Genomic DNA, 57,671 nt, shown 5'->3' with positions numbered 1-57,671 from the left:
TTGGTGGACTGAGCCACTATGTGAAAGTACGTTAACGGCACTGATGACAAGCAAGATCACAATGATGCCGATAAAGAAAGAAATTGTTTTATAGGAAATGACAAAATTCAAAGATTTTCGATCAGTATGGGGAATGACCATGATGGTCAGACGCTCGCGACCTTTTTTGTCCAAATCTTCATACCTTCTAGAAAGACGTAGCTTCCACTCTTGGAGCTTGTATCTAAGGCGGTAGAATATTAGGTTGAATCGCTGTTTAAAGTTCACTTTGATAACAAAATTTGGTCGGATAATGCAAAAGTTCTGCCTTACCCTTTATCTTTCGATTGAATTTTCATTTTCAATGAATGTTATTTGCAAATCCTGATCCATATGGCCTATTCTCTCATTGACACACACTGCCATCTAGACATAATCCAGGAACAAGGCCAAGAGATACGTGAATCTTTGGAGAAGTCGAAAGTTTCCGGTGTTCAGAAAATTGTTCAGATCGGGATTGATCTACCTAGTTCGGAAAAGGCAAAAAGTATTTCTAGGGATTTCACCGACAACGAATTGCAAATCCATTACACCCTGGGTTGTCATCCAACAGAAACGCATGAATTTCCAAATGCAGATGAAATACTAACTCTCGCAAATGACAGTCTGCTTGATCCTCTTTTTACAGGGATTGGTGAAATCGGGATGGATCTCTACCATAATGCAGAAAAAAGAAATGAGCAGAGAGAGGTTCTCGCAAAATTCTTGAACTACTCGAGCGAAAATCAGCTACCGGTCGTGATCCATTCTCGTGATGCCTTTCAAGATACGCTGGAGGGATTAGCGGAATATAAAGGAAAAGCTTTTGGAGTCATACATTGTTTTACCTATGACTATGAGAAGGGTAAAAAATTTGTAGATTTAGGTTACTACGTTTCATTTTCGGGAATCCTTGCATTTAAAAATGCAATCGAAATTCATGATGCCGCGAAACGATTACCTTTGGGAGCATTGCTAATTGAAACAGACGCTCCTTTCTTAGCCCCACCACCTTATAGAGGTAAACGAAACGATTCATCGAACATGCCGTTTATCCTAGAGCGAATGTTTTCATTGCGTGAAGAATCTAACGCAAAAGTTGAAGAGTCATTATTTAAGAATTCAGAAAAATTTATAAACAGAAAGGCATACTATGCTTGATATCAATCGTATCTTACAAAACCCTGAAGAACTTCTTTCTTCCTTAAAAAAACGTGGAGTGAATGCCTCTGACATTGAGGTGAAATTAAAAGAAGCATCAACGAAACAAAAACAACTCAAGCATGAAGCAGAAGAACTTCGTGCAGAAAGAAATCGTATCTCTAAAGAAATTGGCATCTTAAAATCCCAAGGAAAAGATATCGCAGAAATTTCCGCCTCCACCAAAGGTATGGGTGATCGTATCAAGGCAATCGAAGACGAGTTAGCTGCACAGGAAGAGTCTCTATTAGATTTAAACATAGGACTACCAAATATTTTAGACCCCTCCGTTCCAGAAGGTAAAAGTGAAGAAGATAATGTAGAAGTGAAACGGTGGGGAAAGATTCAGGAATATCCGTTTGGAGCAAAAACGCATTTTGATATCGGCGAGAAGATGGGCATTTTTGATTTCGAAAGGGGTGTTAAGCTAGCGGGAGCACGATTCTATACCTATCTGGGACTCGGGGCAAAACTAGAAAGAGCCTTGATGAATCTGATGCTCGATACGCATACATCTGAAAATGGTTATAAAGAAATGTGGGTACCTGTTCTTGTAAATGATGAGTCCATGACAGCCACGGGACAGTTGCCAAAATTTGCAGATGATTTTTATCGTTTAGAGAAGGACGGACTCAATTTGATTCCGACAGCAGAAGTGCCTCTGACAAATTATTATCGAGACGAAATCATAGGAGAAAAGGATCTTCCTATTTCCGTTTGTGCGCATACATCTTGTTTTCGAAGGGAAGCAGGTTCATACGGAAGAGACACGAGAGGTTTGGTTCGCGTGCATCAATTTCAGAAAGTGGAGATGGTGAAATTTACGACACCTGAAACTTCTGAAATCGAACATGAGAAAATGTTGGCGAGTGCAGAATCCATACTACAAAAACTTAATTTGCCTTACCGTGTGATGTTACTTTGCAGCCGCGATATATCCAGTGCCTCCTCAAAAACTTATGATCTTGAAGTTTGGATGCCTGGCTTGAATCGATTTATGGAAATTTCCTCCGTTTCTAATTTCAAAGACTATCAAGCAAGACGCGGAAAAATTCGATACAAAACGAAGGAAGGTAAAAACCTGCTCGTTCATACTCTAAATGGTTCAGGATTGGCACTCGGTCGGACACTGGCCGCTGTCATTGAAAACTACCAAATAGAGGATGGAACCTTCCTGATTCCAGATGCGCTCAAAACGTATTTGAGATAAACCAAAGAGCAGAAGGCCAAAGGTTCCGAATGCTCAAATATGTACTCATTCTCATCTCAATTCCAACCTGGCTTCTGGGTCAGGAAGCAGCTACGATTCTTGTGGAACCCATAAGAGGAAAAGTAAATACCTCCTTTCAGGAATTTGGACCTTCTCTTTCTCCCGATGCAAAAACTTTATATTTCTATTCCAAGCGGACAGCAAAAGGTTATACCGAAATATTTAAAAGCAAGTTGGAAGCCGATGGAGAATGGTCCTTTCCGGAAGAAGTAACAGAAGTTAACTCAGATTTTGATGACCAAAGTCCGTTTCTCACTCGTGACGGAAAAACCATGTATCTATCTTCAAATCGAGATGGCTCCGTTGAAGTAGAATTGGAAAACGGTAAGATAGGAATCTCGAGAGATCTTTTTGTTTCAAATTTACAAGCAGGGAAATGGTCTGCTCCAGTCCCGCTTTCGCGAAATATCAATACCGAAGAAATTGAAGAAAATCCGCATTCGTTAGGCGATATATTACTCTTTACGAGATATCCATTCGGAAAACCAGAGTTAGCTAAAATTTTTATTACGAAAAAATCAGGCGACGTTTGGTCGGATCCGAAGCCATTACCAGCCCCCATCAATGATGAACATGCGACAATTGCTGCTGCATTCAACGACGAAGGAACGATATTATTCTTTTCCTCGAATCGTCCTGGAGGATACGGCGGCTTTGATCTATATATGATGAAAATCGAGAACGGAAAATATAACAATTTAGAAAACTTAGGTAATGATATCAATTCCGACTCAGACGAAGGCTACATCATTTACCAGCAGGTTAAAAAAACTTTTTTGTTTTGCCGAAGAGTGGCAAATCGATCCTTTGATATATTTTCCGCCTCCATTCCGAAGAAACCAAATCTTATTGAAGAAGCACTGAAGGAAAATCAAAAGGTTTCAATTGATACCATTTATTTTGAACGAGCTTCCTCGAAATTAAAAAATGAATCTACCGCTTCGCTCGATAACATTGTAGATTACTTGCACGAGAACCCGAAAACCAAAATGAGAATCATCGGACATACAGATTTGATTGGTAATTTTGAAGACAACATGTCGCTATCAAAAGAGCGTGCAACGTCAGTTAAAGAGTATCTTATAAGGAAAGGAGTAGATGAGAGGCGTCTTGAAACGACGGGAAAAGGACCTTCTGAACCACTCATTGCCAAAACAGATGAAGAATCGTCGAAAAAAAATCGAAGAACAGAATTTGTCTTATTAGAAAAGTAATTTTCACTTGATTCCAGTCTTTAAATCATAAGAAATCTAAAAATCCTATGAAATTACTGGCTGGGTTTTTCTTTTACGTATTTTTGATTATCCCTTCGGTTCATGCACAATCAAGTCCGACCATTGACAAAATCAAAAAAACGAAAGTTCTTACTGTATCAGTGAATGAGTTCTATGATCCGTTTTATATTGAAAATGCCAAAGAAAATTATCCAGGATTGGATGTTGATATAGCTCAAGCTTATGCAAGCTTTTGGGATGTAGAGTTGAAGGTCATTCCTCTTCGAACTTTTGATCAGCATGCCAGGATGCTGGAAAAAGGAGAGACGCAAATCGCGTTAGCTGGATTATCGAGCTCCATTTTACGTTTCAAAGATGTATACTTTACCGATCCTTATTTAATCTCAACGCCATCCGCATTAGTTAGCCGAAGCATTCTTCCTCCAGAACCTGAGGGGCAAATCGTGACTGTCCAGTTATTTAGAACCATTATGGATTTACAAAGTGTTTCGGGGATTTCTTATTCCGTATTATCCAATAGTTCCAATCACCAATTTTTGAAAGAAACATTTCCAAAAGCTCAGGTCTTCTCTTATTTTACAAGTGAAGCTGCCTTTAATGAATTAAAGAAAAACAACGTGAATTGTTTTGTGGCAGACTCATTTTATATTATGGCTCTCTTACAAAAAAATCCTTCTTTGCGTGCCTCCTATTTACCAATCACAGGACTCGTGCAAGAAGAACATATCAGTATGGCTGTGGCCAAACGAGATGTTGAATTCCTTTATCATTTGAATTTTTTCATAAAAGAATTTAAAAGATCCGGAAAGATGCAAGTTCTTGTGAATAAGTATTTTAAATCGGATAAATGGGTTCAAAAAGAAGTTGAAAAATGAAAGGCTTACTTTTGTTCCTACTACTTCTTTATCCATTTTTAATTCACGCTGATGATGAGGAATCTCAACGTACGAACATCAATTTCAGTGGTTCCTTTAGGGTAAGAGGGACGAATGTAGGAAGAGATGTTCTCCTCACTAGACAAACTCCGGTTACTCCCGTTGTAGATCCATTAGGTGAGTATAATTCGAATTTACTGAGACAAGGAGAATTGATCAGTAATGATTTGGAGAGAAGAAGAGTAGGTCTTCCTTCGCAATTGACTCCTCGCAAAGAAGATATAAATTATTATGATACGCGATTCCTTTATAATATGAGCTTTTCTGCAGGTAAGTATGTGGAAGGTGTGTGGGGAATGCAAGTCGGTGACATTCCATTTGGCGGGAAGGGTTTAAGAGCAACAGGGCCAGATGGATTTGATCCCGGTATCGTCGGTCCTGGTGCTGGTGGAGAGAGAGGTAGAACTTCGGCTGTAAATGTACAGACAAACTTTCTTTATATCAATTTTAGAATTCCAGAATCAGCTCTTTTCATCAAGGTTGGGCAACAATTATTTTCATCACCTCAAGGAAGAGTTCTCTTTTCTACAGGAACAGGCGTTAGCATTCTTAAAAGTTTTCAGTTTTTGCGGCTCTCTTGGGAAGGCGGAATCTTACGAGCTAGAGATCAAAGTTTTCTAGATGTAGACAAGAATGGATTTGCAGATAAGAATTACCAGAACTCTAATATATTTTACAATCGCATGAAGATAGAATATTTTAGGAATATAAGAAATGAAGTTTATGCCTACTGGTTAGATGATAATGATAAAACCGATAATGAAACTTCACGTTTAGGTTGGTATGGACTCTTTAATGAATTTAATTTTCAAACTTTTTCCTTTTCTGTGCATGGCATTCTAAACACGGGAACTGTAAAAAAATTTAAAGAATTAAAAGATGCAAGTGATGTTACTATCTATAACACTACTAACCGGCACTTTATCAAAGGTGGACTTTATGATTTTCAATTCACTTATCGCTGGAGTGATTCATTAAATTTGAATTTAATTGCATTGGGTACAACAGGAAGACCTGGTTATAATGGGAATGGTGAGGAAGCAAATTTAAAAGGGAATGGGTATCGGACGTTAGCACCTGGATTTTCAATTTCAAATATTGCCACAGACTTTACGGGCGGTTATGCGTTATTCAATGGTTCGAGTTTTTCGGGTATAAACGAATACGGAACATTTGCAAACATTATAGCTTTTGGACCGTATCAATTTACGTTTGGTTACTATCAGCTTTGGGCTACAAAATCACCAGAAATTAAAATTAACAGAGAATTCTCAGAGTGGGCAGGATATAAAACTTCTACTTACCTCGGAATGGAATATAACTTTAATATACGCTACAACGTAACTTCCGACTTTCAAATTGTTTTTAGATCAGGCTACTTTGTGGCTGGTGATGCGCTATTTGTGTTACTAGATTCAAAGTATGGAAAGGTTCTTCGTGAGGCTTTTGTGACTTTTGAACATAGATTTTAGAGAGTAAGCCTGGATTTAATCGCCTTACCTAGAGTATATTGGTCTGAATATTCAATCGTTCCTCCGATTGTGATTCCATGCGCAATTCTAGAAATTCTAATGTCACGGTTCTTGAGTAGATTTGATAGATAAGAGGCAGTGGCATCTCCTTCTAATGTAGGATTTGTAGCAACGAGAACTTCTAAAATTTCTCCTTCATCTACTCTATGTATCAGCTCGTTAATTCTAAGTTGGTCAGGTCCGATCCCATCAAGAGGTGAGATGGATCCGTTCAATACATGATACTTTCCAAAATATTCTTTTGTATTTTCGATAAAAAAAATATCTTCAGGTTGCTCTACAACGCATACTATCGAAGCATCTCGCTTCGAAGATTCGCAGATATTGCAAATGGTTTCCTCTGTTAAACCACCGCAAATTTGACAAAAATGAAGCCTTTCCCTTGCCTCTTTAATTCCATTGATCCAAGATTGAAAGCTCGCGGGATCCATTCGTAAGACATGGAATCCAATTCTCGTCGCACTTTTTTTACCGATGCCAGGCAATAGGGAAAAAGAGGAAACTAGTTTCTGGAATTGATTTTCAGACAGACGGATTTCCACCTTGGTTCATTTGGTTCAGCATACTTTCCATATCTTTAGGATTAAATCCGAGAATATTTTTGACTTCATGGGCCATTGTTTCTTTCGATTTTCGTAATGCTTCATTGGTAGCTGAAAGTATTAGATCTTCTAACATTTTTGAATCATCAGCTTTAAACATAATGGGATTTATTTTGATATCTGTTATGTTTCCTTCACCTGAGGCCGTGACTTCAACCATTCCCGCTCCGGCAGATCCGATCACATGCAACTGCGCCAATCGCTTTTGCAATTCAGCTTGCTTTTCTTGCATGTTTCCTAATTGAGAAAATGCATCTTTCATTTGACGAACTTGATCAAATATTCCCATAATAAAAACCCTTATAAATTCTTAAACTGACCAGGATCGACTTCAATTCCAGAAAACTTTTCTTTTAAAAATTTCTCATTTTCTAAAGGTACATTTAAGACATTAGACTTTAATTCTGGACTGATTTTCTTTTCAGTAACAGTTTCTGATTTTTGTTTTTCGTTCGGAAGTTGGACGGATTGGTCTTGTATATTATTAATATCTGATTGGATGAGTTTGGTAAGCTCGGAAATTTTCGATAAAAGGCCTGAGACCGAAGGTTTTTCCCTTTCTAATATCACTTTACGAAATTGAATTTCTAAATAGACTTTCACTTCATACGAGCTACGCAATTTCATTTGATTTAATTTTTCATGAATTAAAAAAATATTTTCTGAAAGTAAAATTAAAAGCTCCTTATCTAGCGATCTGTATTCTGTTTTTAATTTTTGTATGTCTTCTTGAGGAATATTAATGGATTCGCGTTCAGATAGATTATCTTGAATCAATAGCAAGGAGTTAAGAAATTCTACAAAATCCCAAATAAACTTTATGAGATCAACACCCTCTTGAAAATAATGTTCTAATGATTCAAATAATTTAGCAGACTTCGTTGTGTCGATGATCGTATTTAAAAATTCGATAAAAGTATCAATGCCGTGATAACCAATCATCTTACGGAGCTTAGCGCCCGTTAAATTTCCATCAGTAAAAACAACTGCCTGCTCCATGAAAGAAAGCGTATCCCTTACAGAACCATCTCCTTTTTTGGCGATCCAAAATAGACCTTCTGAATCAAATTTTAATTCTTCTTTTTTTGCGATTGTTTCAATATATTGTTGGAGTACTGAAGCTGGGACTTTACGGAATGTAAAATCTTGGCAGCGTGAGAGTATGGTCTCGGGTATCTTGTGATATTCTGTCGTCGCTAAAATGAAAACTACGTGTTGAGGTGGTTCCTCAAGAGTTTTCAAGAGAGCGTTAAACGCAGCGCCGCTAAGCATATGTACTTCATCAAGTATATAAACTCGATACTTACCACCCATTGCATTGAATTTCACATTCTCGCGTAACTCTCGGACATTGTCGACGCCACTGTTGGAAGCAGCGTCAATTTCCATGACGTCATTGGAATTACCTTTGGTAATTTCAACGCAGGAGTTACATTCGTTACATGGCTCTACGCCGTCTGGTCTCTCGCAGTTGAGTCTCTTTGCTAGAATACGCGCAATGGTTGTTTTTCCGACCCCGCGTGGACCGATGAATATGTAAGCATGACCTATTTTTTTGGATTTGAAAGCATTCTGTAACGATCCTACCGCGAGATCTTGGTATATGACGTCACGAAAGAATTGAGGACGGTATTTTCGGAATAAAACTTGGTGACTTTCGTTCATTTAGAAACCTTCGGAGAAGCCGGGATTCGAACCCGGGGTGCTTTTGGCACACATGCTTTCCAAGCATGCACAATAGACCACTCTGACACTTCTCCAATGGGTTCTACGAACATCCATAAAAAGAAATGGTCAATAGAATTCTACCTTTTCTCTTTGAAAAACTCTTTAAAATCATTCATAATTTCAGAATTTTCTATATATTCCAACTTCGGAAAATGATTTAAGAGGTAAATGGACTCTGTAGAGTAGGAAGTGATGCCTTCTCCTTTTTTTGCTGGTAGAAAATAGAGCACACGAGGAATTTTCACGCGAAGGATGGAACCCGCACATTGCAAGCACGGTTCTAAAGCAGTTAAAAGAGTAACATCAATGAGATACTTTTCCCGAAGAGTTTTTAATGCTTTATTGATGGCATTGATCTCGCTATGCTCTGTGGCATTTAACGTTGATTCTACGAGATTATTACTTTCAGCGAGTAGATTTCCAGATGGATCATAAATCTGTGTAAAGGAAGGGATTTCGTTTGGATATTGTTGCTTAGCGCTTTTGTATGCGTTTAAGAATCTGCCAACTAAGTCCAAGCGCGCCCAAGAGGATTTGAACCTCTAACCTTCTGATCCGTAGTCAGATACTCTATCCAGTTGAGCTATGGGCGCAAAATTGCTTTCTAATTTGGTTTCCCAATTCGAGAGAATTGGTATTTCAATGGTTTTTTTGAATCGATCAGAGTAAATCAAAAATCCCGCAAGCCCAAGATAAATTACAATGGCAATGAAATGTACCAAGTTAGCTAAAAAATCGCCCAGGAAAGGTAAAATAGAGAGCACTTGCGCCATAAGGATCAGGGCAAAGAATAAACCAGTGTTAATTGCTGAATAGAGACAAATTCTGCGTATTCTAGTTGTTTTAGAAAACCAAGTGAGAATCGGAACCCAAGCAAAGTAAATAGGCAAAGCTGCCAAAACACTATATGTCTCTTCACCTGAAAATCTTTGAAGTTTGTTCTTAAATTTCTCTATTTGGGAGGTGAATTTTGACATACAATTTCGGAGACGCAGGGATTCGAACCCTGGGTACACTTTAACATGTACGACGGTTTAGCAAACCGCTCCTTTCGGCCACTCAGGCACGTCTCCATTAATACTTCGGAGGAGGTAGGATTCGAACCCACGGTGGGATTACCACGACGGTTTTCAAGACCGCTGCTTTAGACCACTCAGCCACTCCTCCAAGAGTACCTATCCGTTATCGGAAATTCAAGTGCAGTGTCAAATGAATATTCAATGAATGGCTCTAGAGAATGGAAAAGCTTAAGATAAAACTGGAAAAATGGGTCAATGGTGGCTATGCGATTGGCCATCATGATGGACATGCTGTGTTTGTAACTGGAGGAATTCCAGGCGAATCCGTAAATATTACTCTCGAAAAACAGGGAAAAAAAGAGTGGTTCGGAACGGTTATAGAAGTATTAGAACCGTCCTCGGAAAGAATCGCTCCTGACTGTGAAGTATACCAAAGCTGTGGCGGTTGTAGCTTTCGACATATAACCTATGCTAAAGAGATAGAAATTAAAAAATCGTTGTTATCGGATATGTTTCCAAATGAGTCAAAGTGGCTAGAGGTGATTTCTGGAGCAGAAAACTTTTATAGAAATAATGTGCAGTGGCAGAATGTAAATAAATCCATAGGCTTCTTCTCTAAACAGACCCATCAGGTTGTAGAAAAGTCCCAGTCTGTTTGTATGAATCTTGATGAGAGGCTTTTGTGGAAAAATCTTGATTCAAAATTGAAAGATAAATGGATCAAACAGAAAACAATTCACCTAAGACTTTCGGAACAAGGCATTGTGAATTATGAAAAGGATGTTTCAAAATTTAATTTAAATGGAACATCATTGCAAATTCCCGAGAAAGGTTTTTTTCAGATCAACCGTTTTTTAATTTCGCCCTGGATTGAAAAAATATCATCTTGGCTAGGCGACCAAGAGAAAGTTTTGGAATTGTTTTGCGGTAGTGGAACGATAGGCATATCCTTAAAACAGAATATATCTTCGCTTTACGGAATCGAGATGCATCAAAAAAGTATCGATTTTGCAAAAGCCAATGCAAAGGCAAACGGAGTAGGTCATTTTACCTATGAAGCTATTGATTTATACCAACGACCAATTCCAAAGTCTGTTGATAAATATCCAACTTGGATCGTAAACCCGCCAAGGGCAGGACTAACACCTGAAATCATCAAGACAATGGTGAAATTCAGACCTAGTAAAATCATCTATTCAAGCTGCAATCCGAGCACTTTAAAAAGAGATATCGTAGAATTGAAAAAGAATAATTACAAAATAACGAAGTTGGTATTATTAGATTTTTTTCCTAGAACACCTCATTATGAGGTGCTCACCTGTTTGGAAAGAACTTAGTTATTGTTTAGGTTTTGTAGAGAACTTGAAAGGAAGATAAGCGGGACAAAAACCAACCGCTGAGGTTCCAATTAGGACGAGTGCTACAACGGCAAGCACGATCGCAACCGTTCCTTGTACAACCCCACCTAGATAAAGACCTCCAACGATAAGCCCTGCGGCCACCCGTGCTATACGATCATATAAACCCATATTTTGAAACATTGAACTTAACCCTCTTTAAACAATTTGACGTTTAGAATTGTGGAGATCCAACCAAAATAAAATATTATGTATCACTTCGTTCGCTCTTTCCCAATGAAGAAAATGTCCTGCATGGTCAAAACCTATTTTTCGTAGCCCACGGGGAAAATCAGATTCCTTCATAATCTGTTCGAACATGTTTCTATGAAAGCAGCCATCATTCAAACCATAAAGAACTTGAGTAGGCGCACCAACCACTGCGTCGATGATGCCTAACAAGCTTTCCCGCCCCGAGTCCGTTAGCAGGTCATTCAAATTTCTATAATAAGCCAATGCGGACGTAAGAACGCCTGGATTTTGAAAAGAGGATTTAATATCTAATAGATGCTCCTTATCGATGCGGAGATCAGGAGACCAGTCTTTCCACAAGTAATCTATCAAGGCAAAGTCATTGGACCGAAGTGTCAACTCCGCCAAGTAAGGAATTTGAAACAAAAGCAGATACCAGGTATTGAGTGATTGTTGAGGCGCCCAAAGTAGTGTTTCCTGATAGTTTTTAAGTAGTGGGACCCCTATGGAAGTAATCGAGGAAATGCGCATGGGATAGTAAATTCCGCAGGCATACGCGATTACAGACCCCCAGTTATGACCTACGAGGTGAACATGGTCCCAGCCTCTATCATCCATCCATCCTAAAATATCTAGAACGAGGTCATTTATATGGAGTTTCGACCAATGCGAGATTGAGCTAGGCTCATAACCACGCATTACGGGTGCTACACAATGGTAACCAGCTCGACTTACAGGTTCCATTATATTAATAAATGTCTTATGATTGTCGGGAAAGCCGTGCAAAAATAAAACTGGCTCGCCGGCACCAACCTCTACGGTCGAGAATACTGTCTGTTTGTTTCGAATTTCTGAATAAAACATTAGTTTACTCCCGTTGCCAGTTTAGGCGTGCGTTTAAAAAAATCGAGAATCACGCTAGAAGCATCCAGATCATTTGTTAGATACCCATATTTTTTCTCATGTTCATAAAAGAATCCGTGCGGCCAAAAGTGACCGCCAGATTCGATTAAATATGCATCTAACATAGAACTGTGATTACAATTACGATATGTATACTTTATAATCTCTTTCGGATACTTCTTTTTAAGGCTTTCAATGTATTGGGTTTCTTCAGATTCACATTTCAATCTATTTTTCCAAACTTCTAGAGTAGAAGTGAAGGATAGACTTTCTCCAGCACTTATTTTTGATGAATTTGCTTGGGGAGAAGACGGAATTAGAATGGTTCCACCTGAGTACGGTATGACATCATCCCTTTTACCAAAGATAAAACCGAAAGAAATTGGTTCTTTCAAATCACAGTTCGTTTCAATAAATTTCGAAGTGGTTGCTGCAACGGAAAATCCAGATGCGAATAAATCTGAGGCTTCGCAAACGGCTCTCTGGGCCATAAAGCCACCGTTCGATAATCCAACAATATGAATTCTCTGTGTATCAATGCGATGGTTTGACTTTAAGTAAGCGACAATATCTCTAAAAAACCTAACATCATTTATATTTAATCGATCTGTTGCGAATCGTAAAATTCCTCTTCCATCATTCCATCTGTTTTCAAATCCGTTTGGAAATACAGCGATGAAACCATCTCTTTCTGCGATTTCCGAAATGCGAGTGAGATAAATCATACCTTCACTGGTTCCACCTCCTCCATGTAATACGAAGACTAATGGTTTTGGAGATTCGTTTTTTGATTTTGGAATATAAACATGAAAAGTCCGCTCATAAGTATCTGTTATGATTTTTTCAAACTTATGTTCGGAGACTGGTACAAATTTTGGTAAGGATTTACAGAAAGAGAGGAGGCTCAAAAGCATAATGATTTTGAGGCTTCTCACAAAAAAAGAGCTTTCCATTCTTTTAATTTTGTTTCTGACTCTGATTCGCCTTCTGCGGGATAAAGACTGTGAAATTCTTTATCTGAAGTTTCGATGTAGGGACCGGACTTCCCTTCAAAGCAGACAGCTACGTCACTTAAGCAGACTAAGTTATGCCAGACTCCTGGCTGAATATCGATACCTACTACAGGACCTTTTGAGGAAAGCAGGTGTTTCTCTCGAACAGATCCATCATCATTAAAAATTAAAAATCCTACTTCGCCTTGTAGAATGACAAAGGTTTCGGGTTTTGGATCGGATTTATGACGGTGAACGGAAACATAAGTAGAAGTTGTTAAGACGTTTAGAAAACGCTGGTAGACTTCCGTTAGCTGGTGGAAATTAAAATTTTTACGTTTGCGTGGAGAGGATTTAGCTTCCGAGATGACTTTCTCAAATAGCTTATGATCGATAAGTTGAATTTCCTGCAAGTGTTAGTCCCTCAAGTTCATTTTGAACGAAGTGGAACATATCCGTAACACATGCGGTGCATGTATCAGCAGCCCCCAAATCCTTCGCAACTTCTAGTAAAGGGCGATTCGTTTCTTTGACAATCTTTAAGATGTCTTCAAAGTAAACTTCGGCACAATGACATTTGTTCATACTGGTTCTGAGAATCAGTCTCTGCCAAAGTTCTAAATCATGCAAGTTATTTTTGAGATAAAATTTTAAGATAAAAGATTCGAAGGTCGCGAATCTGTTCCTTCCAATGAAAGGATTTTGCATTAGATAGGCCTGCCGATTTGAGACGAGCCATTTCTTTCTGGTCAGAAAGCAATCCGATCATTTTTTTTTGGAAATCAGCGTCATTTTTGGCATCGAAGAGCAAAGCTGATTCCTTCAGTATTTCCGGGAGGACCGTGGCATCGGAGGATAGAACAGGTGTTCCCGAGGCCTGGGCTTCGAGCACGGGAAAACCAAAGCCTTCAAACAAGGAAGGAAAGAGGAATAACTTTGCAGACTGGTAGACATATGGGAGTGCCTCGTAAGGTAGATGCTGCAAAAGCACAATCAGTTCAGGGAATTGATCCTTAAAATTTTGAATTTCTCTAGGGATTTCCTTCCCAAGACCACCAATCACGAGAGGAAGTTTTAGAGAATTTTCCTTCCATAAAAAGGTGAGGTTTTTGATTAAAAATTCGAAGTTCTTATGCTTCTTTCCGATTCCAATTGTGAGTAAAAATTCCTTCGGTAATAAATGTTTAGATCGAAAATCATCTAAGTTTTCATTTCCATTGGCTGAAAAAACGTTGGGATCAATTCCATTGTAAATAACAGAAATCTCTTCTGATCCATGATAAAAAAATTTCGTGAAATCATTTTTTGTAAAATTTGAAACACAAATTACTCTGTAAGCAAACCTTGCTATCATTCTTAAGATGAGATTCAGATAAACTCTTTTAACAAATGAACGATGCGCTTGTTTGAAATGATAAGGTATGAGGTCGTGAATGGTGACGATGCACTTAGAAAGGTTTAAGATAGGTATATTGAAATGAGGAATATCAAGAAAATCCATTTCTCTCATTTTTGGATGGCCCATCAGTTCTTTAAGGGAATAGATACCTGCTCGGTATTCTATAATTTGTGCATGAGAAGGTAGGTGATGTTTCCTGAGTAAGGCAGGGTCGCCAAACACAAAAAGCTCGGCTTCCGTTTCCGAAAGCGGCCAAAATTTTAAAATATGTTGGATGCGAACGCCAATGCCAGAATGTTCAATCATCCGTGCATCGTAGCCGATTTTTCTTCTCATTGTATTTTCCATGGTTGATAATAATCTCGATAAAAACGAGAACTATCTAACTCTTTATTCTGGGGAATGAGTCAAATTAACTATGGAAGATCTAGTAGAAGAAATACTAAGACAAGTTGGCGAGGATCCTTCTAGGGAAGGACTTGTTAAGACGCCTAATCGCGTTAAGAAGGCGTATGAATTCTTAACCAGTGGTTATATAGCCGATATCGGCCAAATCGTAAACGGTGCCATTTTCGAAGAAAAGACAACAGGAATGGTTTTGGTACGCGACATTGAGCTCTATTCCCTCTGCGAACACCATTTGCTCCCATTTTTTGGTCGTGCCCATGTAGCCTATATCCCCAATAAGAAGATCATCGGTATTAGTAAAATTCCACGGATCGTAGATGTCTTTGCCAGGAGGTTGCAAGTCCAAGAAAGACTAACGGATCAGATTGCTCAGGCGATCCAGGAAACCTTAGATCCTCTCGGAGTTGGCGTCGTCATCAAAGCAAAACATTTGTGCATGATGATGCGTGGAGTCGAAAAACAGAATTCGGAATTGTTCACTTCTAGTTTGATCGGTTTGTTTAAATCCGATGCCACCACCAGAAGCGAGTTCTTAGATTTAATCCGAACAGGATCACATTAAAACAACAGAGACTAAAAAATCTTTTGGAATCAGGCTAGACAATCTTTTCGCATTTTGCCAAAATTTTCCCATAGAGGAATGAGATGGCAAAAGAGAGAATCGTCCCACCAAGCAAAGAGTTCGCAAAATTAGCGAATATTGATTTTAAAACATATAAGGCTCGTTATAAACTTTCGATTGAAAAACCTGAAAAATTTTGGGCTGAAGAAGCCAATCGATTAACTTGGATCAAGAAGTGGAAAAAAGTATTATCGCATGACTTTGCTAAGGCTAAAGTAAAATGGTTTGAAGGTGGGAAAATCAATGTTTCTCAAAACTGCCTAGACAGACATTTAGATTCTCCGCATAAAAACAAAGCTGCCATCATTTGGGAAGGAGATAACCCAGAAGAAAGTAGAGTTCTCACATATCATGATTTATACCGAGAGGTGAATAAATTTGCCAATGTATTAAAAAATTTGCAAGTTAAGAAAGGAGATCGGGTATTGATTTATTTGCCGATGATTCCAGAGCTTGCTATCGCCTCTCTCGCATGTACGCGGATTGGCGCTGTGCACTCAGTAGTGTTTGGTGGGTTTTCTCCAGAAGCGCTCCATGGAAGAATAGAAGATTGTAAACCAACGCTTGTAATTACTGCCGATGGCGGATATCGTGGAGGGAAACAAATTCAGCTCAAAAGCAATGTCGATAAAGCCTTAGAAGTTTCGAAAGTGAAAATAGAGAATGTCATCGTCGTCAAAAGAACTGGAGATGAAGGTACTCTCTTGTGGAAAGAGGGACGAGATCACTGGTATCATTTCCTGATGAAAGATCCATCCTTAAAGCCAGTGTGTCCTCCTACGCCGATGGATGCAGAAGACCCACTCTTTATTTTATATACCTCTGGTTCTACTGGAAAACCGAAGGGTGTCCTTCATACAACGGCTGGCTATTTGTTAGGTGCCAATCTTACGTTTCAGTCCATTTTTGATTATAAAGAGACGGATACATTTTGGTGTACAGCCGACATTGGATGGATCACTGGTCACAGTTACATTTTGTATGGCCCTCTGTCAAATGGAGCCACTTCACTTATGTTTGAGGGAGTTCCAAGCTATCCAGACCATGGTAGGTTTTGGGATGTCATTGATAAATACGGAGTTACAGTATTCTATACAGCTCCCACCGCCATTCGTGCACTGATGCGAGAAAGTTTAGATCATATCGATAAACGTTCTTTGAAAACATTGCGCTTACTCGGATCCGTTGGTGAACCTATCAATCCAGAGGCATGGGAATGGTATTATAAATACATCGGTAAATCGAATTGCCCGATCGTAGATACGTGGTGGCAAACGGAAACAGGCTCGATTATGATTTCGGGCGTTCCAGGTGCTTTCCCACAAAAACCTGGCTCCGCTAGTTTTCCTTTTTACGGCGTAAAACCAGTGCTTGTGGACAATGAAGGCATTGAAATTAAAGAGAAAGGTGAAATATCAGGTAACCTTTGCATAGCTTCACCTTGGCCTTCCATGATGCGTGGAGTTTACGGAGACCCAAAAAGATTTTTCGATACATACTTTTCACAATTTAAAGGTTATTATTTTACCGGTGACGGCGCGACTCGTGACAAGGATGGATATTTTAAAATAACGGGACGAGTGGATGATGTTTTAAATGTTTCTGGTCATAGAATAGGTTCTGCGGAAGTAGAGAGTGCTCTCGTTGAACATAAATCAATTGCAGAGGCTGCCGTTGTAGGTTTTCCCCATGACATTAAAGGCCAGGGCATTTATGCATACGTAACTGTAAAGCAAGGTGTTTCTACCAATGACTCCTTGAAAAAAGAGCTTATTGCGAGTGTTGAAAAAATGATAGGTAAGATTGCTAGACCCGATGTCATCCATTGGGCTCCAGGATTGCCAAAAACGAGATCGGGAAAAATCATGCGAAGGATTCTAAGAAAAATAGCATGCAATGAATTTGATACTTTAGGAGATATTTCTACGTTAGCTGATCCAGGTGTCGTGCAAACATTGATAGACGATAAGAAAAAGTATCATAGCAATTAGAATTCCAGCTTCTCTCTCGCGAAAGGTCCAATGACAAATAAGAATTCTGTTTCGGAATTTTCTTGGTCCCTTTCGTCGAGCAGCTTTCTGTAAATGTTTGCTTGGTTTGCATTCTTATTTTTGAACCAAAAGATTCCAAACATCAGATATTCACGATTCTTTCTAAATGTTTGTAAATGGTTGATTACCTGAACATCCGTTAATTGGTTCCTGTTCTGTATATCTAAAACTAGGGAGTCAATGGCAAGGGTATCAACTTCCCTGTCAAGATTGGCATAACTTTGACGTAACAAAAATAGGAATTCGCCCCAATCACTTTTTGAATTAAATTTTAAGGCATTATAAAAGGCTCGCCTAAACATGGATAAGGATTCTAAGTACCTGCCATTTTCTTGCAGGTATACTCCAAATCTCACATAATAGCGTGTCTCATCTTTGAAAGTAACGCAGGCCATTATATAAGCATCCTCGATTAGGCTAGAATTTTTCCCTCTTCTTGCCAAGATGAGTGTCTCATACAATCCTTCCACTCTCGGAAAATAGGGAAGATAACGTAAGGTGAGTTCCTCCGCTTCTTTCCACTTTCGTAGGCGGATATTTCTACCGAGAGATGTTTGTAAGGATTCTTCTTCTGAAGAAAAAGATTTATCAGATTCTAATATTTGTATGTATTTTTGGTAATTGTTTTCATTTCCGATGCGACGTGAAAGGATCGCCGATTTTAGAATTCGATTCTTGTCTGTTGGAATAATCTTTAAGTATCGTTCATTAAATTCGAGAGCAATATCTGGTTTTCGTTCCGATTCGTAAAAATCAGCGATCCTAAGAACTAAGGAAAATTGGCCTGGATTGAGCTCGACGGACTTTTCGAAGGCCGACATGGCCTCAAAATGATTTCCAAGTTTCCAAAAAGCTTCGCCAGTGAGGTTATAAAAGCGGTAATCTGGCTCGGGTTGAATTTCACGAGCCTTAGCCAGAAAGGAAAACGCTTGGTTTGGTGTTTCAGTGATGATCTTCTCTTCCGCTATTTTGAGAAGGTGGTCATAAGTAAACATTACCTTTACTGGATTTGTAGATTCTGCATAAATTCCCATGTAAAAGAGAAATAGACTTGTTAAGAGAAGGCCTGAGTGCCATTTTCTCCTTGACCGTGATACCATATATGGTTTCTCATCGGTCATCTTCTAAAATTTCTTAGAAAATCAAAAATTTACATTCTAAAAGAGGATCTTCATGAATGCAGAGCTGATCATAATCGTCATGGCGTTACTATCAATTGTCACGGCGATATTCTACGCTAGCCGAGTCGTTCGAATCAAAGTTGGTGCAGAAGGCGGCAACGTTGAGCAAAACAAACGCCTCATTGAGATCGCGGCTGCGATTTCTGAAGGCGCGATGGCGTTTTTATTACGCGAATACAGAGTCATTTTACTTTTTATCAGTTTTATGACCGTACTGATCTTTCTTCTCTTAGATAACCCGAAAACAGTGTTCAATGAGGGAGCTTATACAGCGATAGCTTTCGTCAGTGGAGCATTAATTTCCTGCCTTTCCGGATTCGTGGGAATGAAGATAGCGACGGCAGGGAATGTGAGAACCGCCCAGGCTGCAAAAACGTCCCTCTCCGCTGCTTTCCGAGTGGCTTACGATTCTGGGGCGGTCATGGGTTTTGGTCTCATTGGACTGGCTGTATTAGGTCTCATTGGGCTTTTTATGGCATTTACTGGTCTTAATAAAGATATACCGGTTCATATCCTTATGGAATCCCTTGCTGGTTTTGGTCTTGGTGGCTCATCCGTTGCTCTTTTCGGAAGAGTGGGTGGCGGGATCTATACAAAGGCGGCCGATGTGGGTGCCGATCTTGTCGGTAAAGTAGAGAAAGGTATACCGGAGGATGATCCTCGTAACCCAGCGACGATTGCTGATAATGTTGGTGATAACGTTGGTGACATTGCAGGTATGGGAGCCGATCTATTTGGCTCGGCTGCAGAAGCCACATGTGCTGCACTTGTGATTGGAGCGACTGCATCTGCGTTAGCTGAGGGAGATAATTATGCCGCACTACTTTATCCTCTGCTCATTTCTGCCATAGGCATTCCCGCTTCTCTCATAACTTCCTTTTTTGCGCGTGTCAAAGAGAACGGAAACGTGGAAAGAGCGCTCAAATTTCAACTTTGGATCTCCACATTTTTGGTCGCGATAGGATTGTATTTTGTAACAGATATCTTCATGATCGACTCTTTTCAGATTGGAGAACAAACCATTACGAAATGGAACGTTTTTACTTCCGTGTTACTCGGATTATTCGCAGGTATGTTTATCGGTTGGATCACAGAGATTTTCACTTCTCATTCCTATAAGCCAGTCAGAGAAGTAGCAGACGCATGTGAAACAGGTGCCGCAACAAACATCATTTACGGATTGGCACTCGGATACAAATCATCGGTAGTTCCCGTTGTCCTTCTTGTGATCGTCATTGTCGTTTCAAATTTGATCGCCGGAATGTATGGTATCGCTGTTGCAGCGATTGGTATGATCTCGACCATCGCCATTGGTCTCACGATTGATGCCTACGGTCCAGTATCAGATAACGCTGGTGGAATCGCGGAAATGGCTGAGTTAGGTAAAGAAGTTCGCGATAGGACTGATAACCTAGATGCAGCGGGCAATACGACTGCAGCTGTTGGAAAAGGATTTGCTATCGGATCTGCAGCTCTTACTTCCCTTGCACTATTTGCTGCATTTATTACGCGTGCACAAGCAACATCGAAGGCGATGGGAGAGGGAGCAATTGATTTAACATCCATTGAACTGCTAGATCCTTGGGTATTTGGTGGTCTCCTCTTTGGAGCAATGCTTCCTTTTATATTTTCTGCGATGACCATGAAATCCGTAGGGAAAGCTGCGCTTGATATGGTGAAGGAAGTTAGGCGTCAATTCAAAGAGATTCCTGGACTTATGGAAGGCACCGCCAAACCCGAATATGCAAAATGTGTAGATATTTCTACATCAGCTGCACTTCGTGAAATGATTCCTCCAGGTTTGTTAGTCCTACTTAGTCCGATCGTTGTAGGTTATTTTTTCGGAGTTAAGTCACTTGCAGGTATGTTAGCTGGTGCCCTTGTTTCAGGTGTAGTTATGGCGATTTCTATGGCCAATTCAGGTGGTGCATGGGATAATGCTAAAAAATATATCGAGAAAACGGCTGGTGGAAAAGGCTCAGACAAGCATAAGGCAGCGGTTGTCGGAGATACTGTAGGTGATCCATTTAAAGATACATCAGGACCATCGATCAATATCCTTATCAAATTGATGGCGATTACATCGCTTGTATTTGCAGAGTTTTTCGTATTGAAAGGTGGTATCTTGTTACCGTTTTTTAAATAAGATCTCTCCTTTTTGATCTAGAGAAAGCCGGGCTTCTTTGCTCGGCTTTTTTTTGTTCATTGGGTTGTAAATGTTAAAGGAAAATCTGTACCGAGTGTCTCAGCGCTAGTAGACTTGATTGCGGCTTTGATAGTGATTGTATAGGAACTTGAAGCATTGAATGCGGAACTAGGGCGGATCGTTAAAATTTTAGCTGAAGTGGAAGCAGTTAGGCTCGAGATGCTATTTGTTGCAGGCTGTGTTAGAGAAATATTCCCGCTAATAGACGTTGAATCAATATCTTTATTAAAGGTAATAATCACTGAAGATGAAGTGCTAACATCCGTTTGATTAGCGGTAGGTACAGTCGAAGAAACTTGAAATGCAGCAGTCTCAATGAGAACAGGAAGGGCGAGAATTCCCAAAATAAAAGGCTCAGGTTTGGGAGTACAATTTGCTAGGTATAGACAATTGGCAAAAAACAACAGAGACTGGATTGGCCTGGTCAGTTTGAAAATCATATATGTTTCTATTAGTATTTACGACTAGTTTCCTTTTACAACCGTGCAAAGTTTTGCATAGATGCCCAAAATACTCAATGATCTTTGGTCTATGGATTTGATTTTATTGACATACGCGCTTTTTTGACTTTTTTGTGTGCTTGCATCGCCCCAAGCGATTAGACCCAATACGGAATGAGAACATGACTCTCCCTGTTTCCGTCCTTGTTCTCCGTCGGAGTAAATCGATATCGTATGATCTGCATATAGAAGCGACTGCGGACCAACTCCCGTTGAGGCACACGCGAATGCATTCCAGAGGCAGAATACGATCAGATACGCTAATGCAGGCTTCATTTTCCGTACACTGTAGTGCAATATTCTTGAAAGAAAAAATATTGGGTTTTGATAGAATGATCAATGGAATAGATTTCTTTGAGATGGAATTTACTTTGAATCATTTCTGTTGAAGCATCTCCAAAAGAGAATAAACCGAAATAACTTTCAATGCAACTTTCGCCTTGTCTAAATTGTTCCTTTGCCGAAACCAATTTTCCATAAATACCGACATTGCCTTGATTTTTAAAAATGGTTAAACTTGGATTTCCATGTTGAATCGAAATACAACCTGGATAAAAAATTAAAAGTAGCAAAAGGCAAAAAATGGAAGAGGGTTTCTTTAGCATTTAAAACTTGCTCGCAGAAGATTCAATTCTTTTGGAGTTCGAATGATCCAGATCAAAAAGATAAAAATACGAGAATCTGATCCCTCTATCGATGGCATTCTCTTCGCGTTTTAATAAACCGATTTGAAGTGAAAGAGAAAAAGTACCAAAATTTTCAGTAGCAAAGGATACGCCTGGATAGAAATTGAAAAATCTAGTTTTTGTATCCACATAACGATCGTATGGCTCTCTGTATTCGAACTCCATGAAAGTGCGAAGAGATTGATTAACGGCAAAAGATGGAGCCATACCAAATTGATAGTAGCGTCGGAACTCTTCTAGACTCCCCTCTTTAAAAGATTTATTTGTTTCTGTTTGGAATCGAAACTCGGAAAGTATTTCAAATCGGCCATACCGAAATCCAATTCCAAAATTTGGCCTGACTAAATAGAAATCTGGATTCTCACGCTCTGTCGGTGTTGCCCCTTTCTTCTTATCATATAACCGAATTCCTGCTCCGAGTAACAAACTAGAGGTGCCAAAATCTATAATCCTTCCGTACTTTACTCCTAGATTGAATCGATCATAGGTGTTCGAAGTCTCGGTATCTGTGAGGATATAATTATTTCTACCTAAGGAGCTCGAAATAGAGAAATGATTCCAAAAGTTGTATTCGCCTTCGATGCTAATATTTCGATTTTGTTCATAAATAACGTTTGTTCGTTTATCGAAGTAGGACCCGTCGACCCTTATTTTATTATAGATTGAAACAGGTTCAATTTGCAAAGGATGTGAAAAATTTGGACTTTTTTGTGCGTACAAGAAATGGGGAAAAATGAAAAGAAAAGAGATTCGTAAAACAAATTTCATGGTTTCATTCCCGTAATCGGAGCAATTGAAGTACTCAAACGATTTCCTAACAATTGGAAACCTAGATTATTCGGATGGATACAATCCAGCATCAAATCAGATCTTGAAACGGAAGGACCTCCAAGTGTACTACGAAGATCAACATAATACAATGATGGTTCCTCATAAGTTATATTTCTAAGTAATTCGTTGAAGGAGTTCAAAAGGGAAGATGAAAAATCAATGATGGATGATCTCGTAAAACCTGCTGCCAAAAAACGTGCGTTACAACCTTCCTCTGAGATATCTGCAATTGGAGGCATATCTGGATTTGAGTAATCGTAACCATGAATGATCCATTTGATTGGCTCACCACCAAATTTATTAGTCTTATATAAATTGCCTGTTTGGATCATCCTTTTTAAATCTGACTTTATAAGTTGCAAACGAGCTGCACGAGCAGACTCAGGATTGAGAATATAATCTCGGAGGTTCGCCTGTAAATCATTTCCGCCAAGGGAGAGTAAGATCACGCGTACATTTGCTCCTGCCTCATCAATCACCTGGTAATGTAAACCTAAGGATAAAGCAGAAGAGAGAGTTTGGCCTCCAAGGGTTGCTCCCGTAATTTGATAGCCATGATTTTTCTCTAATTGGATTCGCAATGTTTCAATGAGTGGATACCCAACCAAAATATCGGTCCAACTATCACCAATCATTCCTATTTGTGTTGGTGATGTTTGATTGCAAAGTGCTAACGTATAACAGGTTAAATTAAATAAGATATCATCCGTATATTGTTTTTTTGTATCACAATTATAGGTAAAACCAGCTACAGATAAGCATAATATGCTGATCATTTTTTTAATCATGAGGATCTTATTCCGTCCACTTATCCATAACAGCAGCCGTTACTAAGTCTCCACTTAAGTTTACGGAGGTACGACACATATCAAGAAATCGATCTACGCCAAAGATGATTGCGATTCCCTCCACTGGAATGTTAAAGCTATGTAAAATAGATCCTAAGATCACTATCCCGACTCCAGGTGTGGCGGCAGTTCCAATGGAAGCCCCAGTAACTGTAATGACGAGTAAAATTAGTTGAAAGAAAGTAAATTCGATCTGGTAGACTTGACTTAGAAAAATTGTAGCAACTGCCTGATATAAAGCGGTTCCATCCATATTGATAGTAGCACCTAATGGTAGAACAAAGTCTGCCACCTTTTCGCGAATCTTAAGTTTGTCTTTTGCTAGTTTTAAACTTATGGGTAAAACGGAACTGGAACTTGAAGTTGAGAATCCAAGTATCTGTACTTCCCGAATGTTTTTAAGAAAGTTAATTGGATTTCTTTTTGCGATTAGTAAGACAATGATGAGATAGAATAGAAGTAAAATGAACAAACCCAGTAACACAGATAAAACATAATAGAATAATCCCGAGATCAAACTAATACCTATTTGTGTAATTGCAAAGGCCATCAAACCAAAAACGGCAACGGGCGCGAGTTTCATGGCAATCGTTACGATCCATATAGAAAAGGCTTCAATCGATTTCAGAAATAGTTTTAATGGATCGCTTGTGACGTTCGCAGAGGACAGGAAAAAGATCCCGAGAAGAACCCCAAGCAAAACGAGAGATAACATTCTTTGCTCGGCAATATAACGAAAGATATTTTTTGGGACGAGATTGGCAATGGTTTGAGGGATACTTTCTTCCGTAGTGTTTTGCAATTGAGGAGTTGTTGACACAATCTTACTTCGATTTAAGTCAATTTTTTTACCTGGTTCAAGGAGAGTAGCAATTGATATGCCGATTATAATCGCGATCATGGTCGTGAATAGAAAATAGAACATAGTTTTTGACCCTAAATTAACCAATTCAGAGAGACTAGAAAGGCTAGAAACACCTAAGGCCACTGAGGCGATTACTAAAGGTATCATAATCATCTGCAATAGATTTAAAAATAGATCTCCTGGTAACTTTAGCCAAGGGATAATCTCTAAAGAAACATGCGAGGGGATGAGATTCGTTTCGGGATGCAGACATACCCCTATAACAGTCCCCGCGATGAAGGCGGTTACAATCATTAGCCAAAATGGGATAGATTTTAATGTCATGACCGAAGTTTTAAATTCTTGATTTAGATTGCAATATAGAGTTGAAATAGCTCAATTTTTTGTAAAATTTTGGCTCCATTTTTAATTTTTCTAACTTCAATTTCATAAACCTCTCGGGCTTTTTGGATTTCCTTCATGGTTCGGTGCAGGGCTGCTTTTTTTTCTGGACGATTATCCCATTTGAACGCTGCTTCCTGACGCATTAACTTTTCTTCGAGTTGCCGTATCATTTTCTGATGCGATAATTCGAGTTTGTATTCTTCTTTTTGAAAAATTGATAGTGTTTCTTTTCGCAAAGTATTGGTTTTTTCCTGCACCTCGTTTAAAAGGATCGGATAACTTTCAATAAATGCTGTTTCAATCTTTGAAAGCGACAATTCGGTTTCGGGAACATAAGTTTTGGCGGTTTCCCAAGCTTTACCGATTTCGTTAACTACAATCATAGAATTGGTCTTCAAGTCATATTCTAAAAAAAATAATTCACGACGTTTGAGTGAAAATTGAAATTCAACTAGGTAAACAAATAAAATTCGATGTTTTAATTCGGAAGAAGTCACATATTTCTTTTTGTTTCCGATATTGGAAACTGTTAGAAGTTCTGTTACTTTTTCTACAAACGGATGTCCAAACGCCAAGAACTCTAGAGAATCATTTGTAAGTGCTAAATCAGAATCAAAAGTGGCGGGTTTCGTTTTTCCTTCTGCATTTGTATATTGGTATAAACCATTTGTTTTTGAACTTAGTTTCCCTGGCAGTTGGTCTAGGAAGTATTTTGAACCAGCTGTTACGATTTCTTCTAAGTGTTGGTTATTCCATTCTCGATCATCAAAGGTATGATCGTAATAATCTTTTAAATTGAAATCCAATAGTTTAGGTGTTACTAGAGAATTTAATTTTTCGAATCCCTTCTGGGCAACTTGAATTCGCAGATCAAGTTCCGTATCTATTTCTTCCTTAGTTTTTGTACCTGTGATAAAGTGCATGAAGCTTGAATTGAAATCTAATTCTTCTTCGATCGTACCTAAAAGTTCGTCCGAGGCTCCAATTGATTCTTCAAATAATTTAATTTTATTTGTTAATACTTCTAATATTCGTTCTGCGACAGTATCCTTCGAAGCAAAATTAAATATATATACATTATCTTTTTGTCCAAATCTATGAATCCTTCCGATGCGTTGCTCAATTTTTAGCGGACTCCATGGAAGATCATAATTGAACAATATATTAGCAAACTGTAAATTACGTCCCTCGCCACCGGCTTCGGTGCAGATTAATATTTCGCAGTCTTCTTTAAATCTTTGAATGGCTTTCTCTTTGTCGTCCATGCTAAGCGAACCATGGAATGATGAAATTTTGAATTCTGATTCTAATAGTGATTGGATGTGATCTTGTGTGGTTCTGAATTGAGTGAAGATGATAAATTTCTTATGACCTTCTTTTTTTAGCTTAGCTAAAGTTTCTTTGAGCTTTTGTGATTTGCGATCTTCTTTGATTTGTCTTCCAATGTGGATGAGTCGATTCAGGGTGAACAATTCGCGTTTGATTCGTTGGAAGTTTGACATTTCTGCTTCATCAAGTTCAGTTAGAAAGTCTTCTACACCTTCCGTTTCGTCCATATCCCAATCATCAACTGAAACCTCATTTTCCTTCATGTAATGAAATTTTGTTTCAAGCATGAACTTTCTTTTCTGGAGAGCGGAGAGAAGAGCAACGACAGAAGAATCTAATAATTTTTGGAATACAATCATCACAAAGCCGACAGCTCGGTTTTTAGTACCCATGGCAAGGTTATATTCTCTACGCACATATTCGGTAGTCTCATCATAAAACTGCCGTTCTATGGGAGATAAATCGATTCTTACTGTTTTTGCGAATCGTTTTGTAAATCCACCGACTTCTACCTTTCGCCTACGTAATAAGACCTTGGATATTTTTTCTTTTAAATCTGTTTTTCCACCTAAGATGTAGTCATTAACAAATGTGTGATATGGACCAAGGATGTTCGGATCGACTAAATGAAGTAAATAAAAAAGCTCCTCTAATTTTCCTCGAAAAGGTGTGGCGGTTAAAAGAAGCAAACACTCGGTTTTCCTTGCTATTTTCTCTGCAAATAGATAGCTTCTTGTAATTTTTGAATAATCTCTTCGTAATCTATGCGCTTCATCAAATACGACGATATCCCATTTGACTTTTAAAATTTCTTCAGCATATTTTGGATTTTTGATAAAATCAATGGATGTGATGACTTTATTAAAATTTTTCCAATGGTCAGGTCCATTGGTTAGGAAATTTCTTCGGCGAATGATCTCAAAATCTTCGTTAAATTTATTTTTCATTTCCTGCTGCCATTGCACAAGGAGAGGAGATGGAGTGACAACAAGAACCTTTTTAAGTCCACGTCGAAAGATTAACTCTTTGACAGCGAGACCGGCCTCTATGGTTTTTCCTAATCCAACCTCGTCGGCAAGAATGAATCTAGGCTTTAAACTATTAGCAACAATGAAGGTAGATTCAATTTGGTGTGGTAGTAAACGAGTCCTAGAATTTGAAAGAGAAGAAAGTTTATTAAAATTGTGAGTACGTTTAAGTTGGTGGGCAATTAAGGAAATTTCCATGGCCCTGTGGTATTCCTCCCAGTCTTTTAATGCGGAAGGATACTTAGGAAGTAAATGTAGATTGGCATTTGTTTTATTTACTGATTTAAATAATTCTCTTGAGGGAAAGTAGAGTTCATATCCAGTGATAGATTCATTTGTGATTTTTGCAAAACCAAGTTCTGGATTATCCGTTAGGAATGCGTACTCATAATTAAGTGTAGATATTTGTGTAGTTTCAAAATCTAAACTTAGCTGTGTTGGGATCTCCATCAAACTCCTTTTTTATTACCCCAGAGAAACTTATGTATTTGTAATGACAAACGAGACTTAGGTGGGTTTGCCACTTTAAGCCATTCCACTAGTTCTTTTGCATCCAGATCTTCATGAACAGGCGAAAATAGAATGTTTGTATCGGGTTTTTTCTCGTGAAGAATTTCCAAACTTCTTTGAAAATCGATTCTATCTCGAATCACGAACTTGATTTCGTCAAGAGAATTATGTCTCTTTTTTAGAATCTCGAAATTTTCTATATGCATCTCGCTTTCCATGCCCGATCCGGGCAATTTGTAATCCATTGTAAAAACTCGACTTGGTTTTTCGTCGATTTCCTCTTTTCCGTTCGTCTCTATGCGGGATGCGGGATAGGGGAATTGTTCCTGAATGCGAAACCTATAAATATGATCAGAAAGGGATCGCGTCAGAAGTCCGTTCTTACCCTCGAGAGGTTCGCCTCCCGTAATGATGATCTGTTTTTGATGGTGAGGATCGTTTTGTAATAATTGTGCGAGAATCTCTTCTAAAGATTTATGCTCACCCTGTTCTGGTCCTAACGCATAAGGAGTATCACACCAAAGTTTTTTATCTCCTACTTTCCCACATCTTAGGGAACAACCAGCGAAGCGTATAAATTGTGTCGGAATGCCTTGTGAGATACCCTCTCCTGAGATAGAGTCGTAAATTTCGTGAATTTTACCAAACATGGATTGTTCCTTTCTATGACAGGAAATCATAAATTGTTCTTGCGAAAAGTTAAAATATAACTAATTTCTAAAAGTCATGCAAGTTGAAGGCAAACTTGAATATCCAAACATAGTTACCGGTGAAAAGCAGGAAAATCATTTACTCTTAAGGCTCAGGACTCCACCTAATCCAGCTTTAACGGAAAGACAACCGATTGTAATTGGTTTAGCGATCGACAAGAGTTGGTCGATGAAAGGTGAAAAAATCGAGTCCGTCATTGAGGCTTCTTGTGCTTTAGTCAATTGGCTCACGAGACATGACTCATTATCTATCATCGCTTATTCTGCCGATGTACAAATCATCCAACCATTGACCAATCTTACCGAAAAGATATCCGTAACAGATAGAATCAAAAACATTCAGGTGGCTACATCCACAAATCTAAGTGGTGGCTGGCTTTCTGCACTTCGGTCTATAGAATCCGCAAACATCCCAAACGCATACAAACGAGTCATCTTACTTACAGACGGCAATCCAACATCGGGTATCAAAGAACCAGCCGATCTTATACAAATTGCGAAAGACCATTTTTCGAGAGGAATCTCGACAACGACAATTGGTGTGGGTGATGACTTTAATGAAGCGATTCTTATGGAAATCGCGAAAGTGGGCGGAGGAAATTTCTATTTTGTAGACAATCCAGAAATGGCATCGGATATCTTTTTTCGTGAATTCGGAGATATAGGCGCATTATATGCCCAGGCGATTGACGTAAATTTAGAGTTTGCTCCTGGTGTGCAATTTATAGAATTAATGAATGATTTTTCTTATCAAATTTTTGAAGAAATTGATGAATTTCATGGAAACGCGAAAAGCCTTTCTAGGCAGAAAGTAAATATTCAGTTAGGTGATCTTCGATCGGATGATTTAAAAAGTCTAGTAATCAAATTAGAAATTGATGAGACCTTACAGAAAATAGATGGCCCATTGTATAAGGCCAAAGTTACTTATTATAATTTATTGAATAAAATGAAATTGGAGAGTATTGAATCCGAAATTTCGATATCGTATTCAACTACCAAAGGCAAACAAGATCCAGATGTTTTAGTCGAGATCGTGATTTTGAATGCAGCACGAGGCATCAAACAGATTACGGAAGAAGTTAGATTAGGTAATATTGACCAAGCCCGAAGTATCTTAGCCGGCCTCATACAGGATGTGGAAACAAATAAACAATATTCACCTAACGCACTTGGATCTGTTTTAACGCGACTTCTTGCAATGGACACAAAAATTCAAGAGAAGGTTAATAATCTGACTAAACATATTTTTGCAGGTTCTTCTTTTATCGCGAGAGGTCCTGAGAAGATAGATCTTAAGGGTGTCAAACTCCATGATGAAATTTTTGAATATAAGACAATCGGCGATATCGATCTTTATAAATGTCCAGAAATAAAGTCTATGGTTGAGAAAAAATTAGAGGAAGGATTTAGGTATATGATCTTTGATATGGTGGAGACCGCTCATATCGATTCTTCGGCCATTGGGACTTTGATTCAGATTGTTGGTTGGTTGCGAAGAAGAGGCGGGGAGTTCATCACGTGCAACCTTCGGGATTCCGTGCGGAAAGTTTTCGAAATCACCCGATTGTACAACCATATCAGAGTCGCTGAATCTATGGTGGAAGCTCGAGAGTCTTTACAAAGAATCATCTTTGCAAAAGAAGGCGAAGAAAATAACTAGACTGTTAGGCTAACCAGCGTTCAGCTTCTTCAATCGCTTCCTTCAGTTCTGCGATGATAGTCGGAGATAGAGCGATCCCCTTCTGGGTCGGTTTGTATTCTCCATTAGCGTCTGTATACCAAACTCGGATGTTAAAGAGAGTTTGTCCTTTAAATTCAGAAATTTCAACCCGAACAATTTCTCCACGTCCTTTATCAATATCTTTGATGATTCCTGTTTTTGGCATCTTAGTAAGTCTCCACAAATAGTTGTTCTTTTACTTCTAATTCTTTCTTAAACTCTTCATAAGGCAACGAGGTTTTAACGGCTGCCATCACTTCATCAATCACACCTTTTTCCATCCCCTTCGGGCCACCACAAATATAGATCTTTGCGTTCTTTGCAAGAGAGGTCTCGATCGTATCGCTAAGTTCTCGCAATCGGTGTGAGATGTACATTTTGCCTCCATCAAAAGAATTTTTTTCTTCGCGGCTAATGGCTGTAATGAATTTAAAATTCGAGTGTTTTGCCTGCATTTTCTCAAAATAGTCACGAAGGACAATTTCATCCGAATACGGAGCGCCGTAGATTAGATAGATATTGCCCTGGAAACGAAATAGCTTGTGTTCAAGTAGTTCCTCCACCATGCCAAAAAATGGAGCAACTCCCGTGCCCGTAGCACAAAAGAAAAAATCACCATCAAAATCCGACTGAGGCAGAATGAATTTTTTACCGGCTGGACCTGTTAATATGACTTCTTCTCCAGGTTTGAGATCACACATGTAATTCGAGCACACACCTCTATGAACAATGTTTCCCTCACCATCATATACATTGTCTCTCTTAATCACAAATTCGATCTTGTCCTTTGTTTGCCCAAAGCTATGAGAAGGGGAAGCTATCGAGTAAAGTCGGATGGTATAGCTGGTATCAGGTGAGCCTTTTTCCACTTTGGCTGGGTCGTTTCCTGGTGGAATGACGCCAGCACTCTGCCCGATCAGGTACGGATAGGTATCATGGTTGAGAGAAATGGTAATTCTGTGGACAGCCGATTCACCTTCTGAACGGGGACGTTTCGCTTTTTCCGGGGCAGGAGTTAGACAAACGTTAGAAATCACCTTTCCCAGGAGCGGATTGGACTTTTTGAATAGGTTGATCTGTGGTGTAGGCAATGGTCTTCCTCTGTTGCTAGGGTTTTTAGTCAAGCTTGCCGAGTCAATGAAAGCAAAAATTGGCACCGTCGCAGGTCGCAAAATCTAATAAAAAATTATGTCTCTTGATTGACTGAAAATTGCAGGTTTTTACGCTTTAGTCAATGCTGTAGGTCAGCCGATTCCTATAACATCATCTACTCGGGAAAAATGCATGCTTTCAATTGAAAAGAAAAACCAAACTACAGAATCGTCGATTGCTCCCTTCCCATTCCTTCATAAAAAAATAGAACAGCATGCCAGTAAGTTGATAGAAAGTATGAGTCTTTTAGAACAACCGGATCCAACAAGTTGGGCGGTTGTAGACTTCAAAGGAAAGATTCTATTTTCTGGCGCTTCCCGAGACGTGTCAGAAAAGTCGGAATTTTTATTCTGAGATCCGCATGAATTCTCAACTAAAAACGATCTTAGTCATCATATCTCTTTTGCTTCTTTCTACACAAGGACAGGCAAAGGGCTATGGGATGGCAGGGTGCGGATTTGGATCTCTCATTCCGGCATGGAAAAATGACATCTCTCAGGTCCTGGCTGCAACAACCAATGCTTCTACTTCCAGTCAAACTTTTGGGATCACTTCAGGAACACTCAATTGCACAGATGATGGTATCGTTCGATTAGAAAAAGCCCAAGAGGTTTTCGTACATTTCAACCAAGTAGGACTAGAATCAGAATTCGCGAAGGGTACGGGAGAACGTATCGAAGCCATTGCTTCGCTACTCGGCTGTCCTACACATGGAAAACAGATAGGAATGTTATCAAAAAGAAAATTTGAAACGATTGTTACCAAAGAAACCAGAAGAGATTCTAATTTATTATTAGGGGCGTTAAAAAAAGAAATTGGAAATGATCCCGAGTTAAGTCTCGCTTGTAATTATTGATTTTTAAACTTAGTTTTCGTTTTTGCTTAACGATTATATTGTTTCATGCGGATTTCATTTTAGCACAATCAAGTGCAAATTTAGAACCTCACCCACCTAGCAGAATTAATGCTGGCATCGGATACTCTAGCTATGGAAATTTTTTAGAATTTCAATTCAGGCCTTATTCTCATGACCTACTCAATGTAGCTACAGGCTATGTCCCCCATTCCGAATCAGGTAAAGGGAATGCGACCTTGCGGTATTATGAAGGAAAAAATCGACTGGAGATTACTAAATTCAGTATCATCCGAATGATGTCTTTGACTCCTTACTCAAGCTTTAGTGAATCGAAAAGTTACGGATTGGATGTTGGGCTAGAAAGTGTAACGACAATTAAAAAAACGAATGCATTTGATCTAGAAGGTGATGAAAAAAAAAGAATCACTCCGTTAAACGGAGATTTTTTGATTGGTTACACTTTTGAAAACGAAATGGCAGATTCTAAACGAACTTTGATTTTTTCTGTGATGGCAGGCGTAAAATCTCAGTTTCATCCATATTTTAATGATTTTATGAGGATCGGTCCACAGGCTGTTTTAAATGTTTTGTATGAATTGAGAAATTTAAAATTTCAATATTTATCCGGATTTCAATATTATGCGGTGCAAGGGAATCAAAATGATTTTGTGAATTCTCTTAAAATGAGATATACTCTTCAGCGAAATCAAGAAATTAGAATTGAGATATCGAAAATGAAATTCGACCAAGAGATTTTATGTAGTTATGTCTTTATGTTCTGAGATTTATTCTTCGGGAAGGATTCTCGAAATTTCGGAATTATAGCGATATGCTGTTTCTTGTGAAGATAAATAGCCATAAGCTCCCATTTCAAATAAAACAGAGGCAGTGATTCCATAACTCCCATCCGTTCTGAAGTCGCAGGCTTTTTTGTTAGCTGGTGATATCCTTATATCTCTTGGGTTTAGAAATAGAAAATCATCTGGGCAGTTCACATGCGTAAATTCTTTACCGTCAGCGTGTCTTGCTTCATGTAAAATTGTGAGAAAGCGATCGAGTTTATTGAGTGAAAAAAATTGTTTTCCTAAAATGACTTCACCATTTTGAAAGTAAGCGATAAAATCGCCTGTCGCACCACTTGAATAGCTTTTAATCCGTGTTTGTATCCAGTTAACTAACTTTCTACCTGAAAAACCAAATTTAAATATGGATTCAAAGTTAGAATGACGTAAATATGCTTTCTTATCGATTCTGAGTTTCCTAGCTTCAAAATCTTCAGCATACTTAAAAGTTTCCTTCAGAATTTTTGATTCTTTTGGAGAAAGGCGATTGTCTTCCGCTAGCAAGGAATTGGCGGAAAGTGTAGAGATTAGTTGAAGTACTAATATACTAATTGTTATCTTAAAATTGCGCTTGAACTCCTCCATAATAAAATCTTGGTCGTATCGGATTGTAAGTAAGCTCATACTTATCGAGTAGGTTGTCCACTCCGAAAAACAAAGACATACGACCTTCGAAGAATTTTTTTTCTAATCTGAGGTTAATTAGAGCAAATTCTTTTCCGTAAGTCACATTGCTATTCTGACCTTCAATCAAAGTCGTACTCGAACCAGCAAAATCACTCGTACTTGAATAAAAAGGTCTTTTACCGATCCACTTTGTTCTAATAGCAAGCTCCCAGCCCATTGGTGCATTGATAAAAACATTGGTTGTAACTTGGTGTCGTGCTCTTCCTTCGAGCGGACGATCAGAAGTGAGATCTCGTGTGTCGGTATAATTCAAACCCAATTCATAAGCAACATATTTGAATGCGCGAGTTCGCATGCCCAATTCCGCACCACGCGTATAGGCTTCCTTAATATTTGTTAATTGGAACGATGCAAATTCTGAGGAGGTGGTTCCATAATTGTACTGAATGAGATCGGTAATGACATTCCTGAAAATACTAAACGAAAAACTTAGATTTTTTAGAGGACTATATTCGACATCCGCATTGACCGTTCTGGATTTCTCAGGTCTTAACTTAGAATTGCCATCGACAACGTAACCTACACCAGGATTTTCAAATCTTAGGTAGAGTTCTTGAAAGGTTGGAGGTCTAAAACCAAATCCGTAGCTCGCACGTATAACAAGCTGGGAGGTTAGATCAACGCGCGTTGCGATTTTGGGTGTTGTTTGGCCACCAAACTGTGAATCAACGTCATGACGAATTCCAGGTATGATTCTCCATATGATTCCGTTTTTCCAAGCAGTCCATTCGTCTTGAAGAAATACGGCCCTTCTAGTTCTATAAGCGAATCTTTGTGTTAAGCGGTCTGATTCAAGTTCATTTGCATAAGATTCAATTCCCATTGTAAGCATATGCCTTTCGTTTAATTCATGATCCAATTGGATCGTTCCTTGGGATGTTTTATCGTTTGTAAGTTCTTTGGTATCTAGCTCGTCTGACGCACGCTGGTCTAATTTATACTTATTTTCCCATCGAGCATAATTTCCTCTAAAGGAAATCATATTACGTTTTCCGTACGAATATTCTATTGCGCCCAGACCTAAAAAATCGTTGGTTGCATTGGACCTATCAAAAAGACCTCCAGATTTTTGAGAGATGATTCCTTGTTGGAATCTACTGAGATAAAAAAGCCCTGTTTTTACTTTCAATTGGCCATCGGGATTGAAAGTCATATTACCACCGAGATTTGAGTCTTGAAAGGCGTTGCCAGTCGTTGATTTCGTTGTAGGATCTAGATCATAGCCAGCGGATTGGTTATAACCACCATTAAAGCTGGCTGCAACGAATTCGTTTCGGAAACCCACATCGGCAATCATGTTCTTTTCACCTTGGGTTCCATAATTCAGCTCTCGTCCATTTCCGTAAGTTGCTCGAAACTGGTAGTGCTCTGGTTTTTCGGATTGTCTTGTGATGATATTGATTACACCACCTATGGCATCAGCACCGTAAAGAGCAGATGAAGATCCTTTTACAATTTCAATCCGTTCGATATTCTGTACTTTAAAGCGTGTTAAATCAACTGTATTGTTTAATCTACCCGCGATCCTTTGTCCATCGACTAAAAAAAGAACATACTTCGAATCAAGGCCGAGCATTTGAACTTGAGAGCCACCTAGCGCGTTAGGTGTGACATTCAATCCAAGTTGTGTCTCTAAAACCTCACCGAGATTTCTAGCACCCGTTTGTTCGATTCGTTTTCGAGATATGACTTCTGTTGCGACAGTTGAATCTTTCAAACGGCGCTCTCCGCGTGATCCTGTAACGACGATTCCGTTTTGATTGTCTAGATCTTTAAACCTATCTTCTTCTGGTAATTTTTCAGGAGTTTTGTTTTCGTCGGGCGTTTCTACTTTTATTGGCTCTTCTTTATTGTTAGTTTCTGTCGAGACAGGAGATTTTGGATTCGGTTTTGTTTTTCCCTGAGAATATATTTCAATAAAAGGAATCAAATTGAAAAGAATAGATAATACGAGAACACGTTTCATATTCTAAAGATTAGGGAAGTTTTTTCCATCTGATTGTTGGATAGCCAGATGTACCTGCTTCACTATAATAACTTTCCATTTTCACAGCATAATAACTATTTCCAGTTCCGCTTCGAACTATATAGACATTGCCTTTCGTGGTTAAATTTCCTATTTCATAATTAAACCAATCTGTAAGAAGCGAGTTACCTATAAAATCTCCTACTGCTCCGCCTACACCTTGTGTAGTAGACCGACCATCAATCGTAAATTTATCTGCCATACAATTCTGATTGTTTTGAGAATTTGATGCTGCGATAGAAACTGTATTGGAGTTAGATAAGCAGGCCCCTCCGAATCCCGAGGCGTTTGTACTGCCGCTGTTTGTGGATATTTTATAGCGATTGAACGCTATATCCCAAGATGTGCTTGATGCCAAGGATTGTGGCACTTGAGAATTTGTTTGAAAGTTGAAGTAGATATAAAAATCTAAATTTGTAGCATTGATTCGAGTAAGCGTTGTTCCTTCCGTATCTGCACGCGAATACACGATTTTATCCAACGTATTCGGATCAGCGGCTCTTAAAATCTGCAACGCATATTGATTGGCTAGTTGTGTTTGCTCGGAAACACTTCCGCGTTCACGAGCACACCCAACGAATGAGAAGAATAAGATAAGTAAAAGATACTTACAAATTCGAATCATCTTTTTAAGGAGAGATTGTGTATCCAATCGTAGCAGCCTGGCTTCGAGATGGAATCGCATAAAAGAAATAGTAATAGGTTCCAGGAACCGTAATCACTGTTCTTGCAGAAGTAACGATTTTATGAGAAGTAGGAAACTCTGAGGTTGAATCTGCCGCATCTGTGGTGAAACCAGAATTATAACTCAATGCCGCCGCGGCTGCGAGTGGGCAAGAATCTGATTTGTATAAGATTCCAAACGCATTGCCCGTCATCGTTACGATGGTAGAAGCCGTAATCGTAAATTTTAGAGCAGAGGTCTGGTGAGCGACTACTGGGACCGTACCAACCTTTGAAATCGTTCCAGATTTCGAAGCTCCAGAAGCCGTTAGATCTGTTACATATGTATTGATCGCGCCTTTGCTCGACGTATTAACAACACAATCTCCGCCAGAGGAGGATAGGGCGAGTAGTAAGGCAGTATTTGTCGTGCTGTCGTCTTTTTCCTCTTTTTGGCATCCAGAGAATGCGAAGAGAGCGATCAGAAGGCATAGTGTCTTTCTTTTGGTGTTCATAAGTAATCCTTTTTTGTAACCATACTTTTTTATTGAGAGTGAGAATCAAATTCGTTTTTATTTCTGCCCACATTTTTTTTGTTTCCCGAGACATTTCCATGACACAGAAGAAAAGGCTCTTTTCTTAAGGTCATTTAACGAGAAGAAGACTATGAGAAACACAAAATCTGTTACCAACACGGACAATAAAAAAAATCAATTGTAATGAAAAGAAATATTCGTCAAAGATTCAAATTACATGTCTTTTCTTGAACTTACAGTGTATTTAGAACGAAACCAGAGTGAGTTATATACTAGGATTCAAGGAGACATAAAAGATTTAACAAAAACAAAACTTGTGTCTTTAACACATCTCGATTCCTCCTTCATCATCGATAACAAAACCTCTTCGATTGTCCTTCTGTGGTTCGATGAAGCAATCAGAGACAAACAAAAGTTTTTACTCGAAAATTACCCAGAAATTCCTTATATCTTGCTTTCTAGCAATGATCTAACCGAACAAGAGTTATTGGATTTTGCACATCCTACAAGAATGTTCCTGAGCGCCAAACTGTACTCGATTACGATGTTGCAGATGATGCTCGATTTTTCGGAGAGATTCATATCCGATATGAATCGTTCTTTCGAATTTGATAGGATGAAAGAAAGAATCGCAGTTTTGGAAAATGTTTTCGAGGAATCTTTAGATATACTCGTTCAGGTTGATCCTTCTTCAAAGGAAATCATCGGAATCAATAAGCAGGCATTAAGTGCCCTTGGGTATGATAGAGAAGAATTATTGGGCAAAGATTTTTCCATTTTACTCCCCATTGTTTCCTCTGATGTAGATGCAGAATTTGAAGGGAGTTTGATCGCAGGGAGTGCGCTTCAAACAAAGATGGGCCCGATCATACCTACGGAATCCTCTTTTCGTTTATTTCCAGCAAATGGAAAAATGGCGATCTGGGCTACATTTAGAGATATTACGGAAAGAAAAATTGCTCAGGAAGCGGTTAAATCTCAAAAAGCATTTTATGAATTTATTTTGGACAATATCGATTCGGATATCTCGGTTTTAGACAATAAATTTAGATATGAGTATTCAAATCCAAAGTTAGTGACGAGCCAAGAAATTAGAAAATGGCTAAACAAGAAGACCGACTACGAATTTGCAATGAAGATGAATTTTCCTCCCGACTTTGCGGAGGTACGTCGAACGCATCTAGAACGAGCCAGTAAAGAAAATGATATTGTAGAATTCGAAGAGATGATCAGCGATGAACATGATGTAAAAAAATACATTCTGAGAAAATACATTCCGATATCGGAAGCGGGAACTAGACGTTTCATCAGCTATGGAATCGACATCACCGACAGAAAGTTAGCGGAAGAGAGGATTTCCTATTTAGCTTATTACGACGCATTGACAGGACTTTCAAATCGTACTTTATTTATTGATCATGCGAATCAAGCTTTAAAAAACCCTAATAAGCAAAATGATATTTTCGCCTTCTATTTTTTTGATATAGATAATTTTAAATTTATCAACGATAGTCTCGGGCATGCGAAAGGTGATATGCTCTTACAAATGGTCGGAGCACGTTTAAAACGGATTATGCCAGAAGTTGACACGGTAGCGCGGTTTGGTGGTGATGAATTTGCGATTTTAAAACTTGATGTTGAAAACAAAGGAAAGGCAGCCGAATTTGCTCAAAAGATATTAGATATTTTAAGTCAACCATTCCATATAACTGGAAGGGATTTATATACAACGATTAGTATGGGAATTGCCATGTCACCTGGAGACGGTTTGGCGACGCAAGAATTATTGAAAAATGCAGACATGGCGATGTATAAAGCAAAAGATCTCGGAAGAAATAATTATAGATTTTATAGTCCCGAGCTGATTGAACGATCCGAAAAACGTTTATACATAGAAAATTCACTCAGAAAGGCCATTCAAAACAATGAACTTTCGTTATTTTTCCAACCTCAGATATCGATGAAAACTGGTAGAGTATGCGGCGCTGAGGCACTCATTCGTTGGAAACATCCGGAAAGAGGTTGGGTTCCGCCTTCGGAATTTATCCCTGTAGCAGAAGATTCGGGCATGATCGAACGCATTGGTGATTGGGTCTTGGAAGAGGCATGCAAAAATAAGCAAAGGTGGAATCAACAAAACTTAAACGGATTTAACGTTAGTATCAACGTTAGTGGCAAACAATTGAAACGAAACAATTGGGCACAAAAGGTACAAGCTACATTGGAACAGTTTCAAATCAAAGATGAGGAGATTGAGCTAGAATTGACGGAAAGTTCCATCATGGAAAATCCGGAAAAGAGTATCGAAGCATTCCGGTATCTCTCTGATCTTGGAATCAAAGTTTCGATTGATGATTTCGGAACTGGTTATTCCTCCCTTTCCTATTTGAAAAAAATAGATGCAGATAATCTTAAGATCGATCGTTCTTTTGTTATCGATCTTGAAACGAATGAAGACGACCAAGCTATCTGTAGAGCAATCATAAATATGGCAGTTTCTCTTGGAATGGAAGTTATCGCCGAAGGAGTTGAGACAGAAATCCAACGAGACCTTCTAAAAAGCTTTGGCTGTCATATCATACAAGGTTACTTCTATAGCAAACCTCTTCCGATTTCCGAATTTGAGGTATTTGTCAGAAAAATTAACACGTAAATTTTTATCTCCTAGCCGATTTATTAATTAATGAAATCTGTTTTACTAGGCGTACTTATACTTTTTACTTCTCATCTTCTTAGTGCCGATGCCAAAAAGGCAAAAGCGAAAAATGTCTCTGTAAAAGTTTCGAATTATTATGTTAAAAAAGAGGAGAAAAATTTCACCCTTCTTTTGGAAGCACGCCGTTTTGGACGCGGAGAAGCAATATTTTTTCGATTAACGCCTAAGGATCGTAAGTGGATTAATGAATCCTTCAAAGTAGTTTGGATGGGAAAAGACGTAACGCTTACTAAACAAGCTAATAGCTTTATAGCTTTCTTTGCGATCTCTCCAGATTTTTCTGGTGGACCCATGACCCTAGACATACATTCCAAAATATTTTTCGTAAAACGAGGGACAAAAACCTATCAGATAGATCTGGAGCCAACAAAATTCCAAGTGATCAAGAAACATACAATTACGGTAGATCATAAGTATGTAACGGAAGAGTTATCTCCTGAAACCCTGGAATTTATAAAGGAATGTAAAAAAGCAAAAGAAGCCGCATTCGCTTCTGAATCCAAACTTCAATTTAACGATAGGTTCAGAAATCCTTTGGACAATATCCACATTACAAGCCGATTCTATGTTAGACGTGATTACAATAATAAGAAAGGTCGTCCCCATGGAGGAGTGGATTTTCGAGGAAAAATAGGCACTCCAATTTATGCCGTTCAAGATGGTACTGTAGTTTTAGCTCAGAAAATGTATTATGAAGGTAATTTTACGATTATTGATCATGGGAATAAAATCTTTTCTTTTTATATGCATCAGGATGAAATCAAAGTAAAGGTCGGAGATAAAATTAGAAAAGGACAAATGGTGGGCACTGTTGGTTCAACGGGAATGTCTACGGGACCACATTTACATCTGGGAGCAAAAATTTCAGATACGCTTGTAGATCCTCTTTCAATTATCGCTCTTCACAGTATCACTGAAGATAAATGATTTTAAGATGCTTTCGATGCCGGGTTCGTGATCTTGGCCTTTTTCTAGATTTTCTGTGATGTGCATTAAAATTTTATCGTGTGATAGATTTTCAATCAAAATGAAGCCAGTTTTCGCATAACGCGGCCGCAGTGAATCATAAAACGTCCAGAATTTACTACCCAAATTTGGTATAGCTTTTTCTTCGGTTGCTATTTCTTGTAGGTCCTCTATTTCTTCTTTACTCACTTGCATCTTCAACAAAAGAGAAATTTCTTGAGTCGCTTGATTCAATTCAAAGGGTACGTATGATGGAAAATAGAAAAAACGAATGAAGGGATAACGATTCGGATCATTATCACTTGACCCGATGATGCCTGCTATTTGGCCTGCACCTGTTTTGTTCTCTAGTTCCAGATCTTTCGGAAGGTAAAATATGAACTCCTCTGCAAGACTAAAGCCGATTTTGATTTCATCATTCCAATAGTTATTTTCTGTTTTTTTCCAATTGTTTAGATCAACTTCCTCAAAATTGTACTTATTTTTAAAAAGCAAATATGAAGATGCGATTTCTACACCTTGCAATCCTCGAAAAGAAAGCAAACCGTTTCCCACTAGCAGAACCGTTGCAAATAATATTTTAAGAAAAAAGTCTATTTTCAATAAGCGAACGAGTATTAAAAGAAACATGAACATAAAGAAAAATACTCGGCCTGCTCGAAAAATAAAAACATCGGAGCTCCATAAGGCAAAAACGAAAATGGCAAGCGCGCCAATTTCCATTAAGGGATGGTAGGGTTCTTTCCAATATCTCTGAATCAAAAATAGGGTTCCGTAAATAAGGATGCCACCGAGCAAAACAGCAAAAAGGCTAAGAAAGGTAATATAATGCCAAGGTAGGTGCCATTCGTGGTAAATGAAAAACGGCAGACTGATGAGAATATAAGCAAAAATAACTATCAAAGTAGTTGAATGATTTGTTATTTTAAATAAGAAATATCTTGCCCGATTCAATAAATCATCTATTAGTTGGATCATGTCAGGTGTCTTCGAATTCTTTGAAAAAATCCAAAAGCAAATTTTAGATTTGCAAAATTCCATTCATCAATTCCAGCAGAGCTGGGAAAACTTTCAGAAATTCTGGGATCTTTTTTTTACAATTGTACCTTGGGAAGTTCTCCTGTTACTACTCTTTTCTGTCATCTTCCTTTCACTATTCAATTCTGTTTCTCCCACCACCCCAAAAACCAATTTAAGTATTGTTGTCATTTTACTCATGGCACTCTGGGCCTATTTTTGGGGCCTTTTTTCCGAAAACGTCAATTATGTGAAGATTTTACTCTCCGGTTTATACATTTTGTTGCCTTTGCATGCCTTCGGAATCGGAAGTTACGCTCTCAGTTATTACCAAAAATGGCGCCTTGCCAAAAGGCGCATTGAACCTAGAAATTGGGAGGTAGCACTCGGACAGCTATCTTCGGATTATCATCAAATGATGGCCATCTGCCATGCAAAAAATGATGTCATACTCCAAAACCAAAACCAAATCACAGAAAAGATAGAAGCGCTCGAGAAATCTCTCCAAGGTCTGAAATCGTTTTTTATCCAGAAATTAGAATGAAGAATTTAATTTGTACATATCAATCACTACTTTTCCTAATGCTAGTTATGTGTAAGCCTCCGGGTTTAAATAATTCCTCTGATGGTGGAGCTTTTTCCTTTCTTCCAACAGTATTTTTGAGATGCTATAATGCGGGCTGTTATCTGCCGCCAGATGTCGGATCTAGAAATTCAATTTGGAAAGAAGTCTTTGCCAGACCGACTGTATCGGATTTACGAGCGATTGCACAAAGTAGCTCGGGTGCATTCGTAACCGTTGGAAGTTTTGGCGTCATCCTACGTAAGGATAAAATAGATGATGAATGGGTAACCGTAGACGCAGGCTTTTCAAATTTGTGGAGATCCGTTTCTTTTCGGACAGCCAATGAAGTTTGGATCGTGGGGGAGGCTCAAAATATTGCAGTCAGTATTGATGGCGGAAGGAAATGGCGCCGTTATATTAATACCAATTTGATTGGAAATTTCTCTGGTATCTATTTCATTGATGCAAATAACGGAATCCTATTGACGGAAGCCGTAAGTGGAGTTACGAACAGCAAAACGCGGATTATGCGGACGCAAGACGGAGGGGCGAGTTGGACGAGTCTCCTCGAACTTGACTCTGGAACTTGGAATCAACTGGGTAGCAATTACGACCAAACTTTGGTTGCATATGGACTAATTGACGGCACGACTCCATTTCTTTATCGGTCTTTCGATAATGGTGTGAGCTGGAATAAAATTGCAATTTCGGAACCTAGCTTTCTGTTGTCGCTGGATTTTAGAAATACGACTGAGGGAATCGCGGTTTTCCCTTTTCCAACATTAGCTACAAAGACGACGACGGATGGCGGAATCACCTGGACTGCCCTCGCATCCGCTCCGACAGGTACTCGCGTGATTAAATATCTAACTGACCAAAAAATTCTCGCCGCTGCCTTTACCTCCACGGCACCAAATATTCCGATCTTATATCGATCTGATGATAATGCGGCAAGTTTTACTTCTTTTCTTCAGCTATCCGCTTTTATTGGGGGAGCTCCAACTTTCATTCATAAAGCAAACGAGAGCGTGGCAGTTATTGGATTGCGTGGTTTACTTATCAAATCGAATGACAATGGCGGATCACTTACTTTGGAATCTACAAATCATAGACAGCAGACGGGAGAAGGCATTAAGGCTCTCTCGAATGGAGAAATATTTTTTCATACGAATCAGAGTTCACCAAACAAACCTGGTTTTAAATCGACTTCCGATTTTAATACCTATGCTCCATTAAATTATTCGACGGCAATAAGCAGCCGAACGGTTATGTGTCCTTCAAGCAATGGCACAAAAGTATTCCTTGGTGGAGTCTCTGCCTCCTCCGCCATTTCTCTGGATGGGGGAAATACCTTCACAGAAATTACTCCTGCGAATCTTACGGCTGGCGTTGTTCCAAGTTCAAATGCCGTTACAAGCTGTCTATGGTTGGATGCAAGTACGATTGTCGTAGGTTTTGCTGGTGGATATAGCGTGCGATCGACCGATTCCGGTACGACTTGGGCGTCACCCTCCACACCAAACTCAACATATCCTGGAGTCCGTCGCTTGGTTTCGCTTCCCGGAAATTCAAATATAGTGATTGGAGTTCTCGGTACAGCAACTAGCAATCATTCGGTAACAGCCATTAAACGTTCTACGAATGGTGGTGTGACATGGACGTCCACAGATTTCAATAACCTAAATTTTGCTGATGTAGTATGTCCGACTGACAATTTGTGTTATGCTATGGGATTCAACATCGTCACAAATTTTCCAGACAACTATCTTTTCAAGAGCATAGATGCAGGCATAAGTTGGACAAAACAAACTCCGATAGGTCTGGAAGATCCCATAATTCGGTCCATTTATTTTTTTGATGCCAACGATGGGTGGGCGGCTACCGACCAAGGGATGTACTTTACCCGTAATGGTGGTTTATCTTGGTCTCAATCTAATTCACCTATATTTGGTCTGGGTTATACTTCTGTAACGGCAAATCCAGATGGAACAGTCTACGCAATCGGAGATCGAATGAGTATCATTTCGACTCCGAATAAGGGATTTCAATGATGAGAATCTATTTTTTATTCTTACTCATCTGCCTTCAGTGTTCCTTTACAAAAGGATCTAAAGATGACCCACGTAACCAGCTACTATTTCTACTGGCATTCCTAAATTTAGGTGCCACCACGGAGCAACCGCAAACAGATATTGACCCGAGTACGGTTGCATTTCCACAAACCAATGGTGTCGTCGCCTCTCAAGTGAGAATTGGCGATAGTCTCTACGTTATCGGAGAGTTTGGTTCGATTGGATTCCCTACAGATAAATATGCGGAATTAAAATTCTCAGATGGATCTTTGGTAAAGAATAAACAAATCCTAGTTACGGGCACACAAGTGAATAAGATCCTCGTGGACGGATCAGGAAGGACTTACCTCCTTGGATTATTTACTGCAGTCGATGACCAGACCCGGACGAACATTGCAAGAATCAATGCAGATGGAACAATCTCTTCATTTGCTCCGTCAGTAAATGGTCAAATTCGAACCGGATACATACTTTCCAATAATAAGATGATCTTGGTCGGATCATTCAATGCGATTGACGGAAATGCCACCACGAGTGGGATTGCGGCGATTGATCTAAATACGGACGCAGTTGATACTGCTTGGTCGAGGGCCACAACTCCCACCAATTCAGTATTTTCCGTTACACAGGTTGGATCTGCAGTTTATCTTGGCGGTTTTTTTACGACAATTGACGGGCAAACAAGGACTGGACTCGCAAAATATAGTTTAACAGGCGTAATCGACAGTACTTGGAGCATTTCCATCACAGGAACTTCATTTTCAATCAATGCGTTAGCTGGTTCAAGCGATGGAACTCGCTTGTTTTTAGGTGGGAGATTTGATACCGTCGCTGCTACTGTTCGACCACACTTGGCATCCGTTGATATCTCTGGAGTGCCAACTTTGGATGCAGGCTTTGGTACGAATTTTACTTTTTCTGCTACAAATAATAACGTTGTAAAATTGATCGCGAGTGGAAATCTTTCGGATGGATCTTTATATGCATGCGGAAGATTTTCGAGCAATGGGGGGTTGAATGGTTTATTAAAAGTTAGCCAAGCTTCAGCAACCGTTGATACGAATTATAAAATTCCGTCCCTTGTTAGCGCCAACAATATCGTAGATTGTGAACTCAATGATGGATTTGTTTATCTGGCAGGACAATTTTCAGTATCTTTTTCGCAAGGTATTCGTTCCAACTTGATAAAATTTGATCCTAGCAAAAAAGATTTAGATTTTACTTTCAATCCGTTTCCGTCATCAACCGTGAGTTCACTTCTCGTCAAAGATGGTAATTTGTTAGCCGGTGGTAGCTTTCAATCGATCGGCGGTGCCAGCCGTAAAGACTTTGCGGGGATTAATTTAACAGAAATCAAAATAACCGACGTCGATCTTCAATTTCCGACGGGAGGGTTTATGAAATCAGGTGAGCGTTTTGGCTCATCTATCATTTTGGGAGGAAGTTTCTTTCGCATTGGTTCCTCGAGTCAACGTTACTTAGCAAAAATCAATCCTGTATCAGGTGAAGTAGACCAAAACTTTTTTCCGAGTATTGATGGTACCGTGAACAAAGTATTCAATATGGATGGTGACTTACTGATAGCGGGTAATTTTCAATTGATAAGTAATAATGCTAGACCGAGATTTGCGAAATTAAATCCGACATCAGGTGCTTTAGTTAGAGAGTTTCAGGCTTTGCCAGATGGAGATGTCAAGTCTTGCATTGTATACCGAGGTGACTACTTGTGCGCAGGTTCCTTCACAAAGATTTCGAACGTGAGCTGTAACCAACTATGCCTTATTGATCGTTTAACAGGACAAGTCAAAGATACGAATTTTAAATTTGTTGGTAGCATTGAAAAAATAACTAAGATTGCAGATCGTATCTATATCATGGGAAATTTGACAAGCTGGGAAGATACACCCATCAATGGTTTGGTTTCAGTCTCGGGCGAAAATGTGAAACAAATTGTATCAACGGAAATTTCTGTAAATGGTCTCGTTCGTGATATCCTCAAAAAAGAAAATCGAATGGTTGTCGGTGGAAGTATGGTATCGTCGGGAGAGACATCCCTTGGGGGTCTTGCCCAATATAGCTTTGGAGCGACAACTGTTAGTGCGAGCAACCCTAGCTGTAACAGGGAAATCAATACTTTGCAAACAATCGGAAAAAAAACCTTTAGCGTGGGTGGCACGTTTTCGACTTTGAATTCTAAAACTCAGATGGGGTTAGGATTGATACAATTCTCAGAATAGTGGAAAAAACTTAGAATTTTAATCTTGTTGTTTTTTAGAATTCTCGCCGATACAATTAGTAATCAGGATTTCAGACAGAACTCATGCTCAATAAGAAACCTTCACTGACTGGTAGACAGAAAGCGGCCATTTTTCTCGTGGCCGTAGGCAATGAAGTAGCCGCCGAGATATTCAAACATTTACGTGAAGATGAGATTGAGCAAATCACATTCGAAATTGCGCGTTTAGATAAGATCACTCCTGAAGATAAAGAAAAGGTGCTCGTCGAGTTCAATGAACTCATGATGGCACAGGAATTCATCACTAACGGTGGTATCGACTTTGCTAGAGGCTTGTTAGAGAAAGCCCTCGGGAATCAAAAAGCGATCGATATCATCAATCGATTAACATCCTCGCTACAAGTTCGTCCGTTTGACTTTATCCGAAGGACAGACCCAGCTCACCTACTCAACTTTATCCAGGGTGAGCACCCGCAAACCATTGCCTTAATTTTATCGTATCTTGATCCTCAAAAGGCTTCGAATATCCTTTCGAACTTACCACATCAGATCCAAGCAGAAGTTGCAAAACGTATTGCGACCATGGACCGAGTATCACCAGATGTTTTGCGCGAAGTGGAACGCGTGCTAGAGAGAAAATTATCAACTCTTGCTTCTGAAGACTATACGTCTGCTGGAGGTATAGATTCAGTCGTCGAAATCCTAAACCTTGTGGATAGGGGTACAGAAAAAACAATCATTGAAGCCCTGGAAGAAGAAGACCCAGAACTAGCAGAAGAGATTAAAAAACGGATGTTTGTCTTCGAAGATATCGTATTGCTCGATGACCGTGCCATCCAAAAGGTTATGCGAGAAGTGGATAACACAGACTTAGCGAAAGCGTTAAAGTCTGTGGATTCGGAAGTGCAAGATAAGATTTTCAAGAACATGTCGAAGCGTGCCGCCAATCTACTCCGAGAAGATATGGATTTTATGGGACCTGTGCGATTGAAAGACGTCGAAGATGCACAACAAAAAATTGTAAATATCATACGTAAACTCGAGGAAGCGGGAGAGATTGTGGTTGCCCGTGCGGGCGAAGACGAACTCGTCGTATAATAGAATACGCATACACTTTGATCGACCTCTGATGACCATTTTTAAGAATGGTCATCATGTTTGGTGCCCGTAGAACATTAGTATTCCTGAACATTTGCATGTTTCTGTTCAGTGGCAATTGTAAACCGCCTGATTTGAACCATCCCTGCGATCCCAAAACCTTGGGGCTAACTTTATCCTTGATTGTAAAAGCAGTGACGAACGACCCCACCACATTTTGTGGAATTCCAGGTTTTGGCTCAGGACAAGCAGGGAACCAAGGGTTAGGTTTGACAAAGCTAGCAGGAAAGGTGCAAGGTCTTGGATACTCAAGCATTCTCAAAATCAAAAATAATCGAGAGGAAGAGAAAACCATTCTTACGAATGGTGAATTTGAATATGATGAAAGCTTACGTCTGGGAGAGACTTATACATTAACAGTGTCGGGTCAACCAGACACACAATCTTGTTCCGTAAACAAACCTGAGGGAACGCTCACGGATTCTTTAAAAAATGAACTGATCATCAATTGTGAACTCTTGCCATTTTCCCTGTGGAAGCCTAATCCTGGGAATGACTATCGCATTTCCCTAGATGGAAGCAAATTGTACATGGGAGGATCTTTTGTCTTTGTTACACCACCAACAGGTGCTATAGGAGCTATATCGAAGGCTACAGAAACATTAACTCCACCTTCTAAATGTAATTATTTTAGAGCTTATCCTGTATCAGGAGGTTTAGACATAACATCCATTATATCCGATGGCGAAGGTGGAGTATTTGTAGCAGGTGAATTCGCAACTATACTTGGACAAACACGTAATAACATTGCGAGGATAAAATCTGATTGTACACTCCATAGTTGGAATGCATCCACAAATGCAAAGATCGAATCCATGGTGTTAAGTGATGGAAAATTGTTCATAGGTGGAAATTTTACCACAGTGAATGGAATTGCCAAAAATTATATTGCTGCATTAAGTCCGAGTGACGGTTCCATCATTTCCTCTTTTAATCCCAGCATTGGCAATAAGATCTGGCAGCTTACAGTTAATAGTGGTTATTTATATGCTGCAGGAAATTTTCCATCCATTAATGGGACAACAGTTAACGGATTGGGAAGGTTTAGCATATCGATGCTCTCCTTTGATAATACCTGGGCTCCCGTTGTCTCAGGTGCCTCCTTTCTTTTTGGTGTAATGGTCTCAAATGGAAAGGCGTATGTGAGAGGAACGTTTACAACAATAAATGGAAATGCACGCTTAAACATTGCATGTATAGATATTGCCTCACAAACAGTCACTACCTGGAATCCAAATATAACGGGAACAAGCCTATCGGCAGCCGTTATGTATGGCGATACTATGTATTTATCGGGAAGTTTTACCGCTATCGGTGGTCAATCTCGGATCAATATTGGAGCTGTGGATGTTTCAACAGGATTGGTTACGTCTTGGAATCCTCCAAACAGTTCAAATGAACCAATTTATTACTTAGGTGTTACAAACGATACAGTTTACGTTTCTGGGCCGTTTACATCTCTCAATGGACAGGCAAGAATTAATATTGCTGCATACAATCGAAGTACGGCGGAAATGAAATCATTTGCTTTGAATAGCAATAGTATGTTCACAACTGTGTATGAGTGGGGAGATATTATTTTATTTGGAGGATCGTTTGATGCATTCGGTTACATAGAGAGGATAGCTGCCGCGGCCATTGATTTAGATTCTGGAGTTCCTCTACCTTGGAACGCGAAGTTTTCAAGTGGAGCGACGATTCAAAAGTTATATCAATATGAAAGACGTTTGATTTTTTCTGGTCAGTTCACCTCGGCAGACTCCAATTCGAGAAATAATCTGGCGGAATTTGATTTAGATACTGGTAATTTAACATCATGGGCACCAAATATAAATCAACCGGCAACGGCCATGGTAGCAAATACCGATTCAATATTTGTAGGAGGTAACTTTACTACGATCAACGGGACAACTCGTAATCGTATTGCTGAATTGGACAGAAGCAGCGGAAGTTTAAAAAGTTGGTATCCGACTGGAGGTGCCTCCAATAATGTACTCGATTTAGGAATTTATGATAATCGCATTTATGCTTCTGGAGTCTTTACGAATATCGGAGGACTTTCTAGAAATTTTATCGCAGCGTTTGATATTGGAAATAGTACACCTACATCGTTGAACCTTTCTTCTGCTACAGCCTCGTATTTTCTTCAAACTTTACTTATTGGCGATACATTATTTGTAGCAGGAATATTTAGTAATATCAATGGATCACCGAGGACCAATTTGTTTTCGATCGATAAAAATTTGAGTTCTGTTTCCACTTTTAACGCAAACATTGTAGGAAATGTTTATAATTTATTTCATGATGATGGTAAGAACCTACTCTATATTGTAGGAGATTTTACATCCATTTTGGGAAGTACACGGCAGGGACTTGCGAGAGTTAATTTAAGTGATCGAAGTTTGGATACATTTCAACCAACGTTTGACAACATAGTGAACCAAATTATACCTTATGGAAATCAATTGATCGTCGTCGGAAATTTTAATGCAGTGAATTCAACCTATGATGCTCGTGGACTAGCCTTGATTGATGCTTCAACAGGGGCTTGGAAAAATTAAAAAATTGTTTTCAAGAAGCCATTTCAATGTATGATCTTTCCTACTTGGAGATCTGATGAAACAACTTGTATCATTAACACTTTCTTCGCTAATTCTAGCATTTGTCCTTAATTGTAGTTCTACGCCTCAGAAGGTTGATCGAATGCGCGTCACCTTGGATTTGCAGGGCCATCGAGGAGCAAGAGGATTAAAACCCGAGAATACATGGCCTGCCTTTGAGGAAGCCATGAAATATAAAATGGTTACCCTTGAATTGGATACTGTCTTAACGAAAGATAAAAAAATTGTAATCCACCATGATTCTGATACGAATCCGATCATTTGTCAAAATGCTGATGGATCAAACATTGAAAAGAAATCTCTCTACCTACTGACACTTTCGGAATTACAAGCTTTGGACTGCGGAACGAAAAAAAATCCCTCTTTTCCAAAACAGTCTCCTGTTCCTGGAACAAAACTGCTTTCATTGGAAGAATTTTTTCAAAAAGTGAGCGAATTTGAAAAACAATCGAAGCAGAAATTTAACTTTAATATAGAAACCAAGTTTCCAGACGATGGATCTGCAGCCGATGTGTTAGTTGAAGAGCATACCAATCTTTTAATATCTGCGATAGAGAAAGCTAAAGTTGTAGAAAGAGCTACAATTCAATCTTTCGATATGAGAACGATTCCTTACGTACAGCAGAAGAATTCAAAAATAAGAACAAGTGCACTTTTCGCTCCCACTTATTTTCAAGGATTTTTAATGACGATTGGACTTGGAAATGGATACAGAGATAAAATCTTGAAAACTGCAAATGAGATTAAAGTAAATATTATTTCACCTTACTTTTTGTTTGTGACTCCAGGTTTTGTTCAATCGGCACATTCCTCAAAAATGGAAGTCATTCCTTGGACAGTCAACGAATCGAAAGAAATGAGACGACTAGAAGAATGTGGAGTTGACGGAATCATTTCTGACTACCCAGATATTTTGGAATCAACATTTAGAAAATAAATCTAGTTTCCGGTTACTATTGTACACAAAGAGGAATAGAGTAGAAGAAAATTCAAAGCCTCTTTGTTTACTGATTTAATTTCTGTTATATTTCCGTTTCGAGCAGCTGCACCAATGCTACTATCACCTGATGTATAAAGAAAGAATGTTCGGTTGGTGCAGGCTTTTCCCACTTTTGTATCTTTCTCCGGTGTAACATTTTCGGAGTACCCAAGAGTATAATGGCTATAGAAAATTCCCGTCGGACCAACTCCTTGCGGATTTCCAAAATTTATACACTGGCAATGAATCATTAAAAAAAAGAGCATGAGGCATCGCTTCATCAGGATTTACCACCAATGATTACACAGAGTGATGCATATAGACCCAGAAAATTTTTGGCTTGCCAATTAACGTCTGTAACTTCTTTTATACCCGATTTTTCTTTTATAGTATGAATGCTAGAGTCACCAAATGCAAAAAGACCTAAAATGGAATGGGTACAAGCTGTCCCCTCGTTAGTCGACTTTTCGCCTGTTGCGTAAATACCTATCTTTGTATTTGAATAGATTTGACCTTTTGGTCCTGCACCCGGGGAAGCGCAGGAGTAGGTTAATGCCAGCATTAGGAAATAGAAGACAAGTTTCATGAAAGAAAAATTATTTTAAGCTAAGGTTTTTCTTTTTCATAAGGATACATCTTTCTTCTAAATCGATTTGTTTCTTGAGAGTTTTTTTAATAGATGCTGGCAATTTAGAATGACTGTTTACAAATTTTGAAAGAAGATGTTTCGACTCCGCCGAGCAAAAATCTGGCGTTAAACTTTTGGCAAATCCATCTAAATAGTTTTCATCATCTATTTTATCAAATTTATCCAGAGCCTCTAAATATAGTTTAAAGAATGGAAGTTGCAGTTCTTTTTGATAAACGGGAAACAATTGATACGCAACGGATCTCAAGGTAGCAGTGGAATGAGAAGAAGATTTTGGATTTACTAACTCCTTGAACCATTTTGTTTTTATCTCGATACTTGGTGAAGTTGCTTCTACACTTAAGGCAGAATTAGTTCCGCGTGAGCTGGTATCAATTTTCTTTTCTGTTTCTATGCTAGTCCGAAACTCATCCGATTTATATCCTAATGAGGAAAGTTTAATCAAGATGGACCAACGCTGGTCCTGATCTAACTTCAATCCTATGATATTTGTTTTACCTATGAAAAGGTTCCAAAGTCGTTCTTGGTCTTCTTTGAGAAAGGTAGAATCAAGGAAGGCTGAGAACCAATATTTTTGTAAGTCAGTTTGCGGTTTTTCTTGAGACAATCCTTCCCATAAGAATGTGGAAAGTTTCTTAATGTCTATATCTCTTTTCTCATTTGGAAACCAAAATCGGGATGTAAAATAAGAGTAACCTCTGTCGGATGATAAATTGGCGAGAATCCATTTTTTCAATTTACTACTTTCTTCTCCCGGAATTATTTCTGTTGCGGTCTTATAGAAATCTTCAAACGTAATCTCACCTAACTCTATTTGCTGCGCGAGAGCATTCCAAAGCATCAATTTACGGAAAGAATTTGTATCGTACTTAAGTATATATTTAACTTTCTCAAGATCGACATCCTTCCATTTCCATGTTACGAAGTCCTGGTCTTCGGCATTGACCAGAATGAAATCAGGACAATCTTTCACTTCCTGAACATAACTTGTGGCTCTGCCTGTATAGATGATTGGAAAAGAATCATATACCAAGGCGGGAAGAGAATCATTCTTCTGATTGGCATCGAATTTATAAATTCCAATGTTGATTTTATGGTCTCGAAATTTGTTTTCCATTCCAGGTTTTGATTGGATGACCTTCCATTTTAAAAAACGATCCGAACATTCAGAGACAAATTCGATTTCATTTGTTCCTTTCGTCTCTAACCAATCTTTGGACCACTTCCGTAGAGAGATCCCACTGGCCAATTCTAGTTCAAAAAGAAAATCCTTTAAGGTCGAATTGGAGTAGGCATATCTTTTAAGATACGTGCGAACCCCGTTTTGAAAATTCGTTTCCCCAATAAAAAAGACCAATTGTTTTAGGACGGAGGCACCCTTTCCATAGGTGATGCCGTCAAACTGCGTGAAAGCTTCTTCGGTATTTTCTACCTTGGCTTCAATCGGATGATTGGTACTAAATGAGTCCTCATCGTAAGCCCACTGCTTCATTTTTTCGAAAAATGTTTCCCATGTTTCATGAAATTCTGAATTTCGTTCTTGTGCTAGGCTCGCCATATAGGTTGCAAAACTTTCGTTTAACCAAAGTCCATTCCACCATTTCATTGTTACGAGATTTCCAAACCACATATGGGCTAATTCATGTAATATTACATCAGACAAATTTTCCCGTTGTGCTCGGGTCATAGGTCCTCGCGATACAAATCTTTCCGAAAAAGTAACCGCGCCCACATTCTCCATGGCTCCAAAATTAAATTCGGGAACGATGATCTGATCATATTTTGAAAAAGGATAGGCGAAGTCGAAATAACCTTCATAGAAGGCAAATCCCTCTTTCGTGAATTGAAACCAGTCCCGGGGATTTATATATTTTGCCAGTGAACGCCTAACGTATAATTTTAAAGGTATAGAATTATACGAATCTTCGAAGACTTGGTAAGGGCCTGCGTGTAATGAGAAGACGTATGATGAAAATTTTTCTGTTTTAGGAAAGGTATGAATGCTATTTGGATTGTTTGTAGAAAGAAGAATAGATGATTGATTGTTAGAAGAAATCACTTTCCAACTTTTCGGTGCTTCAACTGTTAGTTGGAAAGTTGCTTTTAGGTCAGGTTGGTCAAAGCAAGGAAACATTTTATTTGCATGGAATGCCTCAAATTGGGAATAAATATATATTTCCTTATCATCAGGATCAGTGAATTTATGAAGTCCATTTCCAGTTCTGGCATAAGGAGTCTTAAAATTAATTTTTATTTTATTATTACCTTTTTTGATATCTTGTGCTGGTATAATTAGAAATCCATTTGTGTGGTCAATATTGTCTAACTGGTGTTCTTCATTTAATACGACGGATTGAACTTCTCCTTGAAAATAATCTAATCTAAGTTTCTCTGATTTCCAAACATCAAAGCTGATTTCAACATTTCCTTCAAAGAAATCTTCCGTTGATAAATTAATTTTTAAATTGTAATGAATATTTGAAAGGAGACTAGCACGATATTCGGCTTCCTTTTGAGTTAGGTGGTATTCGTTGTTCTGCGAATTGCAGCTGATTAGAAATGAAATGGCGAAAAGGAGAAATGGTAAGTATAAAACGCGCTTCATTTTTAAGATCCTAAGGTTGAAAATTTTTTGAAAGGATTGCCCAATCGAAACTATCTCTATTTTTCCATTTTGTTTCCGAGAAGTATTTTCCACCAATCGAATTTAAGATCAATTCCATATATTCCTCTCCTGGATCAAAATCTTTAGCATTCAAAAATATAGAGCCACCCCATTTTTTTTTTGCCTGTGTGTGGCTAAAAATGCCAGAGAAAGTAGCGATATCTTCATTGTTTAAAGGAATTCTATATTTTGAAGTCAGGTCTAAAACCAAATTTTTTACTTTTTCTGTTTGAGCCGTCTGAGCGATAAGTTCTGCCGTATCACGGGCAACAATTTCGATTTGAATGCAATTATCATTTGTGCCTGTTGCTGCAGCGGCCCTTTCTTCCAATTCATCCACAAGTTGGTAGGCTTTTCCGTCTTTATCAACCATTAAGGTTGCGGTTAGATTACGATTTTCGAGCGTCCTTAAAGATTGAAAATAATCTGGAATCGCCGTATAGTGTAACACGATACAGGTGGGATCAATACGTCCTCTGTGAGTGTAACGGACACGATAGGATTCGATAGGAAAGCCCTTTTCATCTTTTTCGATGCTATTGATACTTGATTTAATTGGTTTCGTGATTCCGCGGCCGTTCGTGGGATTAAAGTTTTCTTGTAATTTTTGTTTATTCTCTTTTTTAAGTACCCATCCAGATTCATACCGATCCTTCCAATGATCTTCATCATAAAAGTTACCTTTCAGTTCGGTAAGCATCAATTCTATGAGTTTTTCTCCGCCACACATAGAAAAATCTACGAAACCACCAAACCTTCGTTTCGCTTGATTGTGAGTGAAAATACCGCGCTTTCCTATGATATCAAAATTTGATTTTGGTATGCCCAAATCCTCGGATAGTTGGTCTACTGTTTTACGTAAGGAAGAGAATTGGGATTGGTTTGCTAGGATGTTTTCTTGCGTTCCCTCATAGGCGATATGGATGCTCTCTTTGTCGATACCGGGTGAGGCAAGAAAACTCTTCTTTAAGAAGTCGGGATCAGCGTAAACGATTCCGTTTTTGTCGATTCCTATATGAATCATGAATTGGTTTTCCATGGAAAGACGAATGTAATCTGTTAATTTTCTTTTTTCCGAGGAATGAAGGATGATCGCAGATACAGTTGTTGGATCTCTTGGTTGGGACGTTGCCGATTCAAGTTTCGAGTTTGGAGACAATAATTGTTGGATCGGTTTTGCATCAGGTAGCAAAATATCGACGAGTAAGTTCTTCTTACGAAAAAAAGGGAAACATGAGGTAAAAAGTAGTAAAAATAATGAAAATTTAAGTGCATTATGACAAAATAGACATCTAATCTTTGGATTTAGGATGGTCACATTGGAACCGTTTACACTTTCTAGGAATCGTTTTATTAAATTTGCTCTCAAATGTTTTGCCCTAACTGCTGTTTCTTTAAAAGGTGTAAATTGCGGACCCGGGTTAGTTACCCCTGGCTTGCGCGGTATATCACCCGAAGCGTACCATAATTTTAAATCTTTGCAAGAAGTCTTCCTAAAAGATAGCCCCGTGCCTAATTTTGATTTAGGCCTTGCCTTAGACAAATATATTTACGGACATCCCTATCCGATTGAAACAGAGAGCGTATTGCAGTTGTTATTGAGTTTACCTTCTTCTATACTTGCTGCAATCGCCTTAGATTTTTCCTTCACCCCGATGGTAAAATTATCCGCTGAGGAAAGAGAGAAAAGACTTCTTTCATGGAAGACATCTTCACTAGGATTAAAACGCGGAGTTTACTCCATTTTTAGACAAATATCATTCTTTCTATTAAGCTCAGACAAAGAATACCAAAAGTATGTCGGCTATCTTAAATAAGGCGGAAATTCAATGGGCATACCAGCAATAAATTCACAAATCATCACACCAAAACTTCACGAATCCATTATTAAAGAAAATCAGATTTCTGAAGGTAATTGGAAATTATCTGCAGATGCCATCATCATTGGCTCTGGGGCAGGTGGCGCTGTTGCCGCGGCTGAGCTTTCTCGATCGGGATGGAAGGTGATATTGATCGAAGAAGGTAGTTATTTCACTCCGGCCCAGTTCAATTCGGATGAATTTTTATCCCAAGCTCGTTTATACCGCGATGCGGGATTTATTGTTTCGGAAGAACAAACGATCTCCATACTTCAAGGAAAAACTGTTGGAGGTTCTACGACGGTCAATTGGCAGACTTCCTTATATCCTCCTGATTATGTGACCAATGAATGGGAAAAAAGATTCGGTTGGAAAAATTCATCTCGAGAAGCTATGGATGAGTATGTTACGGAAGTACATGAACGGTTAGGTGTTCATGAAGTCCCTGAGAATCTTATCAATGCAAACAATGATGTCTTGAGGATAGGTGGCAATAAGTTAGGTCTTCACCCGCAGGTTCTAAAAAACAATAACAGAGGATGTATCGGTACAGGTCATTGTGGACTAGGATGCCCTATTAACGCGAAACAATCGGCGTTTTTGACCTGGATTCCTGATGCACTCCATCACGGAGCAACTGTTATCTCTAATATGCGTGCAGTAAAAATAAACGATGGCAAGGTTAAAACTGTCTTTGCAGAATTTACGCCAGATGCTTATGAGAAAGCTCCAAACGTACATCTTCAATCCTTGGAGCTCACAGCTCCCGTTGTCATTGTGAGTGCAGGAGCCATCGAGGGACCTGCATTACTTCAGAGAAGTGGTATCGGAAACAAATGGGTAGGTAAAAATTTAAAAGTTCACCCGACATCTACAATCTTTGGAAAATTTGCGACAGAGATCAATATGTTCAAGGGACCTCCACAATCCATTGTCGTTAAGGATGGGCATAACCAAGATGGGACAGGATATGGTTATTGGTTAGAAGCTGCACCTTATCGACCCACGCTTGCTTCTTCCCTAATTCCTTTTTATGGTAAAACACAATTTGATGTAATGAAAGATTATACAAATTATAACGCTGGTATTGTCCTTGTTCGCG

General features: G+C 38.9%; 54 protein-coding genes and 4 tRNA genes (2 of these 58 cut by a window edge). 23 read left to right on the top strand and 35 right to left on the bottom strand.

Features of this window, described 5'->3' with window-relative positions; genetic code table 11:
- On the bottom strand, positions 1–267 hold the 5' end (the start) of the coding sequence (locus EHQ58_RS01525) for a M23 family metallopeptidase (RefSeq protein ID WP_135621569.1). The gene continues 720 nt to the left of window position 1, outside the view; only the first 267 of its 987 coding nucleotides appear in the window; its start codon is at positions 265–267; its stop codon lies off the left edge, out of view.
- 105 nt (positions 268–372) lie between these two features.
- Between EHQ58_RS01525 and EHQ58_RS01520 the strand changes: the two genes are divergently transcribed.
- From EHQ58_RS01520 to EHQ58_RS01500, 5 genes are read left to right on the top strand one after another with little or no spacing between them, the layout of a single operon-like run.
- Positions 373–1,179, top strand: a complete 807-nt coding sequence (locus EHQ58_RS01520) for a TatD family hydrolase (RefSeq protein ID WP_135621617.1) — start codon at positions 373–375, stop codon at positions 1,177–1,179.
- Entirely contained in the window at positions 1,172–2,428 is a 1,257-nt protein-coding gene (gene serS, locus EHQ58_RS01515; protein WP_135621568.1) for a serine--tRNA ligase, read from the top strand. Before EHQ58_RS01520 ends, serS begins: the two co-directional genes overlap by 8 nt.
- A gap of 29 nt (positions 2,429–2,457) precedes the next feature.
- Positions 2,458–3,702, top strand: coding sequence for an OmpA family protein (locus EHQ58_RS01510; RefSeq protein WP_135621567.1), 1,245 nt, complete (start codon positions 2,458–2,460; stop codon positions 3,700–3,702).
- A gap of 47 nt (positions 3,703–3,749) precedes the next feature.
- The gene (locus tag EHQ58_RS01505) at positions 3,750–4,598 is read left to right on the top strand and encodes a substrate-binding periplasmic protein (protein ID WP_135621566.1); all 849 of its coding nucleotides are present in this window, start codon (positions 3,750–3,752) and stop codon (positions 4,596–4,598) included.
- Positions 4,595–6,130, top strand: a complete 1,536-nt coding sequence (locus EHQ58_RS01500) for a hypothetical protein (protein WP_135621565.1) — start codon at positions 4,595–4,597, stop codon at positions 6,128–6,130. The genes EHQ58_RS01505 and EHQ58_RS01500 overlap by 4 nt, the downstream gene beginning before the upstream one ends.
- Here EHQ58_RS01500 and recR read toward each other — a convergent pair.
- The 8 genes from recR to EHQ58_RS01460 form a co-directional block, all read right to left on the bottom strand.
- The gene (gene recR, locus EHQ58_RS01495; protein ID WP_246047025.1) at positions 6,127–6,732 is read right to left on the bottom strand and encodes a recombination mediator RecR; all 606 of its coding nucleotides are present in this window, start codon (positions 6,730–6,732) and stop codon (positions 6,127–6,129) included. The genes EHQ58_RS01500 and recR overlap by 4 nt on opposite strands.
- Positions 6,713–7,075 carry a YbaB/EbfC family nucleoid-associated protein gene (locus EHQ58_RS01490; RefSeq protein WP_210412767.1) on the bottom strand — a complete coding sequence of 121 codons (363 nt, stop codon included), beginning with the start codon at positions 7,073–7,075 and terminating at the stop codon, positions 6,713–6,715. The genes recR and EHQ58_RS01490 overlap by 20 nt, the downstream gene beginning before the upstream one ends.
- Before the next feature lie 17 nt (positions 7,076–7,092).
- Entirely contained in the window at positions 7,093–8,457 is a 1,365-nt protein-coding gene (gene dnaX, locus EHQ58_RS01485) for a DNA polymerase III subunit gamma/tau (RefSeq protein ID WP_135621563.1), read from the bottom strand.
- An 11-nt stretch (positions 8,458–8,468) separates the two neighbouring features.
- Positions 8,469–8,552 (bottom strand) — tRNA-Ser (locus EHQ58_RS01480).
- 45 nt (positions 8,553–8,597) lie between these two features.
- Positions 8,598–9,038, bottom strand: a complete 441-nt coding sequence (locus tag EHQ58_RS01475; RefSeq protein ID WP_135621562.1) for a nucleoside deaminase — start codon at positions 9,036–9,038, stop codon at positions 8,598–8,600.
- A 1-nt stretch (position 9,039) separates the two neighbouring features.
- Positions 9,040–9,113, bottom strand: a tRNA-Arg gene (locus EHQ58_RS01470).
- Between the two features lie 391 nt (positions 9,114–9,504).
- Positions 9,505–9,593: transfer RNA gene (locus EHQ58_RS01465), tRNA-Ser, on the bottom strand.
- A 10-nt stretch (positions 9,594–9,603) separates the two neighbouring features.
- Positions 9,604–9,687 (bottom strand) — tRNA-Ser (locus tag EHQ58_RS01460).
- Positions 9,688–9,757: 70 nt separating this feature from the next.
- On the opposite strand from EHQ58_RS01460, the gene EHQ58_RS01455 reads away from it, so the two are divergent.
- Complete coding sequence (locus tag EHQ58_RS01455) at positions 9,758–10,876, top strand: class I SAM-dependent RNA methyltransferase (RefSeq protein WP_135621561.1); 1,119 nt, start codon at positions 9,758–9,760, stop codon at positions 10,874–10,876.
- Here EHQ58_RS01455 and EHQ58_RS01450 read toward each other — a convergent pair whose 3' ends face one another.
- The 6 genes from EHQ58_RS01450 to EHQ58_RS01425 are packed head-to-tail and all read right to left on the bottom strand — an operon-like array spanning position 10,877 to position 14,758.
- Complete coding sequence (locus EHQ58_RS01450) at positions 10,877–11,080, bottom strand: YgaP family membrane protein (RefSeq protein WP_135621560.1); 204 nt, start codon at positions 11,078–11,080, stop codon at positions 10,877–10,879. It lies immediately after the preceding gene.
- Between the two features lie 15 nt (positions 11,081–11,095).
- Complete coding sequence (locus EHQ58_RS01445) at positions 11,096–11,992, bottom strand: alpha/beta fold hydrolase (RefSeq protein ID WP_135621559.1); 897 nt, start codon at positions 11,990–11,992, stop codon at positions 11,096–11,098.
- Complete coding sequence (locus EHQ58_RS01440; protein ID WP_246047023.1) at positions 11,992–12,966, bottom strand: CE1 family esterase; 975 nt, start codon at positions 12,964–12,966, stop codon at positions 11,992–11,994. Before EHQ58_RS01440 ends, EHQ58_RS01445 begins: the two co-directional genes overlap by 1 nt.
- On the bottom strand, positions 12,963–13,436 hold the full coding sequence (locus EHQ58_RS01435) for a WbuC family cupin fold metalloprotein (RefSeq protein ID WP_135621558.1): 474 nt from the start codon (positions 13,434–13,436) through the stop codon (positions 12,963–12,965). The genes EHQ58_RS01440 and EHQ58_RS01435 overlap by 4 nt, the downstream gene beginning before the upstream one ends.
- Positions 13,408–13,608, bottom strand: a complete 201-nt coding sequence (locus tag EHQ58_RS01430; RefSeq protein ID WP_135621557.1) for a (2Fe-2S)-binding protein — start codon at positions 13,606–13,608, stop codon at positions 13,408–13,410. Before EHQ58_RS01430 ends, EHQ58_RS01435 begins: the two co-directional genes overlap by 29 nt.
- Positions 13,609–13,654: 46 nt before the next feature.
- Positions 13,655–14,758 carry a glycosyltransferase family 4 protein gene (locus EHQ58_RS01425; protein WP_246047021.1) on the bottom strand — a complete coding sequence of 368 codons (1,104 nt, stop codon included), beginning with the start codon at positions 14,756–14,758 and terminating at the stop codon, positions 13,655–13,657.
- An 82-nt stretch (positions 14,759–14,840) separates the two neighbouring features.
- Here EHQ58_RS01425 and folE point away from each other — a divergent pair, with 82 nt between their 5' ends.
- Both folE and acs read left to right on the top strand, forming a co-directional pair.
- Positions 14,841–15,392, top strand: coding sequence for a GTP cyclohydrolase I FolE (gene folE, locus EHQ58_RS01420; RefSeq protein ID WP_135621556.1), 552 nt, complete (start codon positions 14,841–14,843; stop codon positions 15,390–15,392).
- An 83-nt stretch (positions 15,393–15,475) separates the two neighbouring features.
- Positions 15,476–17,443 (top strand): acetate--CoA ligase, encoded by a 1,968-nt coding sequence (gene acs / locus EHQ58_RS01415; protein ID WP_135621555.1) that lies wholly within the window; start codon positions 15,476–15,478, stop codon positions 17,441–17,443.
- Here the strand turns inward: acs and EHQ58_RS01410 are convergent.
- Positions 17,440–18,603 (bottom strand): tetratricopeptide repeat protein, encoded by a 1,164-nt coding sequence (locus EHQ58_RS01410; protein ID WP_135621554.1) that lies wholly within the window; start codon positions 18,601–18,603, stop codon positions 17,440–17,442. The two genes, acs and EHQ58_RS01410, sit on opposite strands and share 4 nt — an antisense overlap.
- 73 nt (positions 18,604–18,676) lie before the next feature.
- On the opposite strand from EHQ58_RS01410, the gene EHQ58_RS01405 reads away from it, so the two are divergent.
- Positions 18,677–20,830 (top strand): sodium-translocating pyrophosphatase, encoded by a 2,154-nt coding sequence (locus EHQ58_RS01405; protein ID WP_135621553.1) that lies wholly within the window; start codon positions 18,677–18,679, stop codon positions 20,828–20,830.
- Positions 20,831–20,886: 56 nt separating this feature from the next.
- Here the strand turns inward: EHQ58_RS01405 and EHQ58_RS01400 are convergent, their stop codons facing one another.
- From EHQ58_RS01400 to EHQ58_RS01365, 8 genes are read right to left on the bottom strand one after another with little or no spacing between them, the layout of a single operon-like run.
- Positions 20,887–21,330 carry an Ig-like domain-containing domain gene (locus EHQ58_RS01400; protein WP_135621552.1) on the bottom strand — a complete coding sequence of 148 codons (444 nt, stop codon included), beginning with the start codon at positions 21,328–21,330 and terminating at the stop codon, positions 20,887–20,889.
- A 24-nt stretch (positions 21,331–21,354) separates the two neighbouring features.
- Positions 21,355–21,666 carry a TRL-like family protein gene (locus EHQ58_RS01395; RefSeq protein WP_135621551.1) on the bottom strand — a complete coding sequence of 104 codons (312 nt, stop codon included), beginning with the start codon at positions 21,664–21,666 and terminating at the stop codon, positions 21,355–21,357.
- Positions 21,663–21,995 carry a TRL domain-containing protein gene (locus EHQ58_RS01390; RefSeq protein WP_135621550.1) on the bottom strand — a complete coding sequence of 111 codons (333 nt, stop codon included), beginning with the start codon at positions 21,993–21,995 and terminating at the stop codon, positions 21,663–21,665. The genes EHQ58_RS01395 and EHQ58_RS01390 overlap by 4 nt, the downstream gene beginning before the upstream one ends.
- Positions 21,996–22,844: a hypothetical protein gene (locus EHQ58_RS01385; RefSeq protein ID WP_135621549.1), complete on the bottom strand. Its 849-nt coding sequence runs from the start codon at positions 22,842–22,844 to the stop codon at positions 21,996–21,998.
- Positions 22,841–23,695, bottom strand: coding sequence for an SGNH/GDSL hydrolase family protein (locus EHQ58_RS01380; protein ID WP_246047020.1), 855 nt, complete (start codon positions 23,693–23,695; stop codon positions 22,841–22,843). Before EHQ58_RS01380 ends, EHQ58_RS01385 begins: the two co-directional genes overlap by 4 nt.
- Before the next feature lie 7 nt (positions 23,696–23,702).
- A complete protein-coding gene (locus EHQ58_RS01375; protein ID WP_135621548.1) occupies positions 23,703–24,944 on the bottom strand; it encodes a dicarboxylate/amino acid:cation symporter in 1,242 nt (413 codons plus the stop codon).
- Positions 24,945–24,967: 23 nt separating this feature from the next.
- The gene (locus tag EHQ58_RS01370) at positions 24,968–27,811 is read right to left on the bottom strand and encodes a DEAD/DEAH box helicase (RefSeq protein WP_135621547.1); all 2,844 of its coding nucleotides are present in this window, start codon (positions 27,809–27,811) and stop codon (positions 24,968–24,970) included.
- Entirely contained in the window at positions 27,811–28,521 is a 711-nt protein-coding gene (locus EHQ58_RS01365; protein WP_135621546.1) for a 7-carboxy-7-deazaguanine synthase QueE, read from the bottom strand. The genes EHQ58_RS01370 and EHQ58_RS01365 overlap by 1 nt, the downstream gene beginning before the upstream one ends.
- Before the next feature lie 76 nt (positions 28,522–28,597).
- On the opposite strand from EHQ58_RS01365, the gene EHQ58_RS01360 reads away from it, so the two are divergent.
- Positions 28,598–30,244 (top strand): VWA domain-containing protein, encoded by a 1,647-nt coding sequence (locus tag EHQ58_RS01360; RefSeq protein WP_135621545.1) that lies wholly within the window; start codon positions 28,598–28,600, stop codon positions 30,242–30,244.
- 4 nt (positions 30,245–30,248) lie between these two features.
- Here EHQ58_RS01360 and EHQ58_RS01355 read toward each other — a convergent pair whose 3' ends face one another.
- The gene (locus tag EHQ58_RS01355) at positions 30,249–30,470 is read right to left on the bottom strand and encodes a transcriptional coactivator p15/PC4 family protein (protein ID WP_135621544.1); all 222 of its coding nucleotides are present in this window, start codon (positions 30,468–30,470) and stop codon (positions 30,249–30,251) included.
- A gap of 1 nt (position 30,471) precedes the next feature.
- Entirely contained in the window at positions 30,472–31,395 is a 924-nt protein-coding gene (locus tag EHQ58_RS01350; protein ID WP_135621543.1) for a ferredoxin reductase domain-containing protein, read from the bottom strand.
- 193 nt (positions 31,396–31,588) lie between these two features.
- Between EHQ58_RS01350 and EHQ58_RS01345 the strand changes: the two genes are divergently transcribed.
- The 3 genes from EHQ58_RS01345 to EHQ58_RS01335 are packed head-to-tail and all read left to right on the top strand — an operon-like array spanning position 31,589 to position 33,094.
- Positions 31,589–31,810, top strand: coding sequence for a hypothetical protein (locus EHQ58_RS01345; RefSeq protein WP_135621542.1), 222 nt, complete (start codon positions 31,589–31,591; stop codon positions 31,808–31,810).
- Positions 31,811–31,817: 7 nt separating this feature from the next.
- Complete coding sequence (locus EHQ58_RS01340) at positions 31,818–32,312, top strand: DUF3015 family protein (RefSeq protein ID WP_135621541.1); 495 nt, start codon at positions 31,818–31,820, stop codon at positions 32,310–32,312.
- Positions 32,309–33,094 (top strand): DUF7840 domain-containing protein, encoded by a 786-nt coding sequence (locus EHQ58_RS01335; RefSeq protein WP_167883499.1) that lies wholly within the window; start codon positions 32,309–32,311, stop codon positions 33,092–33,094. Before EHQ58_RS01340 ends, EHQ58_RS01335 begins: the two co-directional genes overlap by 4 nt.
- Positions 33,095–33,097: 3 nt before the next feature.
- Here the strand turns inward: EHQ58_RS01335 and EHQ58_RS01330 are convergent, their stop codons facing one another.
- The 4 genes from EHQ58_RS01330 to EHQ58_RS01315 are packed head-to-tail and all read right to left on the bottom strand — an operon-like array spanning position 33,098 to position 37,045.
- On the bottom strand, positions 33,098–33,778 hold the full coding sequence (locus tag EHQ58_RS01330; RefSeq protein WP_246047019.1) for a hypothetical protein: 681 nt from the start codon (positions 33,776–33,778) through the stop codon (positions 33,098–33,100).
- Positions 33,714–35,807 carry a TonB-dependent receptor plug domain-containing protein gene (locus EHQ58_RS01325; protein ID WP_135621539.1) on the bottom strand — a complete coding sequence of 698 codons (2,094 nt, stop codon included), beginning with the start codon at positions 35,805–35,807 and terminating at the stop codon, positions 33,714–33,716. Before EHQ58_RS01325 ends, EHQ58_RS01330 begins: the two co-directional genes overlap by 65 nt.
- 10 nt (positions 35,808–35,817) lie before the next feature.
- Entirely contained in the window at positions 35,818–36,519 is a 702-nt protein-coding gene (locus EHQ58_RS01320; protein ID WP_246047018.1) for an HmuY family protein, read from the bottom strand.
- Complete coding sequence (locus tag EHQ58_RS01315; protein ID WP_135621537.1) at positions 36,497–37,045, bottom strand: LIC20153 family lipoprotein; 549 nt, start codon at positions 37,043–37,045, stop codon at positions 36,497–36,499. The genes EHQ58_RS01320 and EHQ58_RS01315 overlap by 23 nt, the downstream gene beginning before the upstream one ends.
- Before the next feature lie 238 nt (positions 37,046–37,283).
- On the opposite strand from EHQ58_RS01315, the gene EHQ58_RS01310 reads away from it, so the two are divergent.
- Both EHQ58_RS01310 and EHQ58_RS01305 read left to right on the top strand, forming a co-directional pair.
- Complete coding sequence (locus tag EHQ58_RS01310; protein WP_135621536.1) at positions 37,284–39,719, top strand: sensor domain-containing protein; 2,436 nt, start codon at positions 37,284–37,286, stop codon at positions 39,717–39,719.
- Positions 39,720–39,749: 30 nt separating this feature from the next.
- On the top strand, positions 39,750–40,709 hold the full coding sequence (locus EHQ58_RS01305) for a M23 family metallopeptidase (protein WP_135621535.1): 960 nt from the start codon (positions 39,750–39,752) through the stop codon (positions 40,707–40,709).
- On the opposite strand, the gene EHQ58_RS01300 is transcribed toward EHQ58_RS01305, so the two are convergent.
- Positions 40,671–41,726 carry a hypothetical protein gene (locus EHQ58_RS01300; RefSeq protein ID WP_210412766.1) on the bottom strand — a complete coding sequence of 352 codons (1,056 nt, stop codon included), beginning with the start codon at positions 41,724–41,726 and terminating at the stop codon, positions 40,671–40,673. The genes EHQ58_RS01305 and EHQ58_RS01300 overlap by 39 nt on opposite strands.
- Between EHQ58_RS01300 and EHQ58_RS01295 the strand changes: the two genes are divergently transcribed.
- The 6 genes from EHQ58_RS01295 (at position 41,725) to EHQ58_RS01270 (ending at position 51,354) form a co-directional block, all read left to right on the top strand.
- Positions 41,725–42,309, top strand: coding sequence for a hypothetical protein (locus EHQ58_RS01295; protein ID WP_135621534.1), 585 nt, complete (start codon positions 41,725–41,727; stop codon positions 42,307–42,309). The two genes, EHQ58_RS01300 and EHQ58_RS01295, sit on opposite strands and share 2 nt — an antisense overlap.
- Complete coding sequence (locus EHQ58_RS01290; protein ID WP_135621533.1) at positions 42,306–44,381, top strand: WD40/YVTN/BNR-like repeat-containing protein; 2,076 nt, start codon at positions 42,306–42,308, stop codon at positions 44,379–44,381. The genes EHQ58_RS01295 and EHQ58_RS01290 overlap by 4 nt, the downstream gene beginning before the upstream one ends.
- Positions 44,381–46,639: a delta-60 repeat domain-containing protein gene (locus EHQ58_RS01285; protein WP_167883498.1), complete on the top strand. Its 2,259-nt coding sequence runs from the start codon at positions 44,381–44,383 to the stop codon at positions 46,637–46,639. Before EHQ58_RS01290 ends, EHQ58_RS01285 begins: the two co-directional genes overlap by 1 nt.
- 83 nt (positions 46,640–46,722) lie before the next feature.
- Complete coding sequence (gene fliG / locus EHQ58_RS01280) at positions 46,723–47,736, top strand: flagellar motor switch protein FliG (protein WP_135621531.1); 1,014 nt, start codon at positions 46,723–46,725, stop codon at positions 47,734–47,736.
- Between the two features lie 98 nt (positions 47,737–47,834).
- Positions 47,835–50,357 carry a delta-60 repeat domain-containing protein gene (locus tag EHQ58_RS01275; protein WP_167883497.1) on the top strand — a complete coding sequence of 841 codons (2,523 nt, stop codon included), beginning with the start codon at positions 47,835–47,837 and terminating at the stop codon, positions 50,355–50,357.
- A 55-nt stretch (positions 50,358–50,412) separates the two neighbouring features.
- Positions 50,413–51,354 (top strand): glycerophosphodiester phosphodiesterase, encoded by a 942-nt coding sequence (locus EHQ58_RS01270; protein WP_135621529.1) that lies wholly within the window; start codon positions 50,413–50,415, stop codon positions 51,352–51,354.
- Between the two features lie 2 nt (positions 51,355–51,356).
- Here EHQ58_RS01270 and EHQ58_RS01265 read toward each other — a convergent pair whose 3' ends face one another.
- The 4 genes from EHQ58_RS01265 to EHQ58_RS01250 are packed head-to-tail and all read right to left on the bottom strand — an operon-like array spanning position 51,357 to position 56,028.
- Positions 51,357–51,662, bottom strand: a complete 306-nt coding sequence (locus tag EHQ58_RS01265; RefSeq protein WP_246047017.1) for a TRL-like family protein — start codon at positions 51,660–51,662, stop codon at positions 51,357–51,359.
- A gap of 14 nt (positions 51,663–51,676) precedes the next feature.
- Positions 51,677–51,982, bottom strand: a complete 306-nt coding sequence (locus EHQ58_RS01260) for a TRL-like family protein (protein ID WP_135621527.1) — start codon at positions 51,980–51,982, stop codon at positions 51,677–51,679.
- Positions 51,983–51,992: 10 nt separating this feature from the next.
- Positions 51,993–54,650: an aminopeptidase N gene (pepN, locus tag EHQ58_RS01255; protein WP_135621526.1), complete on the bottom strand. Its 2,658-nt coding sequence runs from the start codon at positions 54,648–54,650 to the stop codon at positions 51,993–51,995.
- 10 nt (positions 54,651–54,660) lie between these two features.
- Complete coding sequence (locus EHQ58_RS01250) at positions 54,661–56,028, bottom strand: peptidoglycan recognition protein family protein (RefSeq protein ID WP_246047015.1); 1,368 nt, start codon at positions 56,026–56,028, stop codon at positions 54,661–54,663.
- Here EHQ58_RS01250 and EHQ58_RS01245 point away from each other — a divergent pair.
- Positions 56,021–56,527, top strand: a complete 507-nt coding sequence (locus EHQ58_RS01245) for a hypothetical protein (RefSeq protein ID WP_167883496.1) — start codon at positions 56,021–56,023, stop codon at positions 56,525–56,527. The two genes, EHQ58_RS01250 and EHQ58_RS01245, sit on opposite strands and share 8 nt — an antisense overlap.
- Positions 56,528–56,539: 12 nt before the next feature.
- Positions 56,540–57,671 carry the 5' portion of a GMC family oxidoreductase N-terminal domain-containing protein gene (locus EHQ58_RS01240; RefSeq protein WP_135621524.1) on the top strand. It continues 476 nt past the right edge of the window, so 1,132 of the gene's 1,608 nt are visible here — the first part of the coding sequence; it begins with the start codon at positions 56,540–56,542; its stop codon lies off the right edge, out of view.

The organism is Leptospira ognonensis, from assembly GCF_004770745.1.
Taxonomy (GTDB): Bacteria; Spirochaetota; Leptospiria; order Leptospirales; family Leptospiraceae; genus Leptospira_A; species Leptospira_A ognonensis.
This window is presented reverse-complemented; position numbering and strand designations above follow the sequence as displayed.

Coding starts and splice junctions, on each gene's coding strand:
- EHQ58_RS01425 (WP_246047021.1), bottom strand. CDS start 14,758: ATGAGAAGAAAAATCGGCTACGATGCACGGATGATTGAACATTCTGGC.
- EHQ58_RS01315 (WP_135621537.1), bottom strand. CDS start 37,045: ATGAACACCAAAAGAAAGACACTATGCCTTCTGATCGCTCTCTTCGCA.
- EHQ58_RS01275 (WP_167883497.1), top strand. CDS start 47,835: ATGTTTCTGTTCAGTGGCAATTGTAAACCGCCTGATTTGAACCATCCC.
- EHQ58_RS01510 (WP_135621567.1), top strand. CDS start 2,458: ATGCTCAAATATGTACTCATTCTCATCTCAATTCCAACCTGGCTTCTG.
- EHQ58_RS01500 (WP_135621565.1), top strand. CDS start 4,595: ATGAAAGGCTTACTTTTGTTCCTACTACTTCTTTATCCATTTTTAATT.
- EHQ58_RS01430 (WP_135621557.1), bottom strand. CDS start 13,608: ATGAACAAATGTCATTGTGCCGAAGTTTACTTTGAAGACATCTTAAAG.
- EHQ58_RS01370 (WP_135621547.1), bottom strand. CDS start 27,811: ATGGAGATCCCAACACAGCTAAGTTTAGATTTTGAAACTACACAAATA.
- fliG (WP_135621531.1), top strand. CDS start 46,723: ATGCTCAATAAGAAACCTTCACTGACTGGTAGACAGAAAGCGGCCATT.
- acs (WP_135621555.1), top strand. CDS start 15,476: ATGGCAAAAGAGAGAATCGTCCCACCAAGCAAAGAGTTCGCAAAATTA.
- EHQ58_RS01360 (WP_135621545.1), top strand. CDS start 28,598: ATGCAAGTTGAAGGCAAACTTGAATATCCAAACATAGTTACCGGTGAA.
- EHQ58_RS01285 (WP_167883498.1), top strand. CDS start 44,381: ATGAGAATCTATTTTTTATTCTTACTCATCTGCCTTCAGTGTTCCTTT.
- EHQ58_RS01365 (WP_135621546.1), bottom strand. CDS start 28,521: ATGTTTGGTAAAATTCACGAAATTTACGACTCTATCTCAGGAGAGGGT.
- EHQ58_RS01380 (WP_246047020.1), bottom strand. CDS start 23,695: ATGATTAAAAAAATGATCAGCATATTATGCTTATCTGTAGCTGGTTTT.
- EHQ58_RS01260 (WP_135621527.1), bottom strand. CDS start 51,982: ATGAAACTTGTCTTCTATTTCCTAATGCTGGCATTAACCTACTCCTGC.
- EHQ58_RS01340 (WP_135621541.1), top strand. CDS start 31,818: ATGAATTCTCAACTAAAAACGATCTTAGTCATCATATCTCTTTTGCTT.
- EHQ58_RS01330 (WP_246047019.1), bottom strand. CDS start 33,778: ATGAGCTTACTTACAATCCGATACGACCAAGATTTTATTATGGAGGAG.
- EHQ58_RS01520 (WP_135621617.1), top strand. CDS start 373: ATGGCCTATTCTCTCATTGACACACACTGCCATCTAGACATAATCCAG.
- EHQ58_RS01410 (WP_135621554.1), bottom strand. CDS start 18,603: ATGGTATCACGGTCAAGGAGAAAATGGCACTCAGGCCTTCTCTTAACA.
- serS (WP_135621568.1), top strand. CDS start 1,172: ATGCTTGATATCAATCGTATCTTACAAAACCCTGAAGAACTTCTTTCT.
- EHQ58_RS01300 (WP_210412766.1), bottom strand. CDS start 41,726: ATGATCCAACTAATAGATGATTTATTGAATCGGGCAAGATATTTCTTA.
- EHQ58_RS01395 (WP_135621551.1), bottom strand. CDS start 21,666: ATGAAGCCTGCATTAGCGTATCTGATCGTATTCTGCCTCTGGAATGCA.
- EHQ58_RS01270 (WP_135621529.1), top strand. CDS start 50,413: ATGAAACAACTTGTATCATTAACACTTTCTTCGCTAATTCTAGCATTT.
- dnaX (WP_135621563.1), bottom strand. CDS start 8,457: ATGAACGAAAGTCACCAAGTTTTATTCCGAAAATACCGTCCTCAATTC.
- EHQ58_RS01375 (WP_135621548.1), bottom strand. CDS start 24,944: ATGACATTAAAATCTATCCCATTTTGGCTAATGATTGTAACCGCCTTC.
- EHQ58_RS01295 (WP_135621534.1), top strand. CDS start 41,725: ATGTCAGGTGTCTTCGAATTCTTTGAAAAAATCCAAAAGCAAATTTTA.
- EHQ58_RS01245 (WP_167883496.1), top strand. CDS start 56,021: ATGGTCACATTGGAACCGTTTACACTTTCTAGGAATCGTTTTATTAAA.
- pepN (WP_135621526.1), bottom strand. CDS start 54,650: ATGAAGCGCGTTTTATACTTACCATTTCTCCTTTTCGCCATTTCATTT.
- EHQ58_RS01405 (WP_135621553.1), top strand. CDS start 18,677: ATGAATGCAGAGCTGATCATAATCGTCATGGCGTTACTATCAATTGTC.
- folE (WP_135621556.1), top strand. CDS start 14,841: ATGGAAGATCTAGTAGAAGAAATACTAAGACAAGTTGGCGAGGATCCT.
- EHQ58_RS01355 (WP_135621544.1), bottom strand. CDS start 30,470: ATGCCAAAAACAGGAATCATCAAAGATATTGATAAAGGACGTGGAGAA.
- EHQ58_RS01325 (WP_135621539.1), bottom strand. CDS start 35,807: ATGAAACGTGTTCTCGTATTATCTATTCTTTTCAATTTGATTCCTTTT.
- EHQ58_RS01400 (WP_135621552.1), bottom strand. CDS start 21,330: ATGATTTTCAAACTGACCAGGCCAATCCAGTCTCTGTTGTTTTTTGCC.
- EHQ58_RS01385 (WP_135621549.1), bottom strand. CDS start 22,844: ATGAAATTTGTTTTACGAATCTCTTTTCTTTTCATTTTTCCCCATTTC.
- EHQ58_RS01305 (WP_135621535.1), top strand. CDS start 39,750: ATGAAATCTGTTTTACTAGGCGTACTTATACTTTTTACTTCTCATCTT.
- EHQ58_RS01455 (WP_135621561.1), top strand. CDS start 9,758: ATGGAAAAGCTTAAGATAAAACTGGAAAAATGGGTCAATGGTGGCTAT.
- EHQ58_RS01345 (WP_135621542.1), top strand. CDS start 31,589: ATGCTTTCAATTGAAAAGAAAAACCAAACTACAGAATCGTCGATTGCT.
- EHQ58_RS01505 (WP_135621566.1), top strand. CDS start 3,750: ATGAAATTACTGGCTGGGTTTTTCTTTTACGTATTTTTGATTATCCCT.
- EHQ58_RS01265 (WP_246047017.1), bottom strand. CDS start 51,662: ATGCTCTTTTTTTTAATGATTCATTGCCAGTGTATAAATTTTGGAAAT.
- EHQ58_RS01310 (WP_135621536.1), top strand. CDS start 37,284: ATGTCTTTTCTTGAACTTACAGTGTATTTAGAACGAAACCAGAGTGAG.
- EHQ58_RS01290 (WP_135621533.1), top strand. CDS start 42,306: ATGAAGAATTTAATTTGTACATATCAATCACTACTTTTCCTAATGCTA.
- EHQ58_RS01445 (WP_135621559.1), bottom strand. CDS start 11,992: ATGTTTTATTCAGAAATTCGAAACAAACAGACAGTATTCTCGACCGTA.
- EHQ58_RS01450 (WP_135621560.1), bottom strand. CDS start 11,080: ATGTTTCAAAATATGGGTTTATATGATCGTATAGCACGGGTGGCCGCA.
- EHQ58_RS01390 (WP_135621550.1), bottom strand. CDS start 21,995: ATGCTAAAGAAACCCTCTTCCATTTTTTGCCTTTTGCTACTTTTAATT.